The organism is Amycolatopsis ponsaeliensis, assembly GCF_030182635.1.
Taxonomy (GTDB): Bacteria; Actinomycetota; Actinomycetes; order Mycobacteriales; family Pseudonocardiaceae; genus Amycolatopsis; species Amycolatopsis ponsaeliensis.
The window spans coordinates 55,133-109,944 of record NZ_JAPZLD010000041.1 but is presented as its reverse complement, the minus strand read 5'-3'; the positions used below and the strand labels follow the sequence as shown (position 1 = coordinate 109,944).

The 54,812-nt window shown below is 70.7% G+C and carries 56 protein-coding genes (1 of these 56 cut by a window edge); 30 read left to right on the top strand and 26 right to left on the bottom strand.

Translation table 11 applies throughout. From position 1 onward, the window contains the following. Positions 1–113 precede the first annotated feature (113 nt). Both QQ657_RS42635 and QQ657_RS42630 read right to left on the bottom strand, forming a co-directional pair. On the bottom strand, positions 114–911 hold the full coding sequence (locus QQ657_RS42635; RefSeq protein ID WP_284748061.1) for a GNAT family N-acetyltransferase: 798 nt from the start codon (positions 909–911) through the stop codon (positions 114–116). Then, a complete protein-coding gene (locus QQ657_RS42630) occupies positions 908–1,726 on the bottom strand; it encodes a GNAT family N-acetyltransferase (protein WP_284748060.1) in 819 nt (272 codons plus the stop codon). Before QQ657_RS42630 ends, QQ657_RS42635 begins: the two co-directional genes overlap by 4 nt. Positions 1,727–1,815: 89 nt before the next feature. Between QQ657_RS42630 and QQ657_RS42625 the strand changes: the two genes are divergently transcribed. Beyond that, positions 1,816–3,462, top strand: coding sequence for an acyl-CoA carboxylase subunit beta (locus tag QQ657_RS42625; RefSeq protein WP_284748059.1), 1,647 nt, complete (start codon positions 1,816–1,818; stop codon positions 3,460–3,462). Next, a complete protein-coding gene (locus QQ657_RS42620; protein WP_284748058.1) occupies positions 3,459–3,677 on the top strand; it encodes an acyl-CoA carboxylase subunit epsilon in 219 nt (72 codons plus the stop codon). Before QQ657_RS42625 ends, QQ657_RS42620 begins: the two co-directional genes overlap by 4 nt. 4 nt (positions 3,678–3,681) lie before the next feature. Here QQ657_RS42620 and QQ657_RS42615 read toward each other — a convergent pair whose 3' ends face one another. The 4 genes from QQ657_RS42615 to QQ657_RS42600 form a co-directional block, all read right to left on the bottom strand. Continuing rightward, positions 3,682–4,140: a MarR family winged helix-turn-helix transcriptional regulator gene (locus QQ657_RS42615; RefSeq protein ID WP_284748057.1), complete on the bottom strand. Its 459-nt coding sequence runs from the start codon at positions 4,138–4,140 to the stop codon at positions 3,682–3,684. Positions 4,141–4,149: 9 nt separating this feature from the next. Then, entirely contained in the window at positions 4,150–5,043 is an 894-nt protein-coding gene (locus QQ657_RS42610; RefSeq protein WP_284748056.1) for an LLM class flavin-dependent oxidoreductase, read from the bottom strand. Positions 5,044–5,216: 173 nt separating this feature from the next. Further along, a complete protein-coding gene (locus QQ657_RS42605) occupies positions 5,217–5,435 on the bottom strand; it encodes a hypothetical protein (RefSeq protein ID WP_284748055.1) in 219 nt (72 codons plus the stop codon). A gap of 1 nt (position 5,436) precedes the next feature. Next, on the bottom strand, positions 5,437–6,060 hold the full coding sequence (locus tag QQ657_RS42600) for a nucleotidyltransferase domain-containing protein (protein ID WP_284748054.1): 624 nt from the start codon (positions 6,058–6,060) through the stop codon (positions 5,437–5,439). A 411-nt stretch (positions 6,061–6,471) separates the two neighbouring features. On the opposite strand from QQ657_RS42600, the gene QQ657_RS42595 reads away from it, so the two are divergent. The 3 genes from QQ657_RS42595 (at position 6,472) to QQ657_RS42585 (ending at position 10,427) form a co-directional block, all read left to right on the top strand. Further along, complete coding sequence (locus QQ657_RS42595) at positions 6,472–8,055, top strand: TROVE domain-containing protein (RefSeq protein WP_284748053.1); 1,584 nt, start codon at positions 6,472–6,474, stop codon at positions 8,053–8,055. A 151-nt stretch (positions 8,056–8,206) separates the two neighbouring features. Beyond that, complete coding sequence (locus QQ657_RS42590; protein WP_284748052.1) at positions 8,207–8,833, top strand: PadR family transcriptional regulator; 627 nt, start codon at positions 8,207–8,209, stop codon at positions 8,831–8,833. Continuing rightward, positions 8,814–10,427: a DHA2 family efflux MFS transporter permease subunit gene (locus QQ657_RS42585; RefSeq protein WP_284748051.1), complete on the top strand. Its 1,614-nt coding sequence runs from the start codon at positions 8,814–8,816 to the stop codon at positions 10,425–10,427. Before QQ657_RS42590 ends, QQ657_RS42585 begins: the two co-directional genes overlap by 20 nt. Before the next feature lie 68 nt (positions 10,428–10,495). On the opposite strand, the gene QQ657_RS42580 is transcribed toward QQ657_RS42585, so the two are convergent. After that, entirely contained in the window at positions 10,496–10,624 is a 129-nt protein-coding gene (locus tag QQ657_RS42580) for a hypothetical protein (RefSeq protein WP_284748050.1), read from the bottom strand. Between the two features lie 117 nt (positions 10,625–10,741). On the opposite strand from QQ657_RS42580, the gene QQ657_RS42575 reads away from it, so the two are divergent. Continuing rightward, positions 10,742–11,371 carry a Maf family protein gene (locus QQ657_RS42575; protein WP_284748049.1) on the top strand — a complete coding sequence of 210 codons (630 nt, stop codon included), beginning with the start codon at positions 10,742–10,744 and terminating at the stop codon, positions 11,369–11,371. 99 nt (positions 11,372–11,470) lie between these two features. Next, the gene (locus QQ657_RS42570; protein WP_284748048.1) at positions 11,471–12,823 is read left to right on the top strand and encodes a dicarboxylate/amino acid:cation symporter; all 1,353 of its coding nucleotides are present in this window, start codon (positions 11,471–11,473) and stop codon (positions 12,821–12,823) included. A 6-nt stretch (positions 12,824–12,829) separates the two neighbouring features. Here QQ657_RS42570 and QQ657_RS42565 read toward each other — a convergent pair whose 3' ends face one another. After that, entirely contained in the window at positions 12,830–13,552 is a 723-nt protein-coding gene (locus QQ657_RS42565; RefSeq protein ID WP_284748047.1) for a hypothetical protein, read from the bottom strand. A gap of 130 nt (positions 13,553–13,682) precedes the next feature. Here QQ657_RS42565 and QQ657_RS42560 point away from each other — a divergent pair, with 130 nt between their 5' ends. The 8 genes from QQ657_RS42560 to QQ657_RS42525 all read left to right on the top strand — a co-directional run bounded on the left by QQ657_RS42560 (position 13,683) and on the right by QQ657_RS42525 (position 20,843). Beyond that, positions 13,683–13,958 (top strand): SAV_915 family protein, encoded by a 276-nt coding sequence (locus tag QQ657_RS42560; protein ID WP_284748046.1) that lies wholly within the window; start codon positions 13,683–13,685, stop codon positions 13,956–13,958. Between the two features lie 106 nt (positions 13,959–14,064). After that, positions 14,065–15,858 (top strand): acetyl/propionyl/methylcrotonyl-CoA carboxylase subunit alpha, encoded by a 1,794-nt coding sequence (locus tag QQ657_RS42555; protein ID WP_284748045.1) that lies wholly within the window; start codon positions 14,065–14,067, stop codon positions 15,856–15,858. 58 nt (positions 15,859–15,916) lie between these two features. Then, positions 15,917–16,465, top strand: coding sequence for a DUF1707 SHOCT-like domain-containing protein (locus QQ657_RS42550; protein ID WP_284748044.1), 549 nt, complete (start codon positions 15,917–15,919; stop codon positions 16,463–16,465). A 6-nt stretch (positions 16,466–16,471) separates the two neighbouring features. Then, the gene (locus QQ657_RS42545) at positions 16,472–16,861 is read left to right on the top strand and encodes a DUF1707 SHOCT-like domain-containing protein (RefSeq protein WP_284748043.1); all 390 of its coding nucleotides are present in this window, start codon (positions 16,472–16,474) and stop codon (positions 16,859–16,861) included. Between the two features lie 23 nt (positions 16,862–16,884). Further along, a complete protein-coding gene (locus QQ657_RS42540) occupies positions 16,885–18,039 on the top strand; it encodes a sensor histidine kinase (protein ID WP_284748067.1) in 1,155 nt (384 codons plus the stop codon). Positions 18,040–18,112: 73 nt separating this feature from the next. Continuing rightward, positions 18,113–19,141, top strand: coding sequence for a hypothetical protein (locus QQ657_RS42535; RefSeq protein WP_284748042.1), 1,029 nt, complete (start codon positions 18,113–18,115; stop codon positions 19,139–19,141). A gap of 100 nt (positions 19,142–19,241) precedes the next feature. Next, the gene (locus QQ657_RS42530; protein ID WP_284748041.1) at positions 19,242–20,264 is read left to right on the top strand and encodes a hypothetical protein; all 1,023 of its coding nucleotides are present in this window, start codon (positions 19,242–19,244) and stop codon (positions 20,262–20,264) included. Positions 20,265–20,312: 48 nt separating this feature from the next. After that, the gene (locus QQ657_RS42525) at positions 20,313–20,843 is read left to right on the top strand and encodes a GNAT family N-acetyltransferase (protein WP_284748040.1); all 531 of its coding nucleotides are present in this window, start codon (positions 20,313–20,315) and stop codon (positions 20,841–20,843) included. 6 nt (positions 20,844–20,849) lie between these two features. Here the strand turns inward: QQ657_RS42525 and QQ657_RS42520 are convergent, their stop codons facing one another. Next, the gene (locus tag QQ657_RS42520) at positions 20,850–22,583 is read right to left on the bottom strand and encodes a glycerol-3-phosphate dehydrogenase/oxidase (protein WP_284748039.1); all 1,734 of its coding nucleotides are present in this window, start codon (positions 22,581–22,583) and stop codon (positions 20,850–20,852) included. A gap of 235 nt (positions 22,584–22,818) precedes the next feature. Here QQ657_RS42520 and QQ657_RS42515 point away from each other — a divergent pair, with 235 nt between their 5' ends. After that, entirely contained in the window at positions 22,819–23,568 is a 750-nt protein-coding gene (locus QQ657_RS42515; protein ID WP_284748038.1) for an MIP/aquaporin family protein, read from the top strand. Between the two features lie 31 nt (positions 23,569–23,599). Then, positions 23,600–25,114: a glycerol kinase GlpK gene (glpK, locus tag QQ657_RS42510; protein ID WP_284748037.1), complete on the top strand. Its 1,515-nt coding sequence runs from the start codon at positions 23,600–23,602 to the stop codon at positions 25,112–25,114. 42 nt (positions 25,115–25,156) lie between these two features. On the opposite strand, the gene QQ657_RS42505 is transcribed toward glpK, so the two are convergent. From QQ657_RS42505 to QQ657_RS42480, 6 genes are all read right to left on the bottom strand, one after another. Further along, complete coding sequence (locus QQ657_RS42505; protein ID WP_284748036.1) at positions 25,157–25,960, bottom strand: VOC family protein; 804 nt, start codon at positions 25,958–25,960, stop codon at positions 25,157–25,159. Positions 25,961–26,099: 139 nt separating this feature from the next. Beyond that, positions 26,100–26,891: a VOC family protein gene (locus QQ657_RS42500; RefSeq protein ID WP_284748035.1), complete on the bottom strand. Its 792-nt coding sequence runs from the start codon at positions 26,889–26,891 to the stop codon at positions 26,100–26,102. A gap of 80 nt (positions 26,892–26,971) precedes the next feature. Further along, on the bottom strand, positions 26,972–27,625 hold the full coding sequence (locus QQ657_RS42495; RefSeq protein ID WP_284748034.1) for a class F sortase: 654 nt from the start codon (positions 27,623–27,625) through the stop codon (positions 26,972–26,974). Positions 27,626–27,710: 85 nt separating this feature from the next. Then, positions 27,711–28,280, bottom strand: a complete 570-nt coding sequence (locus QQ657_RS42490) for a hypothetical protein (protein WP_284748033.1) — start codon at positions 28,278–28,280, stop codon at positions 27,711–27,713. Between the two features lie 221 nt (positions 28,281–28,501). After that, the gene (locus QQ657_RS42485) at positions 28,502–28,963 is read right to left on the bottom strand and encodes a hypothetical protein (protein ID WP_434056834.1); all 462 of its coding nucleotides are present in this window, start codon (positions 28,961–28,963) and stop codon (positions 28,502–28,504) included. A gap of 73 nt (positions 28,964–29,036) precedes the next feature. Further along, on the bottom strand, positions 29,037–30,437 hold the full coding sequence (locus QQ657_RS42480; RefSeq protein WP_284748031.1) for an NAD(P)H-quinone dehydrogenase: 1,401 nt from the start codon (positions 30,435–30,437) through the stop codon (positions 29,037–29,039). Between the two features lie 128 nt (positions 30,438–30,565). Here QQ657_RS42480 and QQ657_RS42475 point away from each other — a divergent pair, with 128 nt between their 5' ends. Further along, positions 30,566–31,018 (top strand): gamma-glutamylcyclotransferase, encoded by a 453-nt coding sequence (locus QQ657_RS42475; protein WP_284748030.1) that lies wholly within the window; start codon positions 30,566–30,568, stop codon positions 31,016–31,018. Between the two features lie 67 nt (positions 31,019–31,085). Here the strand turns inward: QQ657_RS42475 and QQ657_RS42470 are convergent, their stop codons facing one another. From QQ657_RS42470 to QQ657_RS42445, 6 genes are all read right to left on the bottom strand, one after another. Then, positions 31,086–31,919 (bottom strand): endonuclease domain-containing protein, encoded by an 834-nt coding sequence (locus QQ657_RS42470; protein ID WP_284748066.1) that lies wholly within the window; start codon positions 31,917–31,919, stop codon positions 31,086–31,088. A gap of 205 nt (positions 31,920–32,124) precedes the next feature. Then, positions 32,125–33,426 (bottom strand): amidohydrolase, encoded by a 1,302-nt coding sequence (locus QQ657_RS42465; protein WP_284748029.1) that lies wholly within the window; start codon positions 33,424–33,426, stop codon positions 32,125–32,127. Between the two features lie 197 nt (positions 33,427–33,623). Beyond that, a complete protein-coding gene (locus tag QQ657_RS42460) occupies positions 33,624–33,926 on the bottom strand; it encodes a hypothetical protein (protein WP_284748028.1) in 303 nt (100 codons plus the stop codon). A 49-nt stretch (positions 33,927–33,975) separates the two neighbouring features. After that, positions 33,976–34,971, bottom strand: a complete 996-nt coding sequence (gene meaB / locus QQ657_RS42455; protein ID WP_284748027.1) for a methylmalonyl Co-A mutase-associated GTPase MeaB — start codon at positions 34,969–34,971, stop codon at positions 33,976–33,978. A gap of 3 nt (positions 34,972–34,974) precedes the next feature. Further along, entirely contained in the window at positions 34,975–37,143 is a 2,169-nt protein-coding gene (scpA, locus tag QQ657_RS42450) for a methylmalonyl-CoA mutase (protein ID WP_284748026.1), read from the bottom strand. Next, a complete protein-coding gene (locus QQ657_RS42445) occupies positions 37,140–38,975 on the bottom strand; it encodes a methylmalonyl-CoA mutase family protein (protein ID WP_284748025.1) in 1,836 nt (611 codons plus the stop codon). The genes scpA and QQ657_RS42445 overlap by 4 nt, the downstream gene beginning before the upstream one ends. A gap of 123 nt (positions 38,976–39,098) precedes the next feature. On the opposite strand from QQ657_RS42445, the gene QQ657_RS42440 reads away from it, so the two are divergent. Continuing rightward, positions 39,099–40,832 (top strand): serine/threonine-protein kinase, encoded by a 1,734-nt coding sequence (locus tag QQ657_RS42440; protein ID WP_434056835.1) that lies wholly within the window; start codon positions 39,099–39,101, stop codon positions 40,830–40,832. Here QQ657_RS42440 and QQ657_RS42435 read toward each other — a convergent pair. Further along, a complete protein-coding gene (locus QQ657_RS42435; RefSeq protein ID WP_284748023.1) occupies positions 40,829–41,467 on the bottom strand; it encodes a MerR family transcriptional regulator in 639 nt (212 codons plus the stop codon). The two genes, QQ657_RS42440 and QQ657_RS42435, sit on opposite strands and share 4 nt — an antisense overlap. Positions 41,468–41,575: 108 nt before the next feature. On the opposite strand from QQ657_RS42435, the gene QQ657_RS42430 reads away from it, so the two are divergent. From QQ657_RS42430 to QQ657_RS42420, 3 genes are read left to right on the top strand one after another with little or no spacing between them, the layout of a single operon-like run. After that, positions 41,576–42,517 carry a hypothetical protein gene (locus tag QQ657_RS42430; protein WP_284748022.1) on the top strand — a complete coding sequence of 314 codons (942 nt, stop codon included), beginning with the start codon at positions 41,576–41,578 and terminating at the stop codon, positions 42,515–42,517. Next, the gene (locus tag QQ657_RS42425) at positions 42,514–42,933 is read left to right on the top strand and encodes an ABA4-like family protein (protein WP_284748021.1); all 420 of its coding nucleotides are present in this window, start codon (positions 42,514–42,516) and stop codon (positions 42,931–42,933) included. Before QQ657_RS42430 ends, QQ657_RS42425 begins: the two co-directional genes overlap by 4 nt. Next, positions 42,930–43,709, top strand: a complete 780-nt coding sequence (locus QQ657_RS42420; protein ID WP_284748020.1) for a purine-nucleoside phosphorylase — start codon at positions 42,930–42,932, stop codon at positions 43,707–43,709. Before QQ657_RS42425 ends, QQ657_RS42420 begins: the two co-directional genes overlap by 4 nt. Before the next feature lie 81 nt (positions 43,710–43,790). On the opposite strand, the gene QQ657_RS42415 is transcribed toward QQ657_RS42420, so the two are convergent. After that, entirely contained in the window at positions 43,791–44,960 is a 1,170-nt protein-coding gene (locus tag QQ657_RS42415; RefSeq protein ID WP_284748019.1) for a glycosyltransferase, read from the bottom strand. A gap of 30 nt (positions 44,961–44,990) precedes the next feature. Between QQ657_RS42415 and QQ657_RS42410 the strand changes: the two genes are divergently transcribed. The 8 genes from QQ657_RS42410 to hisS all read left to right on the top strand — a co-directional run bounded on the left by QQ657_RS42410 (position 44,991) and on the right by hisS (position 52,688). Continuing rightward, on the top strand, positions 44,991–46,625 hold the full coding sequence (locus tag QQ657_RS42410) for a phospho-sugar mutase (protein ID WP_284748018.1): 1,635 nt from the start codon (positions 44,991–44,993) through the stop codon (positions 46,623–46,625). Continuing rightward, positions 46,625–47,077: a flavodoxin family protein gene (locus QQ657_RS42405; RefSeq protein WP_284748017.1), complete on the top strand. Its 453-nt coding sequence runs from the start codon at positions 46,625–46,627 to the stop codon at positions 47,075–47,077. Before QQ657_RS42410 ends, QQ657_RS42405 begins: the two co-directional genes overlap by 1 nt. A 296-nt stretch (positions 47,078–47,373) precedes the next feature. Further along, positions 47,374–47,778 (top strand): exosome complex component, encoded by a 405-nt coding sequence (locus QQ657_RS42400; protein ID WP_284748016.1) that lies wholly within the window; start codon positions 47,374–47,376, stop codon positions 47,776–47,778. Continuing rightward, a complete protein-coding gene (locus tag QQ657_RS42395) occupies positions 47,775–48,296 on the top strand; it encodes a hypothetical protein (RefSeq protein WP_284748015.1) in 522 nt (173 codons plus the stop codon). The genes QQ657_RS42400 and QQ657_RS42395 overlap by 4 nt, the downstream gene beginning before the upstream one ends. A gap of 136 nt (positions 48,297–48,432) precedes the next feature. Then, positions 48,433–49,524: an MAB_1171c family putative transporter gene (locus QQ657_RS42390; protein ID WP_284748065.1), complete on the top strand. Its 1,092-nt coding sequence runs from the start codon at positions 48,433–48,435 to the stop codon at positions 49,522–49,524. Between the two features lies 1 nt (position 49,525). Continuing rightward, entirely contained in the window at positions 49,526–50,689 is a 1,164-nt protein-coding gene (locus QQ657_RS42385) for an amidohydrolase family protein (protein ID WP_284748014.1), read from the top strand. A 303-nt stretch (positions 50,690–50,992) separates the two neighbouring features. After that, positions 50,993–51,376, top strand: coding sequence for a hypothetical protein (locus QQ657_RS42380; RefSeq protein WP_284748013.1), 384 nt, complete (start codon positions 50,993–50,995; stop codon positions 51,374–51,376). A 22-nt stretch (positions 51,377–51,398) separates the two neighbouring features. Next, entirely contained in the window at positions 51,399–52,688 is a 1,290-nt protein-coding gene (gene hisS, locus QQ657_RS42375) for a histidine--tRNA ligase (protein ID WP_284748012.1), read from the top strand. Between the two features lie 111 nt (positions 52,689–52,799). Here the strand turns inward: hisS and QQ657_RS42370 are convergent, their stop codons facing one another. From QQ657_RS42370 to QQ657_RS42360, 3 genes are all read right to left on the bottom strand, one after another. After that, entirely contained in the window at positions 52,800–53,990 is a 1,191-nt protein-coding gene (locus tag QQ657_RS42370; RefSeq protein ID WP_284748011.1) for a sensor histidine kinase, read from the bottom strand. Next, complete coding sequence (locus tag QQ657_RS42365) at positions 53,987–54,634, bottom strand: response regulator transcription factor (RefSeq protein ID WP_284748010.1); 648 nt, start codon at positions 54,632–54,634, stop codon at positions 53,987–53,989. Before QQ657_RS42365 ends, QQ657_RS42370 begins: the two co-directional genes overlap by 4 nt. Positions 54,635–54,698: 64 nt before the next feature. Then, on the bottom strand, positions 54,699–54,812 hold the 3' portion of the coding sequence (locus QQ657_RS42360) for a cation:proton antiporter (RefSeq protein ID WP_284748009.1). Its footprint extends 1,167 nt past the window's final position; the window shows 114 of its 1,281 coding nt (coding positions 1,168–1,281); the start codon falls outside the window, past its right edge — the gene reads right to left on this strand; the stop codon is at positions 54,699–54,701.

Below are 54,812 nucleotides of genomic sequence, written 5' to 3'. Positions count from 1 at the left end.
AACGGCCTCAACGTCATCACCGCACTCCGCGACGCCATCACCGGAAACCCCTGGCTTCCAACCAGCCCCGCAACCACCTGACTAGTTACCACTGTTTCTCACTCACGACCGCCTTAGCCGACCGCGCGGGTGAACGGAGCGAAGCGGAGTGAGGGGTCGCCGGGGAGCAGGCGGCTGTGCAGGACCAAGCGAGGCGCCAGAGCGCCCGGAACCAACCCCCGTTCGCGGACCCACTCGATGAGGCCAGGGAACCGGAAGTCCGGGTCCACCCGGACTTTCCCCGGCACCGACCGCGCCACCCCGCGGATCAGCGCCCTCGCCTGCTCCTCCGACTCCGCGACCACCGGGCCGATTACCGTCACGTGCCCGATGTCCACCCCGAACGCGAAGCCGCCGTCCACCACGAACGGCGTCCCCAGCCGTTCGAGCAGCGGCCGCCGGTCCACGCCCTGAGCGAGCAGGTCCAGCGCGAGGACGTCGGACAACGAGCCCGGCGAAGCACCCGGCCCACCATCGTCGACGAAAGATCCGACATGGCCCTGGCACCCGCCGTCGACCACGAAACCCATCGACTCGTACAGCGGCCGGCCGTACGTCGACGCGTGCAGCAAGACCACCCGGTCGCCCGCCGCCGCAAGCGCTTGCGCGGTGATCGCCCGCCCCAGCCCCTGCCGCTCGTAGCGGGGCGCGACCAGCACCATCGAGATCGACGCCACCGAACCAAACGTCACGAGCACACAAGAGGCGGCCAGCCCGGAGTCGTCCGGCGCGTCCACCCCGAACACCTGCCCGACGTCGTGCAGCAGCGTCCACTTCGGTGGCTCGCGCGGCCACGACCGGGATTCGGCCAGGTCGGAACAGGCAGGGAGATCAAGAGCATCCAGGACGCGGATCGGCGGGAATGCCCTCATCCGACCGCCTGCATCGCCGGGGCGAAGCGCATCGCCGCGTCGCCGGGCAGCGGGCCACGTGCCATGAGGGGCACGGTCCGCACCGGCGCGATCCCCGCGTCCTCCACCGCTGCCCGCAACGCCTTCGCGTGCACCCCGGCGTCGACCCGGACCGGGCCGCCGGCCGCGCGGGCGGTGTCGACGGCGAGCGCGCATGCCATGGCCTCGTCCTCCGCGACGACCGGGCCGATCACCGTCCCGACGCCGTGGTCCGAGGCGACGGCATACCCCGCCACCGCGCCGTCGCACTCGAAAACCCTTACTTGGCCGAGGAAAAGCCGGTCCAACAGCGACGTCCGGGCCACGCCCCAAGCCCGCCGGTCCAGCGCGCGGATCGCCGCGTGGTCGTCCGGCGTCGCCGCGCGCGTCGCCGGCGAAGGCGTGCCGGACGCTGTCCCGCGGCAGGTCACGACCCCGCCCGTCGCCGCAAAGCCGAGCGATTCGTACAGCGGCCGTCCAGCCGGTGTGGCGTGCAGGAAGACCGTACCGTCCCCGGCCTCGTCGAGCAGGTGGGTCAGCACCTGACGCCCGAGCCCGCGTCGTCCGAACCGGGACGCCACGAGCACCATCGAGACCGCCGCGATATCACCGAACTTCGTCAGGACCGCGCAGGCCGCCAGCGAGTCGCCCACACGAATGCCGTACGGCTCGCCGATCGCGAAGAGCAGCCGCCACTTGACGTCCTCGCGCGGCCAGTCGCGGTCGAGTGCCAGCTCCTGACATTTCGGCAGGTCAGCGGCCTGAAGCAGAGTCACGGCGGACTGGGTGACGGTCACCCTTCCGAGCCTAGGGACGCGATCAACCGGTTAACGAGCGTTGCCTACGCCACACGCGAAGTGACTTGCAAGTAGCTAAGCTCCCGGGAATGAGCAGTGCGACGGAGCCGCTCGGGACGCCGCCCGAGGACGAACCGGACATTCACACCACGGCCGGCAAGCTCGCCGACCTCTATCGCCGTTATGACGAGGCGGTGCACGCGGGCTCGGCCCGCGCCGTGGAGAAGCAGCACGCCAAGGGCAAGAAGACCGCGCGGGAACGCATCGAGCTGCTGCTCGACGAGAACTCGTTCGTCGAGCTCGACGAGCTCGCACGGCACCGCTCGACCAACTTCGGCCAGGAGAAGAACCGGCCCTACGGCGACGGCGTCGTCACCGGCTACGGCACCGTCGACGGCCGCCCGATCTGCGTCTTCAGCCAGGACGTCACCATCTTCGGCGGCAGCCTCGGCGAGGTCTACGGCGAGAAGATCGTCAAGGTCATGGACCTGGCGATCAAGACCGGCCGGCCGATCGTCGGCATCAACGAAGGCGGCGGCGCGCGCATCCAGGAAGGCGTCGTCTCGCTCGGCCTCTACGGCGAAATCTTCCGCCGCAACGTGCAGGCGTCCGGCGTCATCCCGCAGATCTCGCTGATCATGGGCGCGAACGCGGGCGGCCACGTCTACTCCCCCGCGCTCACCGACTTCGTCGTGATGGTCGACGAGACCTCGCAGATGTTCATCACCGGCCCGGACGTCGTCAAGACGGTCACCGGCGAGGACGTCACCTTCGAGGAGCTCGGCGGCGGCCGCACCCACAACACGAAGTCCGGCGTCGCGCACTACCTCGGCAACGACGACGAAGACGCCATCGCCTACGTCAAGGAACTGCTCTCCTACCTGCCGCAGAACAACCTCTCCGACGCGCCGGTGTTCGAGGCGGTGACGTCATCGGACGCTCCGGCCGGCTTCTTCGACGACGTCACCGACGCCGACCGTGAGCTCGACACGCTCATCCCGGACTCGCCGAACACCCCGTACGACATGCACGAGGTCATCAACCGCGTGGTCGACGACGGCGAGTTCCTCGAGGTGCACGAGCTGTTCGCGCCGAACATCATCGTCGGCTTCGGCCGTGTCGACGGGCAGAGCGTCGGCGTCGTCGCCAACCAGCCGACGCAGTTCGCCGGCTGCCTCGACATCGACGCGTCCGAGAAGGCCGCGCGGTTCGTCCGCACCTGCGACGCGTTCAACATCCCGGTGCTCACCTTCGTCGACGTCCCGGGCTTCCTCCCGGGCACCGACCAGGAGTGGAACGGCATCATCCGCCGCGGCGCGAAGCTGATCTTCGCCTACGCGGAGGCCACGGTCCCGCTGGTCACGATCATCACGCGCAAGGCGTTCGGCGGCGCGTACGATGTCATGGGCTCCAAGCACCTCGGCGCCGACATCAACCTCGCCTGGCCGACCGCGCAGGTCGCGGTGATGGGCGCTCAGGGCGCGGCGAACATCGTCCACCGCAAGACGCTGGCGAACGCGGCGAACGAGGGCAAGGACGTCGACGCTTTGCGCGCGGAGCTGATCGAGCAGTACGAGGACACGCTCCTCAACCCGTACGCGGCGGCCGAGCGTGGTTATATCGACTCGGTGATCGTGCCGGCGCACACCCGCGGGCACGTCGCGCGCGCGTTGTCGCTGCTGCGCAACAAGCGCGAGTCACTGCCGCCCAAGAAGCACGGGAACATCCCGCTGTGAGCAGCGACGAGAAGCCCCTGCTGCGGGTGGTGCGAGGAAACCCGAGCGACGCCGAACTGGCGGCGTTGACGGCGGTCGTCGCCGCGGCTTCGGCCGCGAAGGCGCCCGAGAAGCCGAAGCCGCGTACGTCGTGGTGGGGCGATCACGCCGCTTCGCTGCGTAAGCCGCTTCACCCCGGCGAAGGTGTCTGGCGCGCTTCGGGGTTCCCCAGCTGACTCCTCAGCGCTGAACGGCGTCGAGGAACACGGTCGGGACCTCGTTCTCGCGCACGACCGTGCCGAGCAACGCGGCGAGCCGGTCACGGTCCGGGATGCTCAGGCCCGCGGCCAGCTCGTCGACGCGCCGGCAGGTCGCCGCGTAGAAGTCCTCCGCCAGGTCGCGGCCTTCCTCCGTCAGCACGACCTGCACCGCGCGCCGGTCGTCCGGGTCCGGCTCGCGGCGCACGAGCCCGCGCCGGACCGCGCGGTCGACCAGCCCGGTCAAGCTGGACTTCTCGAGGCCGAGCGTCGCGCCGAGGTCGCCCATGCCGTACGGCCGGCCCATCAGCACGCACAGCAGCTGTCCTTGCTGCACGGTCAGCCCGTACGCGCGGGCCGACTCGGCGTAGACGGCGTTCACCAGGAACGACGCCCGCACGAGCCCGGCGACGACGCCGAGGTCCTCCCCGTGTTTCCCCATCGCACCAGCCTACTTCGCGACGGCTTCCCGCACGGCGGGCACGATCTCCCCGGCCCAGCGCGCGGCGGCCGTCTCGTCGGGAGTGCTGCCACCGGGCCCGAACAGCACGAACCCGGCGGCGCCGTGCTCCAGGACCGCGCCGGTCAGCTCCTCGATCCACTGCGCCGGCGAGCCGCCGATCCAGCGTCCGTCGTCGGCGCGGGTGTTCCGCAGCGGCTCTTCGCTGATCCGGCCGGGGAAGTTGTAGACGGTCGCGATGTCGGAGGGGTCGCGCCCGGCGTCGATCGCGGCTTTGTCGATGATCGGCCTCGAGGTGCGGTAGCGCTCGCTGAGCCAGTCGGCGGCGTGGCCGGGCATCCACCCGTCGGCGACGCGCCCGGTGACGGCGAGCGACTTGGGCCCGACCGAGCCCGTCCACACCGGCGGCATCTTCTCCGCGGCCGGTTCCAGGGCTGTGACCTGGTAGAACTCGCCGTCGAACGTGACGGGGTCGCCGCCTCCGCCGAGCAGTTTGACGAGCCGGATGCCCTCTTCGAAGGCGCGGACGGCCTGGCCGGGGGTCAGCTTGGTGAACCCGAGCCGCGCGATGTCGTCCCAGAGCCCGCCGACGCCCATCCCGAGCACGATCCGGCCGCCGGTCAGGGCGCTCAACGACGTGACGGTGCGGGCGAGCATCGACGCCGGGCGCGTCGGCAGGTTGGTGACGCTGACCAGGCCGGAGATCCGTTCGGTCCGCCCGAGCAGGACCCCGATCTCGGCGTAGGCGTCGAGCCGGTCGGCGTGGTACGGGTGATCGGACACGGTGAGCAGATCGAGCCCGGCGCGGTCAGCCTGGACGGCGAGCTTCAGGGTGTCTGGTACCGCGGCGACCGCGGTGGACACTCCGATGCCGAAGTGCGTCATGATTCCTCCCAGTGTTAGTTCGTGCTACGAACCGACTATACATAGTTCTTAGCACGAACTACAAAGGAACGCTAACTCGCCATGTGCCGACGGGCTCGCATGACGAGCGCTTCGGCCCGCGCGCTTGAACTCGTCCGCCGTAGCCGAGGTGTGGCTGTAGCCGGCCTTCGTCTTCAACCCCAGCAAGGCGCGAAGGGCGCGACTCGCCTCCGTGTCCACAACGCATCGCCCGCGATACCCGCGTGCACGCAAAGAGTCACGTACGCGTCCCCGATCTCGCTGGGGTCCTGTTCGTCGGCGAGGTCGCGCACGAGGCCCGCCACTTCCCAGAACTGCTCCGCCTTCGCAAGGCGGCCTCGCAGCACCTCGGGACTACATCTCTTCGTGCGCACTTCAGCTCTTTCTCTTCCGGATCTGCCCGGCCAGCCAGGCGTGACGACCGGCCACGGTCAGGCCATCTCGCAGGACGTCGGCCAGCACCGGCTCGTCGCGGCCACGGGCCGCGACCTCGGCCACGGTGAACTCGAGGATCCGGGCGTCATTGCCCGTCCACCGGGAAACATCGGCAGCCAGGCCGTCGACCTGAAGGACCCAGCGATCTTCGTCCACACTGTCCGGCCGGACCAAGAGCAGGTCGATGTCGCTCTCGGCGACCATGGAGCCGCGAGCGGCCGAACCGAACACGGCACCGTACTGCGGCCGAACCTGCCAGGCCGCCAAGGCGGATTCGATCCGCTCCAGCAGCTTTCCCCGCAGATCCGACAGTCCGATGATGTGCTCCGCGGCGAGATGGTCGCGGTTGAGCCGGTAGGCGAAAGCATTGCCGACCCGGTCGGCGTGCACGACGCCCTGCCGGACCAGCCGTTGCAAGACCTTCCGGATCCCCTCTTCCGAGCGCTCACCCAGGACCCGGTGCAGCTGACCGGTCGTGAACGTCCCGTCGAAGCCGGCCAGGACGCCCAGCACATCGCCGTCCAAAGTCGGAGTCACCGTGGCCAGCGGCCTGTTCAGCTCCATCGCCCTCGCCCGTATTTTAGTACGCTTATACCAACTATAGTACGGGTCGATCGCCAGGGAAAATCGGTTTCCGCAGCCCTGGCCAGCGGCTAACGTAGGTCTCGCCCGGTGCGGCGGTGAGGGTTACTTCTCTGGTATCCCATGGGTTCGACTCCCGAAAGCCTTCACCACTTCGATCTCGGGCACACGAACGCACTCCCGGTGCGGGAAAGATCTCGGGAGCCGCGGCCACACCGATGCCCGGTGCGCAGGCGAGGGTTACTTCCTTGTAATGGGCAGGTCGGGGGTTCGAATCCCTCCCGGACCACTTCCGGTCCGGTAGCTCAGCCTGGCAGAGCAGCAAACGTACCTTCACCGACTTCGATCTCGGGCATCGCCGTGGCCGCGGCTCCCCCATCACGAGGGGGAGAAATGAGCAAGTTCAACACCGCCCGCGCACCTGCCGCGACTTCGCCGGTCCGCGGTGAGGCCACGCCGTCCGCCGTCACCCACGAAGGCGGCGCCGGTTACGCGCGCGACGCCCGGTCCGAACTCTTCCTGCTCGCCGTCACGAACATGGTGGGCGAGCACACCTTCTACGAGTCCGCCGGCGAGCGCGACACCCGCTACACAGCGCTGGTCCACGCCGCGACCTTCGAGGATCCACAGTGGACGGCCCGGTTCCTGCGCTGGCTGCGGACCGAGGCGAACCTGCGCACCGCGTCGCTCGTCGGCGCGGCCGAGTTCGCCAAGGCGCGCCTCGACGCCGGGCTCGACGGGCTCGGCCGCCAGGTCGTCGCCGACGTCCTGCAGCGGGCCGACGAGCCCGGGGAGCTGCTCGCCTACTGGACTTCCGTGCACGGCAAGAACATCCCGAAGCCGGTCAAGCGCGGCGTGGCCGACGCGGCCCGGAAGCTCTACGACGAGCGCGCGTACGTCAAGTGGGACTCGGCCGCGCGGGCGTTCCGCTTCGCCGACGTCCTCGAGCTGACCCACCCGGGTCCGCGCGAGCCCGCCCAGGGCGAGCTGTTCAAGCACATCCTCGACGAGCGGCACGACCGCGGGAACCCGCTCCCGGACACGCTCCGGGTGCTGCGCGCCCGCGCCGAGCTGACGGCGTGGGACGTGCCGCGCCGGCGTGCGCTGTTCGGGCAGCCGGACGCGGCGGACACCCTTCGCGCGGCCGGCATGACGTGGGAGTCGGTTGCCGGCTGGCTGCAGGGTCCACTCGACGCGCGCGTCTGGGAAGCGCTGATCCCGTCGATGGGTTTCATGGCGCTTCTCCGGAACCTGAGGAACTTCGACGAGGCCGGTGTCTCGGACGAGGTCGCGCAGCGGGTTGCCGCGCGGCTGGCCGATCCCGCTCAGGTCGCGAAGTCGCGGCAGCTGCCGATGCGGTTCCTGTCGGCCTACCGGGCCGCGCCGTCGCTGCGGTGGGCGTGGGCGCTGGAGCAGGCGATCGCGCTTTCGCTGGCGAACGTGCCCGAACTGCCCGGCCGGACGCTCGTGCTCGTCGACACCTCGTCGTCGATGAACCTGGGCTTCAGCCGTGACGGCTCCCTGATGCGCTGGGACGCCGCCGCGGTGTTCGGCCTCGCGCTGGGCCGCCGGTGCGCGGCCGCCGACGTCGTGTCGTTCTCGGACCGGCTGCTGGGCGGCCCGCGCACCAAGGCGTTCAAGCTGCGCCGGGGCGGCTCGCTGCTGAGCGACGTCGAGCGCTGGAAGTCCGGCGGGTTCTTCCTCGGCGGCGGCACGAACACGGCCGGCGCGGTGCGGAAGCACTTCGCGAAGCACGACCGCGTCGTCATCCTCACCGACGAGCAGGCCGGCTTCGGCGACGTCGGGCAGTCACTGCCCGCGCACGTGCCGCTGTACACGTGGAACCTGGCCGGCTACCGGTACGGTCACGCGCCGTCCGGTACCGCGCGCCGGCACACGTTCGGCGGCCTGACCGACCAGGGCTTCCGGATGATTCCGCTGCTCGAGGCGGGCGAGAACGCCGACTGGCCGTTCTGAGAGAAGCCGCGGAGGCCCCCATGACGGGATCATGGGGGCCTTCACGCTGTGTACGGACCGTCACAAAAATGGCCGTGGACCGAGCACTAGTCTGCGCCGTATAGTCCACGTGGAATAAACGACCTGGAGTCATCCGAAGGGACTATCGATCATGGCCTCGGCCAAGCTGACCCCACTCGGCATCGCCGTGCTGGAGCTGCTCCACGAGAAGCCCATGCACCCGTACGAGATGGCGCAGCTCATGCGCGAGCGGTACGTCGACACGCGGGTCAACGTGAAGGCGGGATCGCTCTACCACACCGTGGAACGTCTGCAGCGCAACGGTTTCATCGAGGTCGTCGACACGCAGCGGGACGGCAGGCGGCCCGAGCGGACCGTCTACGGCATGACCCAGGCCGGGCTGGACGAGTTCAGCCAACGCGGCCGCGAGCTGCTGGGCGACCTCGTCAAGGAGTTCCCCGCCTACCTGTCCGGACTCGCCGTCATCGACGAGCTGGGCAAGGAAGCGACGCTGCTCGAACTCGACCACCGCGTCACGCGGCTGCGCGCCGGTGTGGCCGCCGACCAGGCCGTCCTCGACCACTTGGCCGGGGACCGGACACCGGAGATCTACTGGCTCGACTGGCGCTACCAGTGCGACCACCGGAAGTTCGAGCTCGAGTGGACCGAACGGCTCCTCGACGACCTGCGCTCCGGGCGGATCCCGTTCCAGGACCACTACCAACCCAACCTGAGCCTCATCACCAGGGAAGACGACGATGAACGCAAGACAAGCTAACCCGTGGGCGGCGCTCGGCGCGCTGTGCCTCGGCTTCTTCATGATCCTGCTCGACACGACGATCGTGTCGATCGCGATCCCGACCATGCTGCGCGAGCTGAACGCCGGGCTGAACTCCGTCGTCTGGGTGATCAGCGTCTACCTGCTGACCTACGCCGTGCCGATGCTGTTCACCAGCCGCCTCGGCGACCGCTTCGGCCCGAAGCGGGTGTTCCTCGCCGGGCTGGTCGTGTTCACCGGCGCGTCGCTGTGGTGCGGCCTGTCCGGCAACGTCGAGATGCTGATCGCCGCGCGTGCCGTGCAGGGCATCGGCGCCGCGCTGATGACGCCGCAGACGCTGGCGTTCATCACGCACCTGTTCCCGCCGGCCAAGCGCGGCCCGGCGATGGGCATGTGGGGCGGCGTCGCCGGCCTGGCGACGATCACCGGCCCGCTGCTCGGCGGCGTGCTCGTCGACCACCTCGGCTGGGAGTGGATCTTCTACGTCAACGTGCCGATCGGCGTGATCGCCATCGTCATGACGCTGCTGCTGGTGCCGGACTGGCAGCCGAAGCACTCGCACTCGTTCGACCTGATCGGCATCGTGCTCTCCAGCCTGGCGCTGCTGTTCATCGTGTTCGGCGTGCAGAACGGCCAGCAGTACGACTGGGGCACGGTCTGGGGCGGGATCACGGTCTTCGAGATCATCGGCGCCGGCGTGCTGCTGCTGGTCGCGTTCGTGGTGTGGCAGCGGGTGAACAAACGCGAGCCGCTGCTGCCGCTGCAGGTCTTCTCGAACCGCAACTTCTCGGCGGGCACGCTCACGGCGACGACGGTCGGCTTCGCGATGACCGGCATGTTCCTGCCGCTGGTGATCTACATCCAGTCGGTGCTCGGCCTGAGCCCGACGATGGCGGGCCTGCTGACCGCGCCGATGTCGCTGCTGTCGGGGATCGTGGCGCCGTTCGTCGGGAACCTGTCCGACAAGGTCAACGGCAAGTACCTGGTGATGTTCGGCCTGGCGTCGCTGGCCGCCGGGCTCGGGGTCATCGCGCTGCAGGCGTCGCCGACGAGCAGCCCGTGGAGCTTCATCCCGGCGCTGCTGCTGTGCGGGCTCGGCATCGGCTGCATCTTCTCGCCGATGAGCAACATGACGATGGGTTCGGTGGAGCCCCGGCTGGCCGGGACGGCTTCGGGGATCTTCAACACTTCCCGTCAGGTCGGCGGCGTGCTCGGTTCCGCGGCGATCGGCGTGCTGCTGCAGGCCCAGGTGAGCTCGTCCATCGCGGACGAAGCGGCGAAGGCGGCTTCGCAGCTGCCGGAGCAGTATCGGGCGCCGTTCGCGGAAGGCATCGCGAAGGCCGCGGCGAGCACCGGTGAGTTCGGGTCGGCCGGCGGGCCGTCGCCGATGCCGGGGCTGCCCGCGGAGGTCGCCGCCCAGGCCGGGCGTCTCGCGTCGGACGCGGTCCACAGTGGACTGACGGACGCGGCCCGCGTGACGATGCTGCTGCCGATGGCGGTGCTGCTGCTGGGCGTTCTCTCGGCAGCCGTGCTGCGGCAGGTGAAGCCGCGCTGGGAAGCCCCGGCGCCTGCCCCCGAGACCGCCGCCGCCTGACGTGCGGGCCTCCACTCCGGGTGTCGGGACCGGAGCGGAGGCCTGCACGGCCCCGCGGGAGCGGTGGTCTAGCGCGCGGTCTTCGGCGTCGAAGCCGAATCCGCCCGGATGGTCGCCCGGCCCTTCGTCGCGCGGATCCTGGTCCACAGCGACTGCGTTCTGGTGACGGGCGTCGATTCCGTGACCCGTACGGTCATCGGCCACCTCCGCGTCTTCCCGGCGCCATATGTTGCGAGCCACAACAAACTAACTCCGTTTGCCCGGTGACGCCGGTCACAATTCGATTACAGCGAGCGTCCGGGTACGTTCGCCGGGTGCAGTTCGTCCTCGCCTCCCAGTCCCCCGCCCGGCTCGCCCTCCTACGCTCCGCGGGCCTCGATCCGGCCGTGTTCGTCTCCGGCGTCGACGAGGACGCCGTCGCCGCCTCGCTGACCGACCCGTCGCCGTCGGAGCTCGTCGCGGCGCTCGCCGCGGCCAAGGCCGAAGCGGTCGTCGACCAGGTCGCCGCGGTCCACCCGGACGCCGTCGTCGTCGCCTGCGACTCGATGCTGAACATCGGCGGCCAGATGGTCGGCAAACCGCCGAATCCGGACATCGCCCGGCAGCGCTGGGCCGCGATGGCGGGGTCATCCGGTGAACTCCTGACCGGGCACGCGGTCGTCCGGCTCGACGGCGGGACGCGCGCGAAGGAGACCAGTGGCTGGGAGTCGACGACCGTCCGGTTCGGCACGCCGAGCCCCGAAGAGATCGACGCGTACGTCGCGACCGGCGAGCCGCTGCACGTGGCCGGCGGGTTCACGATCGACGGCCTGGGCAGCTGGTTCGTCGAGGGGCTCGACGGCGGCCACACGAGCGTCATCGGCATCAGCCTGCCGCTGACGCGCCGGTTGCTGGCCGAGGTCGGCGTGAGTGTCGTGGATCTCTGGCGACGTCCCGCATCCTGAGAAGGGCGCCACACGAACGGGTGATCCGGAAGAGTCCTGCCTTGCCTAACGTTCTCTTTACCCGGCAAGACAGGAACTTTCGAGCACCGGAGTCGCCCCGTGTCTTTCGTACGGACATACACCAAGCCGCGGGTGTTCGCGGCCGCGGTTCTCGGCTCGCTCGTCGTCGGCGCCCTGCTGGGCGTCGTCGCACGGCAGACCGAGGCCGGCTGGCTGACCGATCTCCTCGACCAGATCGGCACCATCTTCACCACGCTGCTGCAGATCGCGGTGATCCCGCTGGTCTTCACGGCGATCGTGGTCGGCATCAACAGCCTCCGGAAGCTCGGCGGCGGCCGCACCGCCGCGCGCCTCGGCGGCAAGACGGTGCTGTGGTTCGCCATCACGTCGTTCATCGCGTCGCTGATCGGCATCGCCGTCGGCCGGATCTTCGACCCGGGTTCGGGCGGGCTCGGCGGCGTCACGGCGACCGCCAAGAACGCCGACAAGGCCGCCGCCAGCGTCGACCACTGGGGTTCGTGGAGCGCGTTCGTGAACGGGCTCCTGCCGGAGAACTTCGTGAAAGCGTTTGCCGACGGCGAGACGCTGCAGGTGCTGTTCCTCGCGCTGGTCATCGGCGCCGCCGCGTACAGCCTGGGTGACAAGGCGAAGCCGTTCGTGGACTTCACGACGAGCGTCTTCGAAATCATCCAGCGCTACCTCGGCTGGATCGTCCGGCTGGCCCCGATCGGCATCATCGGCCTGATCGGCGCGGCGGTCTCCAACTACGGCGACGCGCTGTTCCGGCCGCTGTTCTCCACCACGCTCGCGGTGTACGTCGGCTGCCTGCTCGTGCTGTTCGTCGTCTACCCGATCCTGCTGCAGTTCGTGGCGAAGGTCAGCCCGATGAAGTTCTTCGCGAAGGCCGGCACGGCGATCCAGTTCGCGTTCGCCTCCCAGTCCTCGGCCGCGACGCTGCCGCTGACCCGCCAGTCCGCGGTGAACCTGGGCGTCCAGCCGGCGTACGCGGCCTTCGCGACCCCGCTCGGCAGCGCGACGAAGATGGACGGCTGCGCGGCGGTCTTCCCGGCGATCGCGGCGATCTTCGTCGCCAACCTGGCCGGGGTGTCGCTGAACTTCTGGCAGTACGCCGGCATCGTCGTGGTCGCGGTGGTCGGCGCGCTGGCGACGGCCGGCACCACGGGCTGGCTGACGGCGTTCACGCTGACGACGTCGTTCATCGGCCTCGACGCGAAGCAGGTGGCGATCGGCCTGGCGCTGATCTACTCGGTCAACCCGATCATGGACATGATGCGGACGGCGACGAACGTGGCCGGCCAGATCGCGGTCCCGGTGATCGTGGCGCGCGGGGAAGGCCTCCTCGACGACGAGGTCCTCAACGCCCCGACGGACAACCCGGAACACAGCGACGAAGGCACCGAGGCCCGGCACACGGAACCCGCCCCGGCCTGATCGGCGTCAAGACGGGCAAGTACGGAGGTCGGCGCGGGTGAGCCGGATGTCCGGCCACCCGCGCAGGTCCGACGGCGCCGTGTACCGGCGGGTGCAGCCGACCGACTTGCCCGTCAGGTCGTACACCTGGCCCAGCACCGGGGCCGCGTCGCACCGGGGCGTGCCGGAATCCGCGCCGCGGCAGTCGTGGCGGACCACGATCACGTCCGGGCGGCCGTCAGCCGTGACGTCGTAGAGCGACAGCGTCCCCGCGTCCGCGAAGTACGGCTTGCCCGGCGCGCGCCAGACTCCCCCGCTCGCGACGAGCAGTTCGCCGTACGCCGCGTTGTCCTGGTCGCCGACGTCACCGCGGACCAGGCACGTCGGCGCCGCGCCGTCGATGCAGCGCAGCGAGTTCTGGTCCAGCCGCACACCCAGCTGGGCGATCGACAGCTCGAACACCGTGCCCGGCTCGGGCCCGACGCGCACCCGCGCCGAACCGCCCGCCGCGTCGGCCAGCAAGACCACCGGCGTCCCGCCGACCGTCATCGCCGCGAGCTGGCGGCACGGGCCGCCGCCGCAGGTCACCACCGGCGCCACCGGGGCGGCCGCGGGCTCGGCCACGCCGGCGGGTGCCTCCGGCCGCGGCCGCAGCAGGAACACCGCGGCGATCGCGCCGAGGGTCACCACCGCGGCCAGCACCGCGGTGAGCAGCGCCGACCGAGGCGTGCGCGCCGCCGAAGTCCGCATGAGACAGAGCGTAAGCCGCCTCGCGACTGTGTGTGGGCAGCGGCCCGGCGGCGTGTGGCCGAAATCCCCCGGCCGGGCACCCGATCGAGGCACCCCGGCTTAGCGGAGCGTGTCCGTCTATGTTGTCCGGGTGACGAACCCGAACCTTCCCCCCGCCCTCTACCTGCCGACCGGCCCGGCCAGCGCCGCGACCGAAGGCGCGTCGATCGAGCTGCGCCGCACGCCGGACGGCCGCACCGCACTGGTCGCGTTCACCGCGCTCGACCGGCTGATCGACTGCTGCGGCGAGCACCAGCCGTGGGTGCTGGTGAACACCGAGCACCTGCCGAAGGTCCACGCGGCGAACCCGTACGACGTCATCGTGCTCGACTCGCCGCTGCCCCAGGAGCTGCGCCACCACGTCTGAGCGTGGTTCAGCTCTCACTCCAGAGACTCCCGACGTCAGGTCCGTAGACTCCCCCGTACCGCGAAGGCGGTCAGCAATGCAGCTGTCGGGACGCAGGAGGTGCGGGGTGGCCGAGCAGGTCGGCGAATCCACCGGTGGTCCGGTGACCAAGATCCTGGTCGCCAACCGGGGCGAGATCGCGGTACGCGTGATCAGAGCCGCCAAGGACGCTGGCTTGGCCAGCGTGGCGGTGTACGCCGATCCGGATCGCGACGCACCGCACGTGCGCCTGGCCGACGAGGCCTTCGCGCTCGGCGGCACGACGGCCGCCGAAAGCTACCTCAACTCCGACAAGCTGCTCGACGCGGCGAAGCGCGCCGGTGCCGACTCCGTGCACCCGGGCTACGGCTTCCTCTCCGAGAACGCGGACTTCGCCCAGGCCGTCCTCGACGCCGGGCTGACCTGGATCGGGCCGAGCCCGCAGGCCATCCGCGACCTCGGCGACAAGGTCACCGCGCGCCACATCGCCATGCGCGCGGGCGCGCCGCTGGTCCCGGGCACGAAGGAGCCGGCCAAGAACGCCGACGAGATCGTCGCGTTCGCCGACGAGCACGGCCTGCCGGTGGCCATCAAGGCCGCGTTCGGCGGCGGTGGCCGCGGCCTCAAAGTCGCGCGCACCCGCGAAGAGATCCCGGAGCTGTTCGAGTCGGCGACGCGCGAGGCCGTCGCCGCGTTCGGCCGCGGCGAGTGCTTCGTCGAGCGCTACCTGGACAAGCCGCGCCACGTCGAGGCGCAGGTGCTGGCCGACCAGCACGGCAACGCGATCGTCGTCGGCACCCGCGACTGCTCGCTGCAGCGCCGGCACCAGAAGCTCGTCGAGGAGGCGCCCGCGCCGTTCCTGTCCGACGAGCAGCGCAAGCGCATCCACGAGTCGGCGAAGGCGATCTGCAAGGAAGCCGGCTACTACGGCGCCGGCACGGTCGAGTACCTCGTCGCCACCGACGGCACGATCTCCTTCCTCGAGGTCAACACCCGCCTGCAGGTCGAGCACCCGGTCTCGGAGGAGACCACCGGCCTCGACCTCGTCCGCGAGATGTTCCGCATCGCGCGCGGCGAGAAGCTGCGGATCACCGAGGACCCCGAGCCGCGCGGCCACTCGATCGAGTTCCGCATCAACGGCGAGGACGCCGGCCGCGGCTTCCTGCCCGCGCCCGGGACCGTGACGAAGTTCGTCGCGCCGAGCGGTCCCGGCGTGCGCGTCGACTCCGGTGTCGAGTCCGGCAGCGTGATCGGCGGCCAGTTCGACTCGATGCTGGCGAAGCTGATCGTGACCGGCTCGGACCGGGACAACGCCCTCGAACGCAGCCGCCGCGCACTCGCCGAGATGGTCGTCGAAGGCATGGCGACCGTGCTGCCGTTCGACCGCGTGATCGTGGACGACCCCGCGTTCATCGGCGACGAAAACGGTTTCAGCGTGCACACGCGCTGGATCGAGACGGAGTTCGACAACAAGATCGAGCCGTTCGTGGCGCCGGACATCGAGGCCGCCGAGGAAGAGCCGCGCCAGAACGTCGTCGTCGAGGTCGGCGGGCGGCGCCTGGAAGTGTCGCTGCCCGGCGGGTTCGCGCTCGAAGGCGGCGGCGGGGGCGGCACCGCCGTCAAGGCCAAGCCGCGCAAGCGGGCCGGCGGCGGCAAGGCCACGGTGAGCGGCGACGCCGTCACCGCGCCGATGCAGGGCACCATCGTGAAGGTGGCCGTCGAAGAGGGCCAGACGGTCGAAGCCGGTGAGCTGATCGTCGTCCTCGAGGCGATGAAGATGGAGAACCCGGTCACCGCACACAAAGCGGGCACCGTGACCGGCCTTTCGGTCGAGGTCGGCGCCGCCGTGACGCAGGGCACGCAGCTTCTCGAGATCAAGTAGGACAGTTCGTTACAGATGTCGTGGTGGGCCGCCCCCGAGGCGGCCTACCATCGACAAGGTGACCGAAGTCCCGTCTCCGCAGCTGCGGATCAGCGACCAGAACCGCGAGTCCGCGCTGTCCGCGCTCGGTGAGCACATGAGCGCGGGGCGGATCGACATCGACGAATACGGCGAGCGTTCGGCGCGGATCACCGCGGCGAAGACGCGCGGCGAGCTCGTCGAGCTCTTCGCGGACCTGCCCGCGCCGCACCCCCGGTACGAAGACGCCCCGCAGGCCGTCACGGCACCCGAGCCGGCGCCGACGGCCCAGCCGGTGCCGCGCCGCCCGGGAACGCCGGACAGCTGGAGCGGCGGGCAGCGGTTCGTCGCCGCGTTCGTCCCGCTGGTCTGGATCGCGGTGATCGCGCTGATCGCCACCGGCGTCGTGCACGGCACGCTGATCCTCGTCCCGATCGGGCTGAGCATCTTCGGCCGGTCGATGTGGGGCCACGCCGGGCACTCCCACCACGATCACCGTGACCGCCGCGAGCGGCACCTGCGCGACCGGGATCGGCGGCGCGAGCTGCGAGACTCGTTCCGCGACCACCGGCGCGGCCTGGACCGCTGAGCCACCGTGGGCGACATGCGGTTGAGCGACGACGAACGCCAGGACGCCCTGGACGTCCTCGAAGAGCACGTCCGCTCCGGACGGCTCGACATCGACGAGTACGGCACCCGCTCCGCGAAGGTCACCGCGGCCAAGCGGGTCAGCGAGCTCGTGCCGCTGTTCGACGACCTGCCTTCGCCGCGCCCGAGCGCGCTGCTCAACGGGGCCGCCGCGCCCCAGGTGCCGGTGATGTCCGGGGAAAGCGCGCTGTCCCAGTTCCTGACCCGCGGCGCGGTGCCGATCGCGATCATCCTGGCGGTCGCGGTGCTCATCCTGTCCCGTGGCCGGCTGCTGATCATCTCGGTGGCGCTGCCGCTGGTGGTCGCGATGATCGCCGGGGCCCGCCGCCGGCGCTGAAGCCTGCGAGAATCACCGGCGTGATGGGCGTGGTGCCGGGCGCGCTGGACGCCCGAGGCGAACGGGTGGCGGGGCCGATCTTCACCGGCGTCGGCCTGGCCGGGCTCGCCGCGTGCGTGCTCTGGGGGCCCGGAGTCCGGGGCGTCACGCTGGTCGTCGTGGTGGTCGCGGCGGTGTGGGTGCCGCTGCTGATCCCGCTGTTCCCGCACCGGCGGACGCACCCGTGGCTCGTCGCGGGCTACTACGCCGGGGTGCTCGCGGTCGCGACCGTGCTGGTGGCGCGCAACGACACGTTCATGGGCTTCGCGTCCTTCGGCTATCCGCTCGCCTTCGTGCTCTTCCCGGCGCGCTGGGGGTTCTTCGCGGTGGCCGCGACGGCGACGCTGCCGCTGCTGGCCGCCAACTCGGATTCGCAGAGCCCGACGTGGGTCCTGGTCCTGTCGATGGCCGGGCCGCTGCTGTACGCCGCGTGGTTCGTCGGCGCGGAGAGCGAGCAGCGGCGGAAGGCGAACGTCCGGCTGGAGGCCGCACTCGAGGAGAACGCCGACCTGCACGCGCGGTTGGTCACCCAAGCGCGGGAAGCCGGTGTGCTCGACGAACGGCAGCGGATGGCCCGCGAAATCCACGACACCCTCGCGCAGGGCCTGACCGGGATCGTCACGCAGCTGCAGGCCGCCGACGGCCCCGACCGGGAGCGGCGGCTGGAACAGGTTCGAGTGCTTGCCCGGGAGAGTCTCGGCGAAGCGCGTCGCGCGGTGCAGGCACTTCGGCCGGAACCCCTGGACGCGGCCCAGCTGCCGGAAGCGCTTTCCCGGCTGGCCCGGCGGGTCTCCGAGACGTCCGGAGTGGCCGTCCGCGTGGAGACGACCGGGGACGCCCGGCCGCTGCTGCCGGATCTGGAGGAGACGCTCTACCGCGTCGCGCAGGAGGCGTTGGCGAACGCGGAGAAGCACGCGAAGGCGTCCCGGATCGGGGTGACGCTGTCCTATGCGGACGATCTGGTGCTGCTCGACGTCGTCGACGACGGCATCGGCTTCCGGCCCGGCGACCGCGGCGACGGCACGGGATTCGGCCTGGAGGCGATGCGGCAACGCGTCCGGCGGGTCGCGGGGACGCTGTCGATCGAGAGCGCGCCCGGCGGCGGAACGGCCGTGAACGCCCAGGTCCCGGCGCTCTGAGATTGCTCCGTTCGGCGGGCAACCGGTTCCCCGTCTCGGACGTGGAGAGCGTGCAGGTCGGGGGAAAGGGGACATGATGAAGAAAACGTGGTTGCGGGCGGGGGTGCTCGCCACCGTGGCGATCGCCGTCACCGCACTGGGGGTTCCGGCGGCGCAGGCCCAGGCCGTGCGGCTCTCGTGGAAACCGACAGTCCTGCCGTTGCCGGCCGGGGCGAGCCCACTGGGGCACGGGTACCTGAACGGTTCGGACGGCCACGGCGAGTACACGGGCTCGTTCATCGTCGACGACAAGCTCCAGGTCGTGAGCTGGCGTGGCGGCGAGCCGGTGCTGCGCGGCGTGCCGGAGGGCTACGAGTGGGCGATGGTCGCGGGGGAGGACAGCGCGGGGCGGGTGTACGGCGACGCGCTCGACTACGACTCTGACAACGACCGCTCGTTCGTCCTCGACGCCACCGGCTTCCACCTGCGCGAGAACCCGGCAGGCTTCCGGAGCTTCCAGGTGCGTGCGGTCAACAAGCGGGGTGACGTGGTGGCCCTGCTGCTCAGCGACGACCCGGCCGCCAGCGCGCCGGCCGTCTGGCCCGCCGGTGCCACGGCGCCGACGATCCTGTCGTTCCCGCCCGGCACCAACAACGTGATCGACATCGACGACGACGGCGCGATCCTGTTCTCCAGCTTCGAGCGCGACGTCGTCTGGAAGAACGGCGTGAGCCGGCCGCTGGCCGACATCGCCGGCTTCTCGAACCCGCACGGCTCGGCGATCCGCAACGGCATCGTCGTCGGGTGGGCGTCGAACGCCAACGCCTCGCAGGCGGTGCGGTGGACGACCCCGGAGAAGGCCACGCCGCTCTCCGGCAGCGACTACGCCATCGACATGAACGTGGGCGGCCTGACGGCCGGGCTGGCGCCGGTCCCGGGTTCGTTCCGAGGCAAGCCGATCGCGTGGCGCGGCACTACGCCGGCCGGCGAGCTGAAGCAGCCCGGCACCTACACCGGCTACCAGCCCACCCACGTCAGCGACGACGGGACGTTCGCGGGGATCGCGTCGAACGGCGCGCTCGACGAGGGCGGGGTACCCGTGATCTGGCGCTTGACCCCATGACGCGGCCTTGACCGAGCGGGCCGGGAGCGAGGTGCTCCCGGCCCGTTTCTAAACCGTTCCCGGGGTTCACGCGTGCTGGCGTCGAACAGGGGAGGAACGGATGGGATTCAGAACCAAGGCGCTCGCCGTCGCCGCGGCGGCGCTGCTCACCACCACGCTCGTGCAGCCCGCGCAGGCCGCCCTCGGCCACTGGGAAGCCGGGTTCCTGGCCACACCCGAGGGGTACCCGGACGCGACCGGCTGGGTCCGCGGGACCGACAGCCACGGCGGGTACGCCGGGAACCTCGTGCTGGGCGAGGAGTCCGCGTTCGTGACGTGGTCGCAGGGGCGGCCGGTCGTGCACCCGGTGCCGGAAGGCTGGTCGCGGTTCACGGTCGCCGACGAGAACTCCGCCGGAACAGTGCTCGGGGACACGACCGACGCCGGTTCCCAGCGCCAGGTGGCGTTGTTCGACCACGGCACGTTCCGGCTGCTGCCGCGGCCGGTGGACCGGCCGTTCGTGACCTCGGTGGCGCTGAACGAGCGCGGGGACGTCATCGCGAAGGCGTCGGCTTGGGACGGCAGTGACCCGGCGGTGCTGCTCTGGCGCGCCGCCGACCGGGAGCACGCGGTGGTGATCACCGGGCAGCCGTACCTGGACCCCGCGGACATCGACGACGACGGCACCATCCTGGTGAACTCGTTCCCCAACGCGTTCCTCTGGAGCGACGGCGAGTTCCGGCAGCTCACCGCTCCGCCGGAGGCCGCGTACCTCCACGTCCAGGCCATCCGGAACGGGCAGGTCGCCGGCCAGTACGGCGAGTCCGACCAGCTCCACGGCGAAGCCGTGGTGTGGCGCTCCGCCGACCGGCCGTCGGTGCTGCCCGCGTCCCACGCGGCGTTCGGGATCAACCGGTACGGCCTGGTCGTCGGCACCGGCCCGATGCCCGACCCGTTCGGCCCGCCGCCGCCCCTGTCGACCTGGCTCGCCGGCCGGGCGATGGGCCCGCTTCCGCTGGCCGGCTACGCCGACGGCTACGCGGAGACGGCGGGCGACGACGGCACGATCGCGGGTCAGGTGGCCGGCTTCAACCCGAGCGGCTACGGCGGCCGCCCGGTCGTGTGGCGCTACTCGCTGCGCTGACGGCCAGGCCGGGAGCGGCGCGTTCCCGGCCTGGCTAGGCTGGGCGGAGTGGAACCGGTGGAGATCAACGCGGGCACGTACTACCTGCGCCAGCTGCGCGCCGACCGGCACATCGACGATCGTCAGGTGCTGATCGAGGCGTTCGCCGACCCGACGCACCGCAAGTACGTGCTGAATTACCGCCTGCGCACCCTCGACGAGGCAACGGAGTACGTGGCGCTCAGAGCGGCCCAATGGGCGGGCGACGAGCGCTGTTCGTGGGCGATAGCGGAGCCGACCTCGGGCCGGTTGCTGGGTGAAGTGGGGTTGCGCGAGCTGGACCTTTCTTCGAACTACGCCGAGGCGACGATCTGGGTCCACCCGACCGAGCGAGGCAAGGGCATCGCGACAACGGCGTTGAGCGCGGCCTTGCGCTTCGGCTTCGGCGGCTTGGAGCTGGCCGAGGTGAGCTACCGCTACGAGGAGAGCAACACGGCCTCGGCGATCGTGGCGGAGCGCTGCGGGTTCACGTTGGTCGGCCCGGAAGCGGAGCGGGCGCCCACGGGTGAGCGCCTGATCCGCTGGCACCGGACCTCCTGACGCCCCTCAGCTCACCGGCTCCACGATGCCCGCCCGGGCCTCCGGGGCCGCCGACCTCAGCGCGTCCGCCGCCTCGTCGCTCGGCTGGGATTGGGACTCCCTCTCGGCCTCCACCCGGGCGTTGTAGACCTCGATCTCCCGCTTCACCGTTTCGGGTGACCAGCCGAGGACCTCGCCGACCAGGGTCGCCACCTGCTCCGCGCAGTCGACGCCGCGGTGGGCGTACTCGATCGAAATACGCGTGCGGCGGGCCAGGATGTCCTCCAGGTGCAGCGCCCCCTCGTGCGAAGCCGCGTACACCACCTCGACGCCCAGGTAGTCCGGTGCGTGCTCGATCGGCTTCAGCAGCTCCGGGCGGCCGTTCGCCGCCGCCAGGACCTCGTGGACCAGCGAGCCGTAGCGGTCCAGCAGGTGCCTCACCCGGTAGGGGTGCAAGCCGTGCTCGGCGGCCAGGTGGTCGGCCTGGTTGACCAGCGCGTGGTAGCCGTCCGCGCCGATCAGCGGGACCTTGTCCGTGATCGACGGCTGCGAACGGCCCGGCAGATCCACCGCCGCCGCGTCGACGGCGTCCGCCGCCATCACCCGGTACGTCGTGTACTTGCCGCCCGCGATCGCGACCAGGCCCGGTGCCACCCGCGCCACCGCGTGCTCGCGCGAAAGCTTCGAAGTCTCTTCGCTCTCCCCCGCCAGCAACGGGCGAAGGCCCGCGTACACGCCTTCGATGTCGTCGTGCGTCAGCGGCGTCGCCAGGACGCTGTTGACGTGCTCGAGGAGGTAGTCGATGTCGTGCTTCGTCGCCGCCGGGTGCGCCAGGTCGAGGTTCCAGTCGGTGTCGGTCGTCCCCACGATCCAGTGATTCCGCCACGGGATCACGAACAGCACCGACTTCTCGGTGCGCAGGATCATCCCCGACTCCGAGACGATCCGGTCGCGCGGCACGACGATGTGCACGCCCTTGCTCGCGCGCACCCGAAACCGCCCGCGACCACCGGAAAGCCGTTGCAGCTCGTCGGTCCACACGCCGGTGCAGTTGATCACCGCGGCCGCCGAAATCTCCGTCTCGCGCCCGTCCTCGACGTCGCGCACGCGCACGCCGGACACCCGGTCGGCCTCGCGCAGGAACCCGACGACCTGGGTCGACGTCCGCACGACCGCGCCGTAGTGCGCCGCGGTCCGCGCCACCGTCATCGTGTGGCGGGCGTCGTCGGACTGCGCGTCGTAATAGCGGATCCCGCCGATCAGCGCGGACCGCTTGAGCGCCGGCACCATCCGCAGCGCGCCCGCACGGGTGAGGTGCTTCTGGCCCGGGACGCTGCGGGCGCCACCCATCGTGTCGTACATCAGCAGGCCGGCGGCGGTGTACGGCCGTTCCCACACGCGGCGGGTCAGCGGGTAGAGGAAGCTGACCGGCTTGACCAGGTGCGGCGCGATGGTCGTCAGCATCAGCTCACGTTCGCGCAGCGCTTCCCTGACCAGGCCGAACTCGAGCTGTTCCAGGTAGCGCAGGCCGCCGTGAAAAAGTTTGCTCGACCGGCTCGACGTCCCCGAAGCGAGGTCGCGGGCTTCGACGAGGGCGACCCGCAGCCCGCGCGTCGCGGCGTCCAGCGCCGTGCCCGCGCCCACCACGCCGCCGCCGATGACGACGACGTCGAAGGTCTCGTTGCCGAGCCGCTGCCAGGTCTCTTCCCGCTTGGCCGGGCCCAGTCGAGCCGGGTTGGTCTCCGCTGCGTGCTGCGCCACGTGACATTCCTCCTCGTGCCGGCGAGGGTTCCAGCATCGCACGACCTGGTGATCCTCCGCCCGTCCACGGATGACACGTGTGGCGTAACCCTCCGCGATCTTGAAAAGATTCCGCTACCCGGTGCTTGGAATCCGCTTCTACGCCCCGGTAACGTCGCGCGAACGTGGGTCGGCAACGGTGCCGTGGCACGCCGTGATCGACCCTGCGCAGAGTGTCCAGTGTGGAGGTGCAGCGGTGAGTGCTGGGGCAATAATCGTCTGGGAACTATTGGGAACGGCCGCGCTGATCCTGCTCGGCAACGGTGTGGTCGCGAACCACGTGCTCCGCAAAACCAACGGGAACAACGGCGGAATCCTCTTCATCAACTTCGGGTGGGCGTTCGCCGTCTTCACCGGCGCCAGCATCGCCGCGCCCAGCGGCGCTCACCTCAACCCGGCGGTGACCCTCGGGCTCGCCATCGCCGACAAGACCCCATGGGCCGACGTCCCGTTCTACTTCATCGGGCAGATGGCCGGCGCCATCATCGGCGCCATGCTGTGCTGGGCGACCTACAAGCTCCAGTTCGACGACCACCCCGAGCCCGAGAACACGCTCGGCATCTTCTCCACCGCGCCGCAGATCCCGAACACCGCCTGGAACCTCGTCACCGAGGTCATCGGCACCTTCGTCCTGGTGGCGTGGATCCTGCTCAGCCCGGTCGTCACCGTCGGCGACGGCGGCACCCCGAACTTCGGCAACTCAGCGCTGGGCTACGCGGGCGTCTCGTTCGTCGTCCTCGTGATCGGTACTTCTCTCGGTGGCCCGACGGGGTACGCCATCAACCCGGCACGTGACCTCGGCCCCCGGATCGCGTACGCGTTCCTGATGCCGATCCGCAACAAGGCGAACGCCAACTGGGGCTACTCGTGGATCCCGGTCGTCGGCCCGCTGGTCGGTGGCGCGATCGCCGCGCTCCTGTACCTCGTCGTGCACAACCTGACCTGATCGCCGAACCTTCCGAATTCCTGGAGCACACATGACTTCGTACGTAGCCGCGATCGACCAGGGCACCACGTCGACCCGGTGCATGATCTTCAACCACGAAGGCCGCGTCGTCTCGGTCGACCAGCGCGAGCACGAGCAGATCTTCCCGAAGGCCGGCTGGGTCGAGCACAACGCCGAGGAGATCTGGGAGAACACGCGCCGGGTCGCCGCGGGCGCACTGGCCAAGGCCGACCTGACCGCGGCCGACATCGCCGCCGTCGGCATCACCAACCAGCGCGAGACCGCGTTGGTCTGGGACAAGTCGACCGGCAAGCCGGTGTACAACGCGATCGTCTGGCAGGACACCCGCACCGACCGGATCGTCACCGAGCTCGGCAACCTCGGCGGCGGCCAGGAGCGCTACCGCGAAAAGGTCGGCCTCCCCCTCGCGACGTACTTCTCGGGGCCGAAGATCAAGTGGATCCTCGACAACGTCGAAGGCGCGCGCGCGAAGGCCGAAGCCGGTGACCTGATCTTCGGCAACATGGACACCTGGGTGCTGTGGAACATGACCGGCGGGGCCGACGGCGGCGTGCACGTCACCGACCCGACCAACGCCTCGCGCACCATGCTGATGGACCTCGACACCCTGCAGTGGGACGCCGAAATCGCCAGCGAAATGGGCATCCCCCTTTCGATGCTGCCGGAGATCCGCTCGTCGTCCGAGGAGTACGGCAAGGTCCGCGAGAAGGGCGCGCTCGCCGGCGTGCCGATCGCGGGCATCCTGGGCGACCAGCAGGCCGCGACGTTCGGCCAGGCCTGCCTTTCGCCCGGCGAGGCCAAGAACACCTACGGCACCGGCAACTTCATGCTGCTCAACACCGGTACCGAAAAGGTGATGTCGCAGAACGGGCTGCTCACCACGGTCTGCTACAAGATCGGCACGAACGACACGATCTACGCGCTGGAAGGCTCCATCGCGGTGACCGGTTCGCTGGTGCAGTGGCTGCGCGACAACCTCGGCATGATCGCCACCGCGGCCGAGATCGAAGACCACGCGCGCAGCGTCGAGGACAACGGCGGCGCGTACTTCGTCCCGGCGTTTTCGGGTCTGTTCGCTCCTTACTGGCGGTCCGACGCCCGCGGCGCGATCGTCGGGCTCACCCGGTTCGTCAACAAGGGCCACCTGGCTCGCGCGGTGCTGGAGGCGACCGCCTTCCAGACCCGCGAGGTGCTCGAAGCGATGAACGCCGACTCGGGTGTCCCGCTGAAGGCGCTCAAGGTGGACGGCGGGATGGTCGTCAACGAGCTGCTGATGCAGTTCCAGGCCGACATCCTCGGCGTGCCGGTGATCCGCCCGGTGGTCAACGAGACGACCGCGCTGGGTGCCGCGTACGCCGCCGGCCTGGCGGTCGGGTTCTGGAAGTCCGAAGACGACATCCGCACGAACTGGGCCCAGGACAAGCAGTGGGACCCGGCGATGGACGACGCCCGCCGCGACCGCGAGTTCCGCAACTGGAAGAAGGCCGTGACGAAGACCTTCGACTGGGTCGACGACGAGGACTGACCGGTCAGGGCCGGGGGCACCCGGTGCCCTCGGCCCGCACCGTCAGTCTTCCCAGCCCTCCGGCTTGCCGGACTGCTCGTTGGGCGCCACGACCAGGAACGTCACCCCCTGATCGTCCGCGATCCGCACCTGCCTGCCGTACGGCGAGTCGAACGGGGTACCCAGCGCCTGACCGCCCAGCTCGACCGCCTTGGCCGCGCTCGCGTCGGCGTCCGCCACCGAGAAGTACGCGGACCAGTGCGACGGCACGTCCGCCGGCACCGAGTCCGGCAGCGCGCCGACGCCGCCGACCGGGCGGCCGTCGAGCAGCAGCACCGCGTACGTGAAGTCGTCGTTCGACAGGTCCTGGAAGCCGTAGCCGAAGACCTGCTCGTAGAACGCCTTCGCCGCCGGGTAGTCCCGGCTCATGCACTCGTTCCAGGCCATCGTGCCCGGGGCCGCCGTCACCTGCGTGCCCGTGTGGTTGCCGGGCTCCCACAGACCGAAGGCCGCGCCGCCGGCGTCGACCGCGACGGCCATCCGGCCTTCCTGCATCACGTCCATCACCGGCACGACGATCTGGCCGCCGGCCTCGGTGATCGCCGTCGCCGTCTTGTCCACATCGGACACCGAGAGGTAGGTGGTCCACACCGCGGGCATCTCCTGGCCGGGCGGGGTCTGGCCGATCCCGGCGACCGGACGGCCGGCCACCATGGCCATGCCGTAGAAACCGGTCTCCTCACCGCCCGTCTGCACGTCCCAGCCGAACAGGCCGCTGTAGAAGGCCACCGCCTTCGCCTGGTCGGGCACCATCAGGTCCACCCAGCTGGGTGTCCCCTCGGGCCATGGTTCGTCGCGGAACAACATTTCGGCTCCCTACCCTCGTCAGCGCCGCCTCGGGTGACGGCCGACACAGTCTTGCACCGGCCACCGACAAAAACCGGTGCCGAACGGCCCCCACCACGGAACCGGCCCGATCGGGGACGGTCGGTGAGCGCGGCTCCCGTCAGTCGTCCCAGCCCCGTGGCTTGCCGGACCGCGCGGTCGGCGCGATGACGAAGAACGGCACGCCCTGGTCGTCGGCGAGCAGCACGTGCCTGCCCTCCGGCGAGTCGTACGGCTCGCTCAGGATCCGGCCGCCGAGCTCGACCGCCCGGGCCGCGCTCGCGTCGGCGTCCGCCACCCAGAAGTACACCCGCCAGCTCGACGGCACCTCCGCGGGCAACGCACCGATCGCCCCGACGGGCCGGCCGCTCGCCAGCAGCGCTTTGTACGTCGAGTCGCCGCTGGTCTCGTCTTCGAAGCCGTAGCCGAACACCCGTTCGTAGAACGCTTCGGCCACCGGGTAGTCCCGGCTCATGCACTCGTTCCAGGCCAGCGCGCCCGGCCCCGCCATGACCTGCGTGCCCTGGTGGCCACCGGGCTCCCAGAGGCCGAAGGTCGCACCGCCCGGGTCGACCGCGATGGCCAGCCGGCCCTGCTCCGGCACGGTCGTCACCGGCACGACGACCTGACCGCCCGCTTCGCCGATCGCCGCCACCGTTTTGTCCGCATCGGACACGGACAGGTAGGTCGTCCAGACCGCGGGCAACTCCTGACCTGGTGGAGCCTGGCCGATCCCGGCGACCGGACGGCCCCGCAGCGTCGCCATGCCGTAGGAGCCGGTGTCTTCACCGCCCGGCCGCACGTCCCAGCCGAGCAGGCCACGGTAGAAGGCGACCGCCTTCGCCTGGTCGGGCACCATCAGGTCCACCCAGCTGGGTGTCCCTTCGGGCCACGGCTCGTCCCGGAACAGCATGTCGGCTCCCCACCCCTCGTCGGCACCGTCTCGGTGACGGCCGGCTCAGTGAAGCAGGGGGGTCCGACAAAAACGGAAAATCAGCTCTGGACCAGGCGGGCGTAGACGACGATGTTGTCGACGTAGTTGTGCGCGCTCCGGTCGAAGACGCCGCCGCAGGTGATCAGCCGCAGCTCGGGGCCGGCCGTGTCGTCGTACACGCCTTCCTTTTCGAAGTCCTGCTTCGGCACCTGGTGCACCTTCGTCACCTCGAAGAGCGCCGTCGTCCCGTCCGCGCGCGCGACCGAGACGCGGTCGCCGGCGGCCAGCTCCTTGAGCCGGTAGAAGATGCCCTTCTGGTGGTTGCCGTCGACGTGCCCCAGGACGACGGCCGGGCCGACCTCACCCGGCGTCGGCGCGTAGGTGTACCAGCCCGCCTGCAGCGGCGTGGTCACCGGCGGCACCTGGATGGTGTTGTCCGCGTTGACACCCAGCGGGACCAGCGACGAGTGCGCGCCGATCTTCGGGATGTCGATCGAGACCGGATCGGACTTCGGCAGCGCGGCGACGGCGTCGGCGGCCTGCGCACCGCCAGTGGGCGCCGGGTCCACCGCGACCGGCTGCGCGGGCGGCGGCTGCGCGGTCGACGGCTCTGGCCCGCCGCCGAGCGTCAGCGCCAGCACCACCAGCGCGGCCAGCAACGCCACGACCAGGGAGATCAGGTAACCCCGCCTGCTGGTGATCCTCGTGGTCATGTGCTCCCCCCTCTCGCGGGTTTACACGTCTGGGCGGCCCGATCGGTTGGGCCGCCCAGACGCTACCCCGCTCCCCCTCGGGAGATCAGCGGCGCCGAGCCCGCCGGGCCAGCACGAGACCGCTGCCGCCGAGCGCGAGCACGCCCATGGCGGCCGCGGCCCCGAGCGGCGTGCCGGAGTCGTCGACCGGGCCGTCGGTGCCGCCGGTCTGCGGCGCGCCCGCCGGCACCTTGGTGACCTGCTTGGTGCCCGGCGTCTTGGCAACCACGCGGTCCACGACGAACGGCACGTCGACGAAGGTGTCGGGACGGCCGTCCCGGGGGTGGCAGCGCAGGTTGACCGGGTACTCGCCGGCGCGGACGTCGCGCACGACCCCGGTGTAGGCCCGCACCGAGCCCTTCGGATCGGCGTCCGCGAAGGCGTCGACCGCCCTGGAGGTGACGTAAGCCTCGCCCTCGCAGCCGACGGTGATCCGCACCTCCGCGCCGGGCACTCCGTGGCCCGGGGTGACGGTGAGCTTGGGCGCGGCCGGCTTGGCGGTGGTGGTGGTGCTCGGAGTGGGCGTCGCGCTCGTCGAAGTGCTCGCGAGCGCCGCGCCGGGCGCGACGACGAGGAAGGCCGCGGCGACACCCGCGACGACAGCGGTGTTCTTCATTCTTTTCTCCCCTGCGAAATCTGCGAACAAAGCAAGTACCCGGACACCGGTCGCAGTTCCCCCTGCCTCGGCTTCGTCCGCTTGCTTATGTACTCCAAGACGTCTCCACCTGCGGAAGGTTGCGCTCGCAGGTCACGAATACGTCGCGAAATCGCGCTTCGGGAACCCAAGAAAAAACCACCCCGGAGCGTGGCTCCGAGGTGGTTTCGCGGATTGCGGGTTCAGCCGGCCATGCTGCCGTCGCCCGCTTTCGCGGCGCCGGAGGGCACCTTTGAAACCTGCGGCGCGGGCACGGTGAACTGCGTGCGGTACGTCTGGTCGCCGCAGGTCACGGTCAGCGGGTACGTCCCGGCCTGGGTACCCGGCTTGAGCGCGGCGTCGGCGCTGATGTTCGCGTCGGCGCCCATGAACGGGCCCGGGGTGTAGTTGGAGAAGGTCAGCGCCGGCGAGGAGAACGCCGGCGAAGCGCCTTCGCACTTGGCCAGCGCGACGTTCGGCGCGTCGCGGACGTACTTGTCGACCAGCGACTGGTTGATCGCGGTGTTGACGTTGAGCTGGACGCTGCCCTTCGCCGGCGCGGCGCTCGGCGTCGGACTGGGACTCTGCTGCTGCGCTTGCGCCGGCCCTGCCAGCATCGTCGCCCCGATCACCGCTGCCACAACGAAAACCACCGTCTTGCGCACCTTCGCACCCTTCGCGTCCTTCAGCCGTACAACCGACAAGACGCGACGGGATACGGCGGGGTTGCGTGCTTTCTCAGTCGAGATCGTCGTGACGCATGAGCTGGCGCCCGGCCTCGGTGATCGAGCCCGACAGCGACGGGTACACCGAAAATGTCAGTGCCAGGTGGTCCACTGTGAGCTGGTTCTGGACGGCGAGCGCGATGGGAAGGATGAGCTCGCTCGCCTGCGGCGCCACGACGACTCCACCGACGACCACGCCGGTGGCGGGGCGGCAGAACAGCTTCACGAAGCCTCGGCGGAGGCCCTCCATCTTCGCGCGCGCGTTGGTGGCCAGGGGCAGCATGATGGTGCGCGCGGGCACCTCGCCGGAGTCGATCGCCTGCTGGCTGATGCCGACGGTGGCGATCTCCGGGTGGGTGAACACGTTGGCGGCGACGGTCTTGAGCTTGATCGGCGCGACGCCCTCGCCCAGCGCGTGCCACATCGCGATGCGGCCCTGCATGCTCGCCACCGAGGCCAGCATGAGCAAGCCGGTGCAGTCACCGGCGGCGTAGATCCCCGGAACGGAGGTGCGCGAAACGCGGTCGACGGTGATGAAACCGCCGGGGCCGGGCGAGATGCCGACCTTGTCGAGGCCGATGTCCTTGGTGTTCGGGACCGACCCGACGGTCATCAGCGCGTGGCTGGCTTCGATCACGCGGCCGTCGGCGAGGAAGATCTCGACGCCCTTTTCGGTGCGCTCGACGCGGTCGGCGCGCGCCTGCTTCGCGACGGTCGTGCCGCGCTGCGAGAAGACCTCTTCGAGCACCGCGGCGGCGTCGGCGTCCTCGTGCGGGAGGACGCGGTCGCGGCTGGAGACGACGGTGACCTTGACGCCCATCTCGGTGTAGGCGGACGCGAACTCGGCGCCGGTGACGCCCGAGCCGATCACGGCGAGGTGCTCGGGCAGCTCATCGAGCTCGTAGAGCTGACGCCAGTCGAGGATGCGCTCGCCGTCGGGGACGGCGCCGGGCAGGACGCGCGGGGTGGCGCCGGTGGCGATCAGGACGACGTCGGCGGGCAGCTTCTCGGTGCCCTCGGACGTGGTCACGGCGACCTTGTGGGTCGCGAGGCCGGGCTCTTCGTCGCAGAAGCGGGCTTCGCCGACGATGACGCGGACGCCTTCGCGCTGGACGCGGGCGCGGATGTCGGCGGACTGCGCGAGCGCGAGGCCCTTCACCCGGCCGTGGACGGTCGGGAGGTCGATGCTCGTGTCGGCCATGTCGGTGTTGATGCCGAGCTCACTGAGGTCGTGCATCTTCGCCAGCGCGCCCGAACTCGCGATGAACGTCTTCGACGGGACGCAGTCGTAGAGGACGCACGCGCCACCCAGGCCGTCCCGCTCGACGATCGTGACGTCGGCCCCGTGCTGGGCTGCGACCAGCGCGGCTTCGTAGCCGGCCGGGCCCCCGCCCATGATCACGATCCTGGTCACCTGGGTCCTCCTCGGAGTGCGTGCGTGCGGTGCTCTCACCGTACGCGGCGGAGGTGACCGGACACTGAAGTGGGCGAACACGGCGAGTGCGTCCACTCGGGTCAGCGCGGGGTCGCTACGCTGTCGGCGTGCCGTTGTATGCCGCGTACGGATCGAACATGGAGCCCGCCCAGATGCTGGAGCGCGCGCCGCACTCTCCGATGGCCGGCAGCGGCTGGCTGGAGGGGTGGCGCCTGACCTTCGGCGGCGAGGACCTCGGCTGGGAAGGTGCCCTGGCGACGATCGTCGAGGACCCGGGTTCCCGGGTCTTCGTCGTGTTGTACGACGTGACGTCGCTGGACGAGACGGGCCTGGACCGCTGGGAAGGCGGCGAGCTGGGAATCCATAGCAAAATCCGCCTCCGGGTCCAAACGATGGACGGCTCGACGCTGGCCTGGCTGTACGTCCTGGACGCGTACGAGGGCGGCTTGCCTTCAGCGCGTTACCTGGGCGTACTGGCGGATGCCGCCGAGGCCGCCGGCGCTCCCGCCGACTACGTCGACGACTTACGCACCCGCCCCTGCTCCGGCATCACCGGCTAACGAGTTCCGGCTCCAATCACGCGAGTTACGTCCCCAATCACGCAGGTGACGGGCCTGATCACGCGAGTTACGCCGCTCGTCGCGCGAAGCATGTCTCCAGTTCAGCGAGCACCCGACTCGGGTCCCGGAGATCGGCCGCGGTCGCCCGGATCGTGACCCATCCCCGGCCGGCCAACCGCCGGTCGCGTTCGGCATCCCGCTCCAGCCGGTCCTCGTGAGCCACGAAGCCGTCGTACTCCAGCGCGATGCGGAGCGCCGGCCACGCGATGTCGAGCACGTACAACTTGCGGCCGTCGATGGCGGTGATCTCGAACTGCGCCTCCGGCACTGGGAACCCGGCCTCGACCACGACGAGCCGGAGGACGCTCTCCGGCGGCGATTCGGCCTTGCCTGTGGCGAGTGCCAAGAGCATCTGCGCCCTGTGGATACCTCGCTTGCTCCGACGGTCCAAAACCCGGTCACGGACGTTGTCGCGAAGCCTCTGGCAGTGGTCGGCCGAGAGCCCGCACATGGCCTGTTCGAGCGCGGCGAAGGCCGTTCGCTTGTCGCCGTCGCAGAGGAAATCGGCGAGGGCGAGGTCGAGCGAGAAGGCCGTGAGGCCGTCGAGTTCGACCACGTCGAAATCCGTGAATTCGGCTCGGTGGATGACCAACCCGGGCCTCGACTCCACCCGCCGAGCATAGGGCACGGTGAGGTGCACAGCGGTGTCGTCGATCGCCGAAATCCCATGCAGAGCAAGGGAAGTTGCGCCGGACAGAGCGGCAGGCGGACCTACGGCAATCAATGCGGCCTGGGCCCGCGTCGCAAGATTGAGCGCATCCGCCGCGTGGATGACCACGCCGCGCCACGGCTGCGCGAGCACGCCGGTCGCCAGCCCTTCGAGCACCGCTCGCCGTCCCAAGACCTTGTCAGCCTCGCGGCGTGAGACGGCTCCGTGTCGTCCTCCCCAAGTGATCACATCAACGAGAATGAGGCCCTTCGCCGATCATGGGAAGGGCCTCATTCTCGAACTGTGGATAACTCGGTCAGCCTGTGGACAACTTGTGTGCGTAACTCCGAACTCGCGTGCTTGAGGACGGAACTCGCGTGACTGGAGCCGGAACTCGTCAGGCGAGGGTGGTTAGGGCTGTGTGGACCAGGGTTCGGACTCCGCAGAGCAGGGCTCGCTCGTCGAGGATGAACGTGGGGCGGTGGATGTCGGACTGGGGTTCGGGCGAACCGGGCCAAACGCCCAAACGGGCGAAAGCTCCCTGGACGTGCTCCAGGTACCAGCCGAAGTCCTCGCCACCCGAGGACTGCTCTGTCGAGGCCACCGCGCCTTCGCCCAGGGCCGCGTCGACACCCGCGCGCATCAGGGCCGTCGACTCCGCGTCGGACACCACCGGCGGGACGCCTCGGCGGTAGTCCAGTGAGAAGCCCACCCCCGTCGGCGCCAGCAGGGACTCCACCGACGACGCCACCAGCGGCTCCAGCGACGTCCAGACCTCGTGGTCGGCCGTGCGCAGCGTGCCGCGCAGGACGCCGTCCTGCGGGACCGCGTTGGCCGCCTGGCCCGCGTGGACCGCGCCCCACACCAGCACCGTGCCGGAGCGCGGGTCGACGCGGCGGGAGAGCACCGCGGGCAGGGACGTGATCACCGTGCCCAGCGCGTGGACCAGGTCGGCCGTCAGGTGCGGGCGGGACGTGTGCCCGCCCGGCGACGTCAGCCGCAGCTCGATCAGGTCCGCCGCCGACGTCAGCGCGCCGACGCGCATCCCGACGCGGCCCACCTCGAGGCGCGGGTCCACGTGCAGGCCGTAGATCCGCTCGACGCCGTCCAGCGCGCCCGCCGCGATCATGTCCAGCGCGCCGCCGGGCATGACCTCCTCGGCGGCCTGGAAGATCAGCCGGACGCGGCCGGGCAGCTCCGGCGCGCCGGCCAGCGCGCGGGCCGCGCCCAGCAGGATCGCCGTGTGGGCGTCGTGGCCGCACATGTGGGCCGCGCCCTCGACGGTCGACGCGTAGGGCAGCCCGGTCGCCTCGGTGAGCGGCAGGGCGTCCATGTCCGCGCGCAGCGCCACGCACCGCTCGCCGCTGCCGATGTCGCAGACGACGCCGGTGCCGCCGGGCAGCACCCACGGCTTGAGCCCGACGGAACGCAGCAGCGTGACGACCAGTTCCGTCGTCGCGAACTCGTGCCGTGACAGCTCCGGGTGCGCGTGGATGTGCCGGCGCCAGGCGAGTACGTCGGTCGCGTTGGCGCGCAGCCAGTCGTCGAGCCAGAACGGGCCACGGCCCGCACCAAGGTCCTCCACGGGAGCCATGCTTACGCCAGCTTCGGAAATGAGCGCTTCGGACCCCTCCATGGGGTTGATGATGCGCCCGTGGGGGTCGCCTGGAACGTCCGGTCGTGAGTCGAGCACCGTCACGCCGCACCTCCTCCCGCAACACGGGTAACCCGGGCAGCGGCTGGGGTCACGCAACGTGCCGATCGATCTGTCGTACGCATTTGCAGACGATCGTGCACCATGCAGGCGGCAACGCGCGCCTCGAAAACCGCCGTCCTAGATGGCCGGTACCGGATCTGCGTTGAACGGCGTGCAGTAGTTCGGCAAAGCCGAAGGCCTCAGGAGCTCTTGGCTTTCTTCGAACGGACTCGCCTGCCCCAGATGACGATGCCGAGCAGTGCCACCGCGACCACGCCCGCGATCAGCTTGTTCTTGGTCTTTTCGGTGTTCGCCTTGTCCGTCTGGGCCGGATCGAGGACCGGGCCCGGCGGTTGCGTCTGCGCCGGGACCAGCGCGACGGGCGCGTGCGCCACCGCCACCGTCACGGCAGCCGGTCGCACCGGTTCGGCGGACGCCGGCGACGCGGTGAACACGACCGCGCCCAGCACCCCGGCCAGGACCAGAACCCGCAGTTTCGCCATGTCATCCCTTCGCCACCACCAGGCATTCTCCCCGCGGAACGCCGGTGCGTCAGCCACCACGCGGTGGACCGAACGCGTCGAGGATCCGCTGAGCACCGAGGGTAGCCGTCAGCTCACCGTCCCGCACCGCCCGCTCGACGTCGGGAACGACCGTTCGCACGTCCGGATGTGCCGCCAGGCGACTCAGCAGCTGTTCGCGCACCATCGCCCACGTCCAGTCGACCTGTTGCCGGCGACGCCGCTCGTCGAGCTCGCCGGACGCCGTGAGCGTGTCGCGGTGCTTCTCGATCGCGCCCCAGACCTCGTCCAGCCGCAGGTTGTGCAGGCCGCTGCAGGTCAGCACGGGCGGCGTCCACGACGCTTCGGGCCCGTAGATCATCCGCAACGCGCCCGAGAGCTCCCGCGCCGCGCGGCGAGCGTCCCGCTCGTGGTCGCCGTCGGCCTTGTTGACGGCGATGACGTCGGCGAGCTCCAGCACGCCCTTCTTGATGCCCTGGAGCTGGTCACCCGTGCGCGCGAGCGTCAAGAAGAGAAAGCAGTCGACCATGTTCGCGACGGTCACTTCGGACTGTCCAACCCCGACGGTCTCGACCAGCACGGTGTCGTAACCGGCGGCTTCCATCAGCACGATCGTCTCGCGCGTCGCCCGCGCGACGCCGCCCAGCGTCCCCGACGTCGGCGACGGACGGATGAACGCCCGTTCGTCGACCGCCAGGCGCGCCATCCGGGTCTTGTCGCCGAGGATCGACCCGCCGGTGCGCGTCGACGACGGGTCGACCGCCAGCACGGCGACGCGGTGCCCGGCCGAAGTCAGGTCGGTGCCCAGCTGGTCGATGAATGTCGACTTGCCGACACCGGGTACGCCCGTGATGCCGATCCGCCGCGCGCCACCGGCCGAGGGCAGCAGCTCGACCAAAAGCTCCTGCGCCAACGCCCGGTGGTCCTCCCGCTGCGACTCGACCAGCGTGATCGCCTTCGACAGCGTCCCGCGGTCCCCCGCCAGCACGCCCTTGGCGTAGGCGGTGACGTCGATCTTGCGCGGCAAGGGTCAGGACTCCTGCGCCGTCAGCTGGCCGAGCAGGTCGATGGCCGCATCCGCGAGCACCGTGCCGGGCCCGAAGATCGCGGCCGCGCCGGCTTCGCGCAGCGCCGGGTAGTCCTGCGGCGGGATGACGCCGCCGACCACGACCATGATGTCCTCGCGGCCCAGCTCGGCGAGCTCGTGGCGCAACGCGGGCACCAGCGAAAGGTGCCCGGCGGCCAACGAGGACACGCCGACGACGTGCACGTCCGCCTCGATCGCCTGCCGCGCCACCTCGGCCGGGGTGGAGAACAGCGGGCCGACGTCGACGTCGAAGCCGATGTCGGCGAAGCCGGTGGCGATCACCTTCTGGCCGCGGTCGTGGCCGTCCTGGCCCATCTTCGCGACGAGGATCCGGGGCCGGCGCCCTTCCTCCGCGGCGAACTCTTCGACCAGCTGACGGGCCTTTTCGACGTTCTGCGACTTACCCACCTCTTCGCGGTAGACGCCCGAAATCGTCCGGATCTGCCCGGAGTGCCGGCCCCAGAGCTTCTCGAGCGCGTCGGAGATCTCGCCGACGGTGGCCTTCGCGCGGGCCGCGTTGATGCCCAGCTCCAGCAGGTTCCCGCCGTTTCCGGCGCCCTCGGTGAGCCGTCGCAACGCGTCCTCGGTGGCCGCGGAGTCGCGTTCGGAGCGCAGCCGCCGCAGCTTCTCCAACTGCTGCGTCCGCACGCCGGCATTGTCCACTTTGAGCACTTCGATGTCTTCGTCGCCCGTGACCTGGTACTTGTTGACGCCGATGACCGGCTGCCGTCCGGAGTCGATCCGCGCCTGTGTACGGGCCGCGGCCTCCTCGATGCGCAGCTTCGGGATGCCCGCGTCGATCGCCTTGGCCATGCCGCCGGCCTGCTCGACCTCGCTGATGTGGCCCCACGCCTTGCGTGCGAGGTCGTAGGTCAGCTTCTCGACGAAGGCGCTGCCGCCCCACGGGTCGATCACGCGAGTGGTGCCGGACTCCTGCTGCAGCAGCAGCTGGGTGTTGCGGGCGATGCGCGCGGAGAAGTCGGTCGGCAACGCGAGGGCCTCGTCGAGGGCGTTGGTGTGCAGCGACTGCGTGTGCCCCTGGGTCGCGGCCATCGCCTCGACGCAGGTGCGGACGACGTTGTTGTAGACGTCCTGCGCGGTCAGCGACCAGCCCGACGTCTGCGAGTGCGTCCGCAGCGAGAGCGACTTCTGCGACTTCGGGTCGAAGCCCTTCACGAGCTTCGCCCACAGGAGACGCGCCGCGCGCAGCTTCGCGACCTCCATGAAGAAGTTCATGCCGATCGCCCAGAAGAACGACAACCGGGGCGCGAACTTGTCGACGCCCAGCCCGGCGTCGACGCCGGAGCGGAGGTACTCGACGCCGTCGGCCAGCGTGTAGGCCAGCTCTAGGTCGGCGGTCGCCCCGGCCTCCTGCATGTGGTAGCCGGAGATGGAGATCGAGTTGTACTTCGGCATGTGCTGCGAAGTGAAGGAGAAGATGTCGGAGATGATCCGCATCGACGGCTGCGGCGGGTAGATGTAGGTGTTGCGGACCATGAACTCCTTGAGGATGTCGTTCTGGATGGTCCCCGCGAGCTGCTCCGGCTTCACCCCCTGCTCCTCGGCCGCGACGACGTACAGCGCGAGCACCGGCAGCACCGCGCCGTTCATCGTCATCGACACGGACATCTTGTCCAGTGGAATGCCGTCGAAGAGCTGCCGCATGTCGTAGATGGAGTCGATCGCGACGCCCGCCATCCCGACGTCGCCGGAGACGCGCGGGTGGTCGGAGTCGTAGCCGCGGTGGGTGGCCAGGTCGAAGGCGACCGAGAGGCCCTTCTGCCCGGCCGCGAGGTTGCGCCGGTAGAAGGCGTTGGACTCCTCGGCGGTGGAGAACCCGGCGTACTGGCGGATGGTCCACGGCTGGTTGACGTACATCGTCGGGTACGGCCCGCGCAGGAACGGCGCGATCCCGGGGTACGTGCCGAGGAAGTCCACATCGGACAGGTCGGCGGCGGTGTAGACCGGCTTGACGCCGATGCCCTCGGGCGTCTCCCAGGCCAGCGCGTCCGGGCCCTTGCCGGTGGCTTCCTGCACGGCCTTGGCCCAGGCGTCGCGGTCGGCCGGCTCGGGCGAACCGAGGTCGACGTCGGCGAAGTTCGGGATGGTCATCGCGAAACTCCCAGCTTGGCGTGCAGACCGGTCAGGACTTCCAGGGCGTCGCACCCGGCGAAGACGTTGCCGTCGACGCCGTCGAACGTGCCCTTTCCGGCCAGTAGTACGTGTTCGGCTCCCAACGCGGCCGCCACCTCGGCAGCCTGGGCCGCGTAAGCGTCGTCAGTGCCGCAGATGCAAGCGATCTTCGCCCCGCTCGAGCGGAACGCACCGGGCAGGTCGTCCGTCGCACCCGGGTTGACGGCTTCGATCCCGCCCGCCTGGAAGAGGTTGGCGGCGAAGCCGGCGCGCGCGGTGTGCGCGGCAACCGGTCCCAAAGTGGCCAGGAAGACCTTCGGCCGCTCACCGTGCGAAGCGAGGTACGCGTCCGAAGCGTCGCGAAGTGCTTCGAAGCCTTCGGCGTACCGATGCCGTGGCAACCCGCCCTCCACAGTGGACGCCAGTGGTTCCCTGGTCACCGGCTTCTCGGCCAGGTTCGGGAACTCGCTGACGCCGGTGAGCGGGTCGCGTCGCGTGGCGATCCGCTTCGAGCGCTTGTCCCAGGTCGCAGCCAGCCGCCCGGCCAGCGCGCCGGAGGACAGCTCGGCGACCAGGCCGCCCGCGCCCTCGATGGCGGTGAACTTGGCCCAGGCGGCGTGCGCGAGGTCGTCGGTCAGCTTCTCGACGTACCAGGAGCCGCCCGCCGGGTCGGCCACGCCGGCCAGCTTGGACTCCTCCAGCAGCACGGCGTGGGTGTTGCGGGCGATCCGCGCGGAGAACGGGTCGGGACGGCCGATCGCGGCGTCGAACGGCAGCACCGTGACCGCGTCCGCGCCGCCGACGCCCGCGCCGAAGCAGGCGACCGTCGTGCGCAGCATGTTCACCCAGGGATCGCGCCTGGTCAGCATCGACGGCGACGTCACGGCGTGCTGGCGCATCGGCGACGAGAAGCCGCACACCTCGGCGACGCGGGCCCACAACCGGCGGGCCGCCCGCAGCTTCGCGATGGTGGAGAACTGGTCGGCGGTCGCGGCGATCCGGAACTCCAGCTGGCCGGCTGCGGCTTCGGCGTCGAGACCGGCGTCCGTCAATGAACGCAGGTACGTGACACCGGCGGCGACGAGCACGCCCAGCTCCTGCGCGTCCGACCCGCCCGCTTCGTGGAACGGCAAGCCGTCAGCGACGATCGTGCGCACCTTCGGGTACTTCGCGGCGACACGCACGGCCAACGCGGCGGCCGGTTCCAGCGCGACGGCCGAGCCGGTGCGCGCCGCGAGCCCGATCGGGTCGGCACCCAGCACGGCGGTGGCTTCGCTCGCCGGGATCTCGCGCTCGTCGAAAAGCTCGAACAGCGCTTCCGCCGCGGCTTCGAACGAAGCTCCGGCGTCCAGCACGACCGGCGCCAGGTCGAGGTAGACCTCGTTGAGCGCGTCGGCCAGCGACGCGGGCGGGACGGACAGCCAGATCGACGTCACGCCGCCTTCGAGGTCGGCGAGGATGGCCTTGTTGACCTCACGCGCGTCTTCGCCGGTGAAGCGGGCGCGGACGTCCCAGCCCGTGCTGATCTGGCCTTCCGGACGGGACCCGCGCACGAACGGCGGCAGTCCCGGGAACCCGGTTTCGCCGGGTACGTCCTCGGCCGTGTACAGCGGCTGGATCTCGATCCCGTCGTAGGTCCGCGTGACGAGCTTGCTCTCCGGGGCACCCGTGAAGTCCTCGGGCAACCTGCCGCTCTTGCGCAAAACCCCGGCCACGAGCTCCTGCCACTGCTCGCGTGTCGCCTGGGGAAACTCGGCCGCAAGGTCGAGTTCGGAGATCGGCACTGACTCCGGACCGGCCACTTCAGTCATACCCAGTGATGGTAGAGGCACGGGCCGCGCCGGACCTGTGACTCTAGTCGCGCCCCTAGGCAGATAAGGGCGAGCCGGGTACGACACAATCAGGGGGTGCCCCCCTCCAGCGAAGAGACACGACTGGTCGCCGGTCGCTACCGGCTGCGCTCGGTGCTGGGTTCGGGGTCGATGGGCACCGTCTGGTCGGCCTACGACGAGTTCCTGCACCGCCAGGTGGCCGTCAAGGAGATGAAGGTGCCGCCGGGCATCCCCTCTTCGCAGGCCGACGAGCTGCGGGAACGCACCCTGCGCGAGGCCCGCGCGATCGCTGTCCTGTCTCACCCGAACGTGATCATCCTGCACGACGTCGCCCGCGAGGACGACCAGCCGTTCGTGGTGATGGAGCTGCTGCCCTCGCGCAGCCTGGCGCACATCCTGCGCGACCACGGGCCGCTGACCGTCGGGCAGGCCGCCGCGGTCGGCATCGCCGTCGCCTCCGCGCTGGAGGCAGCGCACGCCGCCGGGATCACCCACCGCGACGTCAAGCCGGGCAACGTCCTGGTCGCCAGCGACGGCCGGATCAAGCTGACCGACTTCGGCATCGCGCGCAACGTCTCCGAAGCCACCATGACCCGCACCGGGATCATGCTCGGCTCCCCCGCCTACATCGCGCCGGAGGTCGCCTCCGGCGGCGCCGTCACGCCGGCCGCAGACCTCTGGGGCCTCGGCGCGACGCTGTTCGCCGCGGTCGAAGGCGCGCCGCCGTACGACGCCGACGGCGACCCGCTGGAGACCGTCGGCAAGGTCGTCAACGGCAAGGTGCCCAAGCCGAAGGCCGGGCCGCTGGCCGACGTCATCTCCGCGCTGATGAAGAAGGAGCCGGAGCGGCGGATCACGCTGCGCGAGGTCCGGTACCGGCTGTACCCGCTGCAGACGAAGACGCCGCTCGACCTGTTCGGGCCGGATCTGTTCCGCACCCCGGACGGCAAGAAGACGTCCGCGCAGCCGGACGCGTCCGACACCCAGGTGATCAAGACCGTCCTGCCCGAGAAGGCGGAGAAGAAGGCCGAGGGGTCGAGCAGCGAGCTCGCCACCGACCCGGGCCCGCTGCCGTTCCTGCGGCCGCCTGCCCCGGCACCGGCGCCCGCCCCCGCGCCGGAACCGGCGACGCTGTTCGTCGCGCCGCCGCGGCCGGCCGGGCGGCGCACCGCCCGCGCGAGCGCCGTGCTCGTCGCCGTGGCGATCCTGCTCTTCCTGCTCGCCGCGGGCGGCGGGTTCGCGCTGGCCAGGACGGTCGGCGGGCAGTCGCTGCTGCCTCCGGCGGCCGAGCCGGCAGGCACGTCGAACGGGCCCACCCAGGTGCCGCCGCCGACGCTGGTGAAACAGACCGGCAACGGCAGCGTGCTGATCAACGACGGCGGGCAGTACACCCTCGACGTGCCGGAGGGCTGGCAGAAGTTCGTCGCCCCGCACAACACGAAGTTCGGGCTGAGCCTGGCCGTCCAGTACGTCTCGCCGGACGGGCGGCGGTCCCTGCGCCTGGAGCGGCTGGCGAAGTACTTCGACCAGACCGACGGCTACGACGACTACACCGCCTGGCTGCGGCAGTCCTACCCGGTCAACGCGATCGAATTCTTCCCGGTCGAGGCGCCCCCGGACGGCAAGGGCGCGACGCTGGGCTACCGCCTGGGCGAGGGCGGCACGCTCCCCCAGGGCGACGGCAGCAGCGGGGGCACCCGCGTGACGTTCGTGAAGATGGTCCAGGCCGGCACGAGCCTGTGGGTCCTGTCGGTCACCGTGCCGGTCGAGCAGGAGAGCGCGGGCCAGAACGACGTCTTCGACCGCGTCGCGCCCACGCTGCAGGTTTCGGACTAAGGAGCGCGGCCCAGGACCTCGCGGGAGAGGTGCTCCTGTGCGAGGTGGCGCAGGCCGGTGAAGATCCGGTCGCCCAGGACCGTCGCGGCCAGGCCCGCCTCGATGATCTTGTCGAACGACGTCAGGCCCGTCACGACCTCGACGTCCAGCTCGGCCACGCGCAGCGCCAGCGCGAAGTACTCGTCCAGGCGTTCGGCGAGCTTCTCGTGCCCGAGCTCCTTCGCCGTCGCGAGTGCGGCGATCAGGTTGCCGACCGCCCGGTTCTCCGATCCGTGCCACTTCCAGCCGTAGCGGTGGGAGAGGTCCTGCAGGAGCGCGGTCGCCCACTCGGCAGCTTCCTCGGACACCTTCGGCGGGTCGCCGGCCAGCTCTTCCTGGACGACGCCCATCGTCTCGTGCGGGGTGGCGTCGCCGTCGATCGCCTGGAGGACGGCGCCGACCGAGGCCAGCGGCAGGCCGCCGACCTCCGTGAGCGCCTTGACCAGCCGGAGCCGCTGGACGTGGTCCGCCGAATACCGGGCCTGGTTGGGGCTCGTGCGCTCGCCCGGCGGCAGCAGGCCTTCGCGCAGGTAGTACTTGACGGTCGCGACCGGCACACCCGACTCGGCGCTCAGTTCGGCCATCCGCATGCGCATCCGCTCCGATCCCAGGGTCGGCCTCCGGGGCAACCCTGAAGACTTCTCAGTATGGATAGCTTAACTTCCCATAACGGAGAGCTTGACTATCCATTCTGGGAGGGAACCATGACCATCCTTGCCGACGTCCGGAGCAGAACGCGCGGGTGGCACCGGCCGTCCGCGCTGGCGGCCACCACCCTGGGGGTGGTGGCGGTGCTGTGCGTCGCCGCGCTGCTCGTCGACCAGCGGACCCTCGAAGGCGCCCCGATCTGGGCGAAGCCGTTCAAGTTCGCGGTGTCGGGCGCGCTCTACTTCCTCACCTGGAGCTGGCTCGTCTCGCTGCTGCCGCGGTTCCGGCGCACGGCGAACTGGCTGACGAACTTCCTGGTGGTCGTCTTCGCCGCCGAGTACGTCCTGCTGGTCTTCCAAGCGGTGCGCGGGCGCGCCAGCCACTTCAACATGGCGACGCCGGAGGACGCCGCGATCTACAACGTCATGGGCAAGATGATCATCGGGTTGTGGGTCGCGACGTTCGCGCTGACCGTGCTGGTGATGTTCACGAAGCTCGAGGACCGGGCGAGCTTCTGGGCCGTGCGCGCCGGCGCCGTCCTGTCGCTGGCGGGGATCACGCTGGGCATCCTGATGACGAACCCGACCGCGCAGCAGCTCGCGCAGTGGCAGACCGGCGGGAAGCCGGACATGGTCGGCGCGCACACCGTCGGGCTCGCCGACGGCGGCCCCGGCCTGCCGATCCTGGGCTGGAGCACGGTCGCCGGCGACCTGCGGATCCCGCACTTCGTCGGGATGCACGCGCTGCAGCTGCTGCCGTTGCTGGCCATCGCGCTGACAGCGCTGGCCCCGCGCTTCGCCCGGCTGCGCGACGGCGTCGTCCGCACGCGGCTCGTCCTGATCGGCGCGGCCGGGTACGCGGGACTGACCGCGCTGGTCACCTGGCAGGCGCTGCGGGCGCAGTCGATCGTGCACCCGGACGCGGTGACGCTGGGCGCGTTCGCGCTGCTGGTGGCGGCCGTCGGGCTGGGGTCGTGGGCGGCGGTGCGCGTCCGATGACCCTCTTCGGCCTGGCGTTCCCGCTGGCGGCGCCGTTCTGGGCACTGCTGATCCTGGCACCGAAGTGGCGGTGGACCGCGCGGATCATGGCGTCACCGTGGGTGCCGCTGCTGCCGCTCGTCAGCTACTTCGCGCTCGTGGTGCCGCACCTCGGCGAATGGGGCCGGGCGATGCTCTCGCCCGACCTCGGCGTGCTGCAGACGTTGCTGGCCACGCCGTGGGGCGCCGGGCTCGTCTGGGCGCACCTCATCGCGTTCGACCTGTTCATCGCGCGGTGGATGTACTTCGAGGCGCGGACGCGGGAGATCTCGCCGTGGATCGTCAGCCCGATCCTGGTGCTGACGATCTTCCTCTCGCCGTTCGGGCTGGTGGTGTTCCTCGTGGTGAGGAGCGTCCGGATACGCTCCCTCGCATGAGTGAACACGAGGCCGCGGCCGCCATCGCCAAGCGCACCGGCGTGGACGCGCACGACATCGCGGTGGTCCTGGGATCGGGCTGGCGCCCGGCGGCGGACGTCATCGGGGAGTGCGAGACGGAGATCCCGTTCGCCGAACTGCCCGGCTTCACCCCGCCCGGCGCGGTGGGCCACGGCGGCACCATCCGCTCGCTGAAGATCGGGGACAAGAACGTCCTGGTGCTGCTCGGGCGGACGCACTTCTACGAGGGCAAGGGCATCGACCCGGTGGTGCACAACGTGCGCACCGCCGCGGCGGCCGGCGTCCGGACGGTGCTGCTGACGAACGCGGCCGGCGGGCTGCGCCAGGGTTTCCAGGTGGGTCAGCCGGTGCTGATCTCCGACCACCTGAACCTGACCGCGCGCTCGCCGATCGTCGGCGCGAACTTCGTCGACCTGACCGACCTGTACTCGGCGCGGCTGCGGAAGGTCGCGCAGGAGATCGACCCGTCGCTGGAGGAAGGCGTCTACGCGGGCCTGACCGGGCCGCACTTCGAGACGCCGGCCGAGATCCACATGCTGCGCACGCTGGGCGCGGACCTCGTCGGCATGTCGACGGTCCTGGAGGCCATCGCGGCGCGCGCGGCCGGCGTCGAGGTGTTCGGCCTGTCGCTGGTGACGAACCTGGCCGCCGGGATGACCGGTGAGCCGCTGAACCACGAAGAGGTCCTGGAAGCGGGCCGCGCGGCCGCGACCCGGATGGGCTCCCTGCTGCGCGAGCTCGTCACCCGCGCCTGACCCGCCAAGACAGCACTTTCACGTGAAAGTGGTCCGGAGACTTGTCCTCCGCCTCACTTTCACGTGAAAGTGCGCTTTGGCTCAGGCGAAGGTGGGGAGCTGGGCGGCCACCTCGGCCGGGGACGGCATCGCCGCGACCTCGGCCGCGAGCTGCCGGGTCGCGTCGCGCACCGAGGTGTCGGTGAGCAGGTGACGGGCCTTCGTGGCCACGGCCTCCGCGGTGACCTCGGCGGCGAGCAACCGCGAACCGACGCCGGCCGCGACGACCGCGTCCGCGTTGCTGAACTGGTCCGCGCCCTGCGGCAGGAGCAGCTGCGGCAGGGCCGCGCCGAACGCGCCGAGGGTCGTGCCGCTGCCGCCGTGGTGGACCACCAGGTCGACGTGCGGAAGCAGCTCCGACTGCGGCACCCAGGACTCGAGCCGGACGTTGGCCGGCACCTCGCCGAGCGCCGCCGGGTCGACCGTCGGACCCGTCGCCACCAGGACGTCGACGTCCAAACCGGACAGACCGGCGATCGCCGCGCCCAGCACACCCGCGTGGCCCATCGCCGTCCCGAGCGTCAGGTAGACCAGCGGCCGCGAGCGCTCCAGCACCCCCGCGGGCAGCTCGCCCGGCTCGCTCCAGCCGACCGGCCGCAGCGGGACGCGCGTCGAGCGCGCCAGGAACCCCGGATCCTGCACCGACTCCGGGCAGATGTCGACGAACGGACCCGCGAACGCCAGGTCCTCACCGACTTCGATGCCCAGTCCGGCGCCGTGCGCGCGGATCGCGTCACGGATCTTCGTCACCATCGGGTCGTCGCTCGACACCCGGCCGAACCCGTGCGCCACCACGGGGATCCCGGCCTTCATCGCGGCGAACGCGCCACCCGAGTTGCCGGCCTCGCTGACGACGAGGTCGGGCCGGAAACGCGAGAACAGCGGCAGCAGATCGGCGACGAACCGCTGCGGCATGAGCTCGCCGAACACCTTCGCGACGATCGGCCCCAGCACCTCCGGCGGGACCTCGCCGGGCGGGCGCCGGGGACCGTCCGGACCCGACTGCCCGGCTTCGGCGAACGCCCGGCCGAAGGCGTAGCGGATCGCGAGCCCGGCCGCCGCCGTCTCGAGCCCGGCTTTCGTCAGCTGTGGCAGGAAATCTTCCGAAGTGGCGAAGACGACGTCGTGGCCCGCGTCGCGCGCGGCGACCGCCAGCGGGACGAGCGGGAACGTGTGACCGAAGGACCCCAGTGAGGTGAAGAGCAAGCGCACTCCCCCGACCCTAGCCCGTAGGCTGGCGCGGTGACTTCGACCTCCACGCTGCGTGACGCCGCGTTCCGCTGGATCGCCGACGACCCGGACGACAGCACCCGCGCCGAACTGCAGGACGTCCTCGCCCGCGCGATGGGTGGCGAGGCCGGTGCGGCCGGCGAACTGGCCGACCGGATGGCCGGGCCCCTGGAGTTCGGCACCGCCGGCCTGCGCGGGCCGGTGCGCGCGGGGCCGAACGGGATGAACGTCGCCGTCGTCACCCGGACGACGGCGGGCGTCGCGGAATGGCTGACGGCGCACGGGCACGCGGGCGCGCTGGTCGTCATCGGTCGCGACGCGCGGCACGGCTCGGAAGCCTTCGCGACCGCGGCCGCCGAGGTGCTCGTCGCAGCGGGCTTCGACGTCAAGGTGTTCCCGAAGCCGCTGCCGACACCGGTGCTCGCGTTCGCCGTCGGCCGGCTCGGCGCGGTGGCCGGGATCCAGATCACCGCGTCGCACAACCCCCCGGCCGACAACGGCTACAAGCTCTACGACGCGACCGGCGGCCAGATCGTCCCGCCGTCCGACGGCGAGATCGAGCGCGCCATCCAGGCCGCGCCCGCCGCGGTGAGCGTGCCGCGGGCGCCCGGTGCCGAGGTCGTCGACCTGCTGGACGCCTACCTCGACGAGGTCGCGACGCTGCCGATGGGAGCCGAGCGCGCGGTGCGGGTGGCCGCGACGGCGCTGCACGGCGTTGGCGCCGACACGCTGCGCGCGGCGTTCGAGCGGGCCGGATTCACCGACCTGCACCTGGTCGGCGACCAGGCCGCGCCGGACCCCGACTTCCCGACCGTGTCGTTCCCGAACCCGGAAGAGCCGGGCGCGACCGACCTGCTGCTGGCGCTCGCGTCCGATGTGGACGCCGACCTGGCCGTCGCTCTCGACCCGGACGCCGACCGGTGCGCGCTGGGTGTGCGGGACTCCAGCGGCGAGTGGCGGATGCTGCGCGGCGACGAGACCGGCGTGCTGCTCGGCTCGTACGTCCTGTCCACAGTGGACCGCACCTTGCTGCCCGACCCGCTGGTCGCGACGACGATCGTCTCGTCGTCAATGCTCGGCGAGATCGCGAAGGCCGAAGGCGCCCGCTACGCCGAGACGCTGACCGGGTTCAAGTGGCTGGTCCGCGCCGGCGAAGGGCTCGTGTTCGCCTACGAAGAAGCGCTCGGCCTGTGCGTGAACCCGGGCTTCGTGCGCGACAAGGACGGCATCGCCGCCGCGACGCTGGCGGCCGGCTACACCGCGCGGCTGAAGGCCGAGGGCCGCACGCCGCTGGACGTGCTCGACGAGCTGGCGCGGCGCCACGGCGTCCACCTCACCGACCAGGTTTCGCTGCGGGTCACGGATCTCGCGGTCCGCGGGCAGCTGATGGCGAAGGTGCGGGAGACGCCGCCGGCCGAGCTGGGCGGCGTCGAGGTGACCCTGGAAGACCTGCTGCCGGACGCGGACGTCCTGCGCCTGACCGGCGAAGGGCTGCGCGTGGTGATCCGCCCGTCCGGCACCGAGCCGAAGCTGAAGGCGTACCTGCAGGTCGTGGCACCGGTGACGGGTTCGCTCGCCGAGGCTCGCGCTGCCGCGAACGCCAAGCTGACCGCGTTGCGGACGGCCGTCGAGGAGCTGCTCGCCTGATGCCGAGGCTGCTGATCGTGCACCACACGCCGTCGCCGTCGACGCAGGCGCTGTTCGAGGCGGTGCTGGCCGGCGCGACGCACCCGGACATCGAAGGGGTGGAGGTGGTCCGCCGGGCGGCACTGGGGGCGGGAGTCCCCGACGTCCTCGAGGCCGACGGCTACCTGCTGGGCACGCCGGCGAACCTGGGCAGCATGAGCGGTGCGCTGAAGCACTTCTTCGACACCGTCTACTACCCGTGCCTGGACGCGACGCGCGGCCGGCCGTTCGGCTACTGGATCCACGGCAACAGCGACACGTCGGGAACGGAACGCCAGCTGCTCTCCATCACCACCGGCTTGGGCTGGGAGAAGGTGGCGGAGCCGGTGGTGACCACGGGCGACCCGGACAAGAAGACCTTGGAGGCGTGCACCGAACTGGGCGGCACCCTGGCCGCGACGCTGATGTCCTGAGAAAGTAAGGGGCCTGTCACCGGAAGCCCTGGGGGTCGACCTCCGGCAACAGGCCGTGGCCAGGGGATCGCCGCGAGGGCGTTCGACCTTGGCAGCTGAAGCGTACTACAGACCGAGGATCATGACGAGCCGGCGGACATGACAGCCTCTCGTCTTGCTGTTCTGTACACCCCCAGGGTACGGAGAGCAAGACGAGAGGCGCGACAACTGTAAACCACTGCATACGATAGCTGTCAACATGTGCGTACAGTGGTTTCCCGGCTAGAATTTTCACGGTGGAAACCTAGGGGGCGGGTATGGCACGGGAACGCACTTTCGCGGAACGCCTGAGCGCCCTGATCGAGGCCGCTCGGGTGGACGGCCGCGCGCCGCACAGCTACCGGGAGATCTCGGCCGCGGTCGAGCGGGCAGGCGGGCCGGCGATGTCGCCCGCCTACCTGCAGCAGCTGGCCACGGGCAAGCGCGTCAACCCGAAGATCCACTATGTTGAGGCACTGGCGAGGCTGTTCGGCGTGCCCGTGACGTACTTCTTCGACGAAGAAGCAGCCGCGCCCCCGGCCGGGGAAGCGCAGCTGATGGCGATGCGGGCACAGGAACTCTCGCCGCAGGGCCGGCGGCAGGTGATGGACCTGCTGGAACTGGTGGAGCGCTACGAACGGGCCGAACGCGAAGGCCGGAACCCGGAGGACGCGGCGCGATGAGGGAACGGGAGCTGCGCCGCCGCTGCCGCAAGCTGCTGAAGCAGCTCGACATCGGCCCGCCGCTCGACGTCGAGGTGCTGTGCGCGCGGCTGGGGGACCAACGGGGGAAGCCGATCCGGCTGATGGCCTACCCGCTGGAAGTGCCGGGGCCGTTCGGCTGCTGGATCGCGACGTCGTCGGCGGACTACATCTTCTACCAGGCCGAAACGACGAAATCCCACCAGGACCACATCATCCTGCACGAGCTCGGGCACATGCTGGCCGACCACCACCCGCACGGCGACGCCGAGCCGGCGGACTTCCTGCGCGGGCCCGCTCCGGATCTTGACCCGGATGCAGTACACCGCGCACTGCGCCGGACGTCCTACGATGACGCGCACGAGTGGGAAGCCGAGACCGTAGCGACCATCATCCTCGAGTGGGCGTCGGTCCTGAACTACACGATCCCGCGGCGTGCTGCGGACCGGGATCTCCGCCGGATCCAGGGGACGCTCGGCGATCACCAAGGGTGGTTGTGAGCACACTTTTCACCGATCCGGCCAAAAGCAGGCCGGACCTCGGAGCGGCACGTGACCTTTACTGCGAAAGCTATCCGGCCGTGACTGTGGCCGGATCGGTGAAGAAAGGCACAGCAGCCCCGTGAACGTTCTCGCGATGGTGCTGTTCGCCGCTGCTTTGGCGTGGCGGATCTACCAGGTGCAGCGCGCACCGACGGTGCCGAACTGGGCCGTCACGGCGTGCATCGCCGGGTTCGCCGCGGCGTTCCTGCTGCAGCAGACGGTCGTTTCCGACGAAATCGACGCGGTCTTCGGCCGCGGCGCGGCGCGCGTGGCCAACAACGCGCTGCTGGCGTGCGCCGTGTGCGCGCTGGTGATCTTCTTCCTCGGCTCGACGCTGGGCCCGCGGCGCTACCGCCGGGTGGTGGTGGAGCTGGTGCCGCTGGCCGCGGCGATCACGCTGATGGTCGTCACGATGGCCGTGACGGCGCCGGAGCTGCGCGGGCTCCCGCTCGGGCCCTCGACGATCCACGACTCCGGGGTCGCGGTGTTCTACCTCGGCGCCGGGCTCTACCTGATCTACGGCCTGATCGCCTGCACGGCGTGGATCGTACGCTACCTGCGGGTGGCCGACCGGCACCTGCGGATCGGGCTGCGGATGGGCGCGGCCGGCATGGCCTGCGCGGCCGTGGGCAGCATCTTCCGCGCGCTGTACATCGTGGTGGCGTGGGCGTTCGGCCCGGTCGTCAAGATCCTGCTGCTGCTCGGGGTGCCGTTCGTGATCGTCGGCGGGATGCTGTTCCTGCTCGGCGTCACCTACCCGGGCGTCAGCGCGCGCGTGTCGGCGTTGCGCCGGCGCCGCCAGCACCGCCGCGAACACCAGGCACTCGGTCCCTTGTGGACGGTCCTGGTCCAGGCGTTCCCCAGCATCGTGCTGCGGACGCCACCGCGCCGGCGCAGCGAACTCCTTTCCCCGCGCAGCATCCACCGGGTGCACTACCGCCGCGTGATCGAGATCCGGGACGGCCTGGTGCAGCTGTCGCCGTACCTGACCGCGGACTTCGGCGAGGTCGTCGCCACCGATCCCGGTGCCGCCGCGGCCGCGTTGAAGACGGCGCTGGCGCGGCACGCGGCCGGCGAGGAGAGCGACGGCCACGCCAAGCAGGTCCTGCCGGCACCGGCGGACGACATGGAATCGGACGTGCGGCCGCTGCTCGCGCTGTCGGCGGCGATGGAGAGCGGAGCGTGACGTGGACACCCTGATCACCGCGGGCCGGGTGCTGCCGCGGCCGTCGGCGCCGGTCGAAGACGGTGCCGTGCTGGTGCGCGACGGGGTGATCGTGGCGGCCGGGCCGCGCGCGGACGTCGTCGCACAGGCGGCGCCGGACGCCGCGCGGCACGACTTCCCCACCGGCACCGCACTGGCCGGGTTGTTCAACGTCCACGTGCACCTGGCTTTCGACGCTTCCCGCGAGATGCTGGCGCATTTCCAGGCCGGCTCTCTCCTGGAGGGCGCGCGTTCGCGGCTGTCGTCGATGCTGCGCAGCGGCGTCACGACGGTGCGGGACCTCGGCGACCGCGACCACCTGGGCGCGGCGGTCCGCCGGTCGTTCGCCGGTTCGGTCGCGCCCCGGCTGCTGGTGTCGGGGCCGCCGATCACCGTCCCGGACGGACACTGCCACTTCTTCGGCGGCGCGGTCGCTTCCGATGATGCGATCCGCGCGCTGATCGACGCGAACGCGGCGGCGGGCGCGGACGTGATCAAGGTGATGGCCAGCGGCGGCCAGATCACCGAGGGCGGCGCGGACATGTGGGAATCCCAGTTCTCCGAACGCGAACTGGCATTGGTGGTGTCCCACGCGGCTTCCCACGGGTTGCCGGTGGCGGCGCACGCCCACGGCGCGGACGCGATCGAGGCGGCGGTGTCGGCCGGGGTGTCGACGGTCGAGCACTGCAGCTTCCTGACCGGGCCGCGGTCGTTCGACCGCCGCGAGCCCGTGGCCAAGCGGATGGCCGCCGACGGCATTTCGGCGTGCTCGACGAGCAGCCGCAACTGGCGGACGATCGTCGAGAAGCTGGGCGACGAGGTGGCCCAGGCGATGTACGGGCGGCTGCCGTGGCTGGAGGAGCACGGGGTCCGGCTGCTCGCGGGCACGGACGCGGGGTTGCCGGGGTCGGTGTTCGACGACCCGGTGGGGGCGCTGGAGCTGTACGAGTGGCTCGGGTTTCCTCGGCGGCGGATCCTGGAGATCGCCACGTGTGACTCCGCGGAGGGGCTTGGGCTCGGTGAGGTGACCGGGCGGCTCGAGCCGGGCTTGGCGGCGGATGTGCTCGTCGTCGAAGGTGACCCGCTCGCGTCGCTCGCCGCGCTTCGGAACCCGCTCTTGGTGCTCGCCGAGGGCCGCGAAGCCTGAGGCTGCGGCGCTAGGGGCCTTTCACGCTGGTTCGACGGCCCAAATGGACCGTCAGGGCGGGTCCCGCGGCGCGAAAGGGCCACTCGCGCCCTCCCCGCGGTGCGAAAGGGCCACTCGCACCGCCGAGCCCGTTCACCCGCCCGGCTCGAATCCCCTCCTCCCACCGCGCGCCACCCCGGACCACGACAGGCCCCCGCGGCAAACTCCCGCCCAGCGACTTCCCCGATCAGGGAATGCCCAGTTTGGTGACACCGTTTTAAAACAGTGTTACCGTAGCCTCACCCCACCTCGAAGGAGTCCCCGATGCACGGACCCACCCAGCTCTTCACCGTGATCGCCCTGGTCTCGCTCCCCACCGTCATGTACGGCGGCTACGCCCTCATGGGCGTCCTGCGCGACCGGAAGCTCACCGAACACCAGCGCGCCATGTTCCGCGCCGGCCACGCGCATGCCGGCGTCCTGCTGATCCTCGCCCTCGTCGCGCTGCAGATCCTCAGCCGGACCGATCTCTCCGATACCACCCTGTGGATCACCTGTTTCCTGCTGCTCTTCGGGATCCTCGCCCAGTCCGGTGGCTTCTTCCTGCACCTGCTCCCGAACAAGGGCAAGCTCGGCGGGCGCGTCACGTCCGTCGGTGCCGTCCTGCTCGCCGCCGGCACGCTGCTCACCGCCTACGGAGTCGCCTGACCCGGTCGTTAAGCTGGGTGACGTGCCTGAATACCTGCCGACCGCGCCCTACAAGGGGACCCGGGACTTCCTGCCCGCCGAAATGTCCGTCCGCACGCAGGTCTTCGGTCATCTCTACGACGTCCTCGAGCGCCGCGGCTTCCTTCGCTACGACGGCCCGATCCTCGAATCGGCCGAGATCTACGAGCGGAAGTCGGGCCAGGAGCTGGCCGACAAGCAGCTGTACACCCTCACCGACAAGGGTGGGCGGCGCCTCGCACTGCGGCCGGAGATGACGCCGTCGGTGGCGCGGATGATCGCCGGGAGCGCGAAGTCGCTGTCGTTCCCCGTCCGCTGGTACAGCCACCCGAACTGCCACCGGTACGAGGCGCCGCAGCGCGGCCGCGTGCGCGAGCACTGGCAGATCAACGCCGACATCTTCGGCTCGGACAGCGCCAACTGCGAGATCGAGATCTTCGAGCTCGTGCACGACATGATGGCCGCGCTGGGCGCGACGCCGGACATGTTCGTGCTGCGGGTCAACGACCGGAACCTGCTGACGTCGGCGCTCACCGACGTCGCCGGGGTTTCCGAGGACCACCTGTCCCAGGTGTTCGCGCTGGTCGACCGCTGGGAGAAGTACCCGCGCGAGAAGCTGGCGGAGAGCGCCGGGGAGATCGGGCTCTCGGACAAGCAGTTCGAGAAGCTGGCCGAGACGCTCGACATGGGCGAGGCCCTGCTCGACGAGCTGCCGGCCGAGGTGCGGGAGCAGTCGAACCTCGTGAAGGTGCTGAACAGCAGCGCCGGGTCCTTGGTGAAGTACGAGCCGATGATCGTGCGCGGGCTGGCGTACTACACGTCGACCGTGTTCGAGGTCTTCGACACCTCGCCGGAGAACCGCCGCGCCCTCTTCGGCGGCGGCCGCTACAGCGACCTCGCGTCGATGTTCACGCCGCAGCAGATCCCGGGCATCGGGTTCGGCATGGGCGACGTCACGCTGATCGACTTCCTCGAGACGCACGGCCTGGCGCCGGCCCCGCGCAGCGAGGTCGACGTCATGGTGATCCCGGTGACCGAGGACCTTTCGGACGCGGCCCGCTCGGTGGCGGCGTCACTGCGCGCCGCGGGACTCCGGACGTCGACGCCGATCGAGCACCGCAAGCTGGGCAAGGAGCTCGGCCGCGCGGACAAGGCGGGCGCGGTCGCGGTGGTGATCGTCGGCCAGGACGACTGGGCGGCCGGGAACGTCACGGTCCGCAGCCTCGCGACGCGGGAGCAGAACCCGGTCGCGATCGCGGACGCCCCCGCCGCGGTCCAGGCGCTCCTAACCTGACACCGATCTCGCGTGATTGAAGACGTGACTCGTGTGATTGGGGCCGGAACTCGCGAGTTCCGGCCCCAATCACACGAGATCCGGGTTCCGTCACGCGAGTTCCGGCCCTGATCACGCGGGGTCGGCGCGGAGCAGTCGCAACGTGAACGTGGCCCCGTCGCCGGGCCGGCCGGCTGCCGCGATCGTGCCGCCGTGGCCCGTCACCACCTCGCGGACCAGGGCCAGGCCCAAGCCGAACCGGCGGCCGTCGCCGTCGGAACCCCGGGCGAACCGCTCGAAGATGCGTTCCGCGTCCGCCGACGGGAAGCCGATGCCCGTGTCGCGGATCCGCAGCTCCACGTGCCTTTCGTCCGGCACGCCCAGCCACACCTCGATCGAGCCGCCCGGTGGGGTGTGGCCCAAGGCGTTGTCCAGCAACGCCGAAAGCACGCGCCGCAGCGCCGTCGGGACGCCCTGCACCACGTACGGCCGCCGCTCCCGCGACACCGCGAGCCGGACCTTGCCCTCCCCCGCGCGGACCGCTTCCGCCGCCACCGCTTCCTCGGCGAGCCCGCCCAGCTCCACCAGCTCGAACTCCGGCCGGTCGCACGCCTGTGCCGACAGCAGCAGGTCTTCGACGACTTCGCCGAGCTCCCGCGTCCCGCGGACCAGCTGCTCGAGGTCGTGCGCGTCGCGGCCGGACGCGCGCCGGGCCAGCAGCTGCGCGCGGGTGTGCAGCCGGGTCAGCGGGGCGCGCAGCTCGTGGGACGCGTCCGCGACGAACGTCCGCTGCCGGCGCAGCGCGTCGGCCAGGGGCCGGATCGCCCGGCAGGCCAGCACCCGGCCGCACAGCACGGCCGCGAGCAGCGCCAGCACCTCGGCGACCACCAGCCCGGACACCAGCGACGAACGGTCCTGGATCTGGTACAGCTCCTCGAAGTACGCCTGCGAAACGACACCTCCGCGGTTCTCGACGCGGATCGTGTACGTCATGCCGCCGATCGGGCGCCGTTCCGTGTGGACGTCGCCGGGCGCGGGCACCGTCGCGTTCAGCGCCGCGATCGGCATCCCGGCCGGCGGTGCGCCCGCGGGCGCGTGCAGGACCGGGGTGAACAGCCAGACGCAGCCGGGCGGGGTCGCGGCCGGCCCCAGCTCGGTCGTCCTGGCCAGCGTGCGGTCGGCCTCGGCGTGCTGCCGGGACAGCAGCATCGCGTAGGCGATCCCGCCCGCGATCGCCACGAGCATCGACACCACCACGGCGACCTGCGCGGTGATCGCCCACCGCGCCCGCCGCAGGGCTCGCTCCTCCGGGTCGGGTCTCATACGGCGCCGAGCTGGTAGCCGAGACCGTGCACGGTCCGGACGACGTCGCGGCCGAGCTTGCGCCGCAGGTAGTACACGTAGGTGTCCACAATGGACTCGCCGGTCGAGTCGGCGAAGACGTTCGTGCGCAGCGACGCGCGCGGGTGGATCGCCTTGGGTCGCTGCGCGAGTGTCCGCAGCAGTTCGAACTCCCGTCCGGACAACGTGATCCGCTCCCCTCGCGGCAGCACGACCTCGTGCCGCTGCAGGTCGAGGGCCGCCGCGCCGAGCGGAAGGCACTCCGCGCCTTCGAGGTCACGGCGGCCCAGCGCGCGCAGCCGGGCCAGCAGCTCCTCGGCCTCGAACGGCTTGACGAGGTAGTCGTCGGCACCGGCGTCGAGCCCGCCGACGCGGTCGGCGAGCTCGCCCAGCGCCGAGAGCACCAGGACGCGCGTGGTCACCGCCTGCGCGCGCAGCCGGGCGAGCAGTTCGAGGCCGTCCAGCACCGGGAGGCGCCGGTCGATGATCATCACGTCGTACCGCCCGGTGAGGCCCAGGTGCAGACCCCGCTGCCCGTCGTGCGCCTCGTCGGTTTCGTAGCCTTCGTCCGCGAGCAGCTCGGCGAGCATGCCCGCCAGCTCGCGGTCGTCTTCGACGAGCAGCACTCTCGGTTTCGTTGCCCCATCGTGCACGTACCCATACTGGCAGTGATTTTCCGAATTTGAACTATCAACTTTTCCCGGTTACCGGGACCGGTTCGGCCATCAGGAGCACCTCGGTGCTCCCCTTGCGGGTATCGCGCCGGTCGAGCCAGCTGAGCACCGGCGCCGTCATGACGGTGGT

Bases quoted from the DNA above. Each gene is read 5' to 3' on its own strand.
- QQ657_RS42635 (WP_284748061.1), bottom strand. From the start codon at position 911: ATGAGGGCATTCCCGCCGATCCGCGTCCTGGATGCTCTTGATCTCCCT.
- QQ657_RS42625 (WP_284748059.1), top strand. From the start codon at position 1,816: ATGAGCAGTGCGACGGAGCCGCTCGGGACGCCGCCCGAGGACGAACCG.
- QQ657_RS42615 (WP_284748057.1), bottom strand. From the start codon at position 4,140: ATGGGGAAACACGGGGAGGACCTCGGCGTCGTCGCCGGGCTCGTGCGG.
- QQ657_RS42610 (WP_284748056.1), bottom strand. From the start codon at position 5,043: ATGACGCACTTCGGCATCGGAGTGTCCACCGCGGTCGCCGCGGTACCA.
- QQ657_RS42600 (WP_284748054.1), bottom strand. From the start codon at position 6,060: ATGGAGCTGAACAGGCCGCTGGCCACGGTGACTCCGACTTTGGACGGC.
- QQ657_RS42595 (WP_284748053.1), top strand. From the start codon at position 6,472: ATGAGCAAGTTCAACACCGCCCGCGCACCTGCCGCGACTTCGCCGGTC.
- QQ657_RS42590 (WP_284748052.1), top strand. From the start codon at position 8,207: ATGGCCTCGGCCAAGCTGACCCCACTCGGCATCGCCGTGCTGGAGCTG.
- QQ657_RS42585 (WP_284748051.1), top strand. From the start codon at position 8,814: ATGAACGCAAGACAAGCTAACCCGTGGGCGGCGCTCGGCGCGCTGTGC.
- QQ657_RS42580 (WP_284748050.1), bottom strand. From the start codon at position 10,624: ATGACCGTACGGGTCACGGAATCGACGCCCGTCACCAGAACGCAGTCG.
- QQ657_RS42565 (WP_284748047.1), bottom strand. From the start codon at position 13,552: ATGCGGACTTCGGCGGCGCGCACGCCTCGGTCGGCGCTGCTCACCGCG.
- QQ657_RS42540 (WP_284748067.1), top strand. From the start codon at position 16,885: ATGGGCGTGGTGCCGGGCGCGCTGGACGCCCGAGGCGAACGGGTGGCG.
- QQ657_RS42535 (WP_284748042.1), top strand. From the start codon at position 18,113: ATGATGAAGAAAACGTGGTTGCGGGCGGGGGTGCTCGCCACCGTGGCG.
- QQ657_RS42530 (WP_284748041.1), top strand. From the start codon at position 19,242: ATGGGATTCAGAACCAAGGCGCTCGCCGTCGCCGCGGCGGCGCTGCTC.
- glpK (WP_284748037.1), top strand. From the start codon at position 23,600: ATGACTTCGTACGTAGCCGCGATCGACCAGGGCACCACGTCGACCCGG.
- QQ657_RS42505 (WP_284748036.1), bottom strand. From the start codon at position 25,960: ATGTTGTTCCGCGACGAACCATGGCCCGAGGGGACACCCAGCTGGGTG.
- QQ657_RS42500 (WP_284748035.1), bottom strand. From the start codon at position 26,891: ATGCTGTTCCGGGACGAGCCGTGGCCCGAAGGGACACCCAGCTGGGTG.
- QQ657_RS42495 (WP_284748034.1), bottom strand. From the start codon at position 27,625: ATGACCACGAGGATCACCAGCAGGCGGGGTTACCTGATCTCCCTGGTC.
- QQ657_RS42490 (WP_284748033.1), bottom strand. From the start codon at position 28,280: ATGAAGAACACCGCTGTCGTCGCGGGTGTCGCCGCGGCCTTCCTCGTC.
- QQ657_RS42460 (WP_284748028.1), bottom strand. From the start codon at position 33,926: ATGGCGAAACTGCGGGTTCTGGTCCTGGCCGGGGTGCTGGGCGCGGTC.
- scpA (WP_284748026.1), bottom strand. From the start codon at position 37,143: ATGACCATCCCGAACTTCGCCGACGTCGACCTCGGTTCGCCCGAGCCG.
- QQ657_RS42445 (WP_284748025.1), bottom strand. From the start codon at position 38,975: ATGACTGAAGTGGCCGGTCCGGAGTCAGTGCCGATCTCCGAACTCGAC.
- QQ657_RS42435 (WP_284748023.1), bottom strand. From the start codon at position 41,467: ATGCGCATGCGGATGGCCGAACTGAGCGCCGAGTCGGGTGTGCCGGTC.
- QQ657_RS42430 (WP_284748022.1), top strand. From the start codon at position 41,576: ATGACCATCCTTGCCGACGTCCGGAGCAGAACGCGCGGGTGGCACCGG.
- QQ657_RS42425 (WP_284748021.1), top strand. From the start codon at position 42,514: ATGACCCTCTTCGGCCTGGCGTTCCCGCTGGCGGCGCCGTTCTGGGCA.
- QQ657_RS42420 (WP_284748020.1), top strand. From the start codon at position 42,930: ATGAGTGAACACGAGGCCGCGGCCGCCATCGCCAAGCGCACCGGCGTG.
- QQ657_RS42405 (WP_284748017.1), top strand. From the start codon at position 46,625: ATGCCGAGGCTGCTGATCGTGCACCACACGCCGTCGCCGTCGACGCAG.
- QQ657_RS42400 (WP_284748016.1), top strand. From the start codon at position 47,374: ATGGCACGGGAACGCACTTTCGCGGAACGCCTGAGCGCCCTGATCGAG.
- QQ657_RS42395 (WP_284748015.1), top strand. From the start codon at position 47,775: ATGAGGGAACGGGAGCTGCGCCGCCGCTGCCGCAAGCTGCTGAAGCAG.
- QQ657_RS42390 (WP_284748065.1), top strand. From the start codon at position 48,433: ATGGTGCTGTTCGCCGCTGCTTTGGCGTGGCGGATCTACCAGGTGCAG.
- QQ657_RS42380 (WP_284748013.1), top strand. From the start codon at position 50,993: ATGCACGGACCCACCCAGCTCTTCACCGTGATCGCCCTGGTCTCGCTC.
- QQ657_RS42370 (WP_284748011.1), bottom strand. From the start codon at position 53,990: ATGAGACCCGACCCGGAGGAGCGAGCCCTGCGGCGGGCGCGGTGGGCG.